Here is a 57,671-nt window from a genome sequence, read left to right as displayed (position 1 = left end):
CTGTCCGGTGTACGGATGTTGCTGGTCGACGACGCGCACCTGCTCGACGACGCCTCCGCCGCCCTGGTGCACCAGCTCGCCGTGCACGGCCGCACCCGCCTGCTGGTCGTGGCCACCGACGGCGCGCCCGTGCCCGGCGCGATCTCCCGGCTGTGGACCGGCGAACTGCTGCCCCGGCTCGCCCTCGAACCGCTGCCCGCCGAGGAGACGGCCCCGCTGCTTGCCGCGGGCGCGGGCGGCCCGCTGGAGCCGCTCACCGCCAACCGGCTGCACCGCCTGTGCCAGGGCGACCTGCGACTGCTGCGCGACCTGCTCGGCGCGCTGCGCGACGGCGGGCTGCTCACCCGTGTCGACGGCACGGACGAACGGGCCTGGCGCGGGCCGGTGCCGGTCACCCCGACGGTCCGCGAACGCATCGCCCCCGCCCTCGACCGCATCGCCCCCGACGAGCGCGAGACCCTCCACCGCCTCGCCTTCGCCGAACCCCTCCCGCTGCCCATGGACGCCGTCGACCTCGGCATCCTCGAACGGCTCGAATACGACGCCCTGATCCGCATCGACGACCACGGCGGCGTCCACCTCGCCCACCCCCTGCTCGGCCCCGCCCTGCGAGCCACGGCCGGAAAGCTGCGCGCCCGGCGCCTGGCGGGCACGCCGGACCGCTGCGATGCCGCCCTGGCCGCGGAACAGGCGGCGCTGCTGCGGCGCATCGAGCAGGCCGACGTACGCCCGCTGGCCACACCCGTGGGGGAGTGGCTCGCGGCCGACGGCGCCGCGGTGCCGGCCGGGTACGCCGCCGCGCGGGCACGGTTCGCGCGGTTGCGGGGAGAGCTGCGGGAGGCCGCGGCATGGGCCCGGGAAGGGCTGCGCGGCGCGGCCGATGACGCGCCCTGCCGTACCGAACTCGCCCTCGCGGCGGCCCAGTCGGGTGAGGTGACGACTCCCGGGGAAGCCGAGGTGAACGGCGCCGTCGCCGTCTGGGCGGCGGCCGCGCGCGGCGACCTCGACCGGGCGCTGGCGGCGGTCGACGCGGACACTGCGTACGACGTGGGCCGTGCGTACGACGCGGACACTGCGTACGACGCGGACTGCGCCTACGACGCCGTACGCCTCGGTGCGCCGGAGCGCGCCACCGGCCGCCTGCGCGGCGTCTTCGCCGAGCACGCCGACGCGCTCGCCCGCGGCGACGGGCCCGCCCTGGACCGGGCGGCCGAACGGCTTCAGGAGCGCGGATTCCTGCTGTTCGCCGCCGAGGCGCACGCCCAGGCGGTACGGGCACACCGCGACCCGCGCGCGGCGCGAACCTCACGCACGCGCGCGGTGGCCCTGGCCCGACGCTGCCAGTCCGCCCGTACCCCGGCCCTCTCCGGCCTCGCCTTCGGCGAACTCACCGCCCGCCAGCGCCAGATCGTCACCCTCGCCGCGGCAGGCCTCAGCAACCGCCAGATCGCCGAACAGCTCACCCTCTCCGTACGCACGGTCGGCAACCACCTCTACAGCGCCTACGCCCGCCTCGGAGCCGGGGACCGGGCCGCTCTGCCCTGGCTGGTGGAACAGCCGGCGTAAATGCCGGGCCGTCCTCACGCCGCGCCGAACGCCGTGAACGCCCACCCCGTCGCCTGGTGGACCGCGTCGCACGGCACGGCCGCGCGGGCGTCGCGCAGAGCCTCGGCCAGGGAGAGGCCGGTGGCGAGGCCCTTGTGCAGGGCGAGCATCAGGGGGACGACGGCGGCGTCGTTGACGGGCGCGCTGCTCGCGACGACGCCCGCCGTGCCCAGCGGGAGCAACGCGGTGACCAGGCCGAGGAGTTCGTCGGCGCCGACCGAGGCGAGACGGGCGGTGTCGCAGCTGGAGAGGATGATGCGGTACGGGCTGCGGTCCAGGCGTTCGAAGTCGTGCACGATGAGCGGCCCGTCGGCCATCCGCAGCGCGGAGAACAGCGGGCTGTCCGCACGGAACGTGCCGTGCGCGGCGATATGGGCGAGGGCGGCCCCGTCGAGTTCCTCCAGCACGCGCGGGACGCGGGCCTCGTCGTGCTCCAGGACTGTCGGCCTGCCGTACCGGTCGGCGACCTCGGGCACCTCCGCGCCCCCCGTCGCCAGCCCTGGCCCGCGGACCAGGACGTGCCGCCCGCCCGGCGGCGGCTCGGTCTCCCGCGCCCGCAGCCAGCTGCTCGCCGACGGCGACACGCTGAGCACCCGCTTCCGCAGCGACGGCAGCAGCGCCCACGGCACCCGGTGCAGCCGGGCCGGCGGCACCACCACGACCGGCCCGGGCCCGAGATACGCGGCGGCCGGCCCGAGCAGCAGCTCCTCCAGCCGCCGCCCCGCCGCCTCCACCACCGGCAGCCGCCCCTCCGCACCGGGATGCGCGAGCCGTCGTAGCCCGGCCTGTACGTGCTCGGCCTCGGCCTCCGCCTCCGTGAGCAGCCCCGCCTCGAACCGCCGTACCCGCCCCTGACCGCACAGCAGCACCTGCACGCGCCCGTCGAGCACGGCGAGTTCCACCAGCCGCGTCTCACCCAGCCGCGCCAGCAGCCGCCCCACGTCGAACCGGTCCCCGTCGCCGGGCGAGTCGCCCCGCATGTGCAGGGTCCGCGAACGGACCTCCCGCTCCAGGCGCCGCTGCTCGCGCTCCAGCGCCGGCACCGGACGGCCCTCCATACGGGCGGCCTCCGCGCGGGCGGCGATCTCCCGGAACGCGGTCAGGGAACGCACCAGCGCCGGATCGGCCGGCGGCCGGGTGGGCGGCGCGGACAGCACCGTGGCCCGCCACCGCTCGCTCCACATCAGCAGCCGCCGCGGCCCCCCGCAGGCGAGGCTGGCCCGCTGCGCCAGCGCCGCGAGCTCCGCACCCTGCTCGGTGGCGCGCGCCCGCAACTCCGAGGCGCCGAGCGTCATCCGGTGATCGTCCAGGACGTCGAGTCCGCGCCGGCACGCCTCCAGCACCCCGCGACTCGAACCGGCGGCACGCGCGCGTAGGGCCTGCGCCGCCCAGCCCGTCATCCGCGCGTGCGGCGGTCCCGTGTGCCTGCTGCGGGCGGCGACCGCCAGGTGCCGTTCCGCGTCCGTGCGCCAGCCCAGGCTCAGCGCGATCCGGCCCGCGAGCAGGGACGCCTCCGGCGCGGCCGGTGCGCCGAACGCGGCCAGCCGGTCGGCCACCGCGGCGGCGTCCGCGACCAGCCGGCCCGAACGGCGCCCGGCGGCCACCCGGGCCTCGATCAGCACCAGCCGGGCGTGCGTCTCCCACCAGGTGCGCCGCTGCGCGGCGAACAGCCGTACGGCCAGCGCCGCCCGGGCGATCGCCGTGTGCGGATCGCCCGCCAGCCGGGCCGCGCGGGCGGCGACGAGCAGCAGCTCCGCCTTGCGCGTCGACTGCCCGCCGATACCGTCCAGCACCCCTATGGCCGCGTCCGCCTCGGCCAGCGCCTCCCGGGCCAGCCCGGCCGCCATCAACACCTCGCAGCGCCGGATGTTCAGCATGAAGGAGGGCGTTCCGAGCTTGGCGTACCGCTCCTGCGCCTCGTCCAGCAGCCGCAGCGCCGCCGGGATGTCGCCCGACCGGAACGCGGCCAGGCCCCGGCTCTCCACCGCGTCGGCCTTGTCGTGCTCCTGCCCGGTGGTGTCCCACAGCCGCTCGGCCGCCGTGAAGTCGGCGTCGGCCCGCTCCACCGAGCCCAGCGCCAGATGCACCGTCGCCCGCAGGGTCAGCGCCCGGGCCGTCCAGATCACGTCCTTCGCCTGCCGCAGCACGGGAATGGCCCGGCGTACGTCCTCCAGCGCCTCCCGGTGGTGGCCCAGCACCCACCACACATAGGCCCGGCGATACAGCACCCGCGCTCGTGTGTGCCCCGTACCGCGCAGCACGCCCCGCTCGAACGCGGCCAGCCCCTGCCGGGTGCGGCCCGCGTGCACCAGCGCCACGCCGAGCGTGCCGAGGACGTCCGCCTCCCGCTCGGCCGACTCCGCGCGCGCCGCCAGATCGCGGGCGCGGCGCAGATGGTCCAGGGCGATCCGCAGATCGCCGAAGTCCCGCTGCCAGATGCCGATCACCTGATGGGCGACGGAGGCGTGCAACGGCGGCGGATCGGTGTCGAGCACCCGCCGAGCCCCTGCCAGCGCGTCGTTCGGAGCGGCGAACACCATCGGCAGCAGTTCGAGAACCGAGTCGCTTCCCGCTGTCACCCCTCGGATGGTAGTGGCCCCGGAACCATGCCACACGGGTTTGTCTCTGTATCAATCAGCGGCCCAGCTGCTCTAGTTGTCGACCAAAGCTCCAGTGGGAGGACACGCCATGGCACCACAGCGATTCCGCGAGCAGTTCGACCAGATACAGCGCTCGATGCCCGACGTCCCTCTGGCGATGGGGCCGGACGACGCCGCCGAGTTCATGTACGAGAAGGGTGTCGTGCTCGCCCGGGACGGCGAGGAGGCCCGGCTCGTCGAGGACACGGTGCGGGCCCACTTCACCGAGACCGCCGGTCTGGTCGGGGAGCACGTGCGCCGGGCGAGCCCCGAGACCAACCGCTCCGGAATCACCCGTATCCAGGTCGGCGACCCCGGCGAAGGGGACCGCCGTGGCGACCGTGCCGTCGCGAACGCGCTGAGGGCGCTGCGCGCCGCGGAGGGACGCACGGGCCGCAGGCTGGTCAGCCGCAACCACGTGGTGCACATCGCCCCGGTCAACGCCTGTCCCGGCGACGAGCCCGTGCCCGCCCAGCCCACCGAGCAGTCCAACCCTGCGCCCGCCGAGGGCCTCTACGACGCGGACACCGCCGTCGGTGTGCTGGTGATCGACACCGGTCTGATGCGGGACTACCGCTCCTACCCGCTGCTGGCCCGCGCCCAGGGCGACTTCCAGATCAAGGAGTGCGACGACGACGGAGTCCTCCAGCAGTACGTCGGACACGGCACGTTCATCGCCGGACTGGTCGCCGCCGTCGCCCCCAACACCGACCTCACCGTCAGCAACGCGCTGAACGACGCGGGCGCCGTCCTGGAGTCGGAGTTCGGCGACAAGCTCTTCGAGGCCGTCGACAAGAGCGGCTGGCCCGACATCCTCAGCCTCTCCGCCGGCACCTCCAACGGCCGCACCGATGGCCTGCTCGGCGTGCAGGCCTTCATGGACGAACTGCGCGCCCAGCGCACCCTGCTGGTCGCCGCCGCCGGCAACAACGGCAGCGCCACCCCGTTCTGGCCCGCCGCCTACGCTGACCTGCCCGAGTACGCGAGCTCCGTGCTGTCGGTCGGAGCGCTGCGCAGCGACGGCGAGTTCGGCGCCTGCTTCAGCAACCACGGCGGCTGGGTCAAGGTCTACGCCCCCGGCGAGCGCCTCATCAGCGCCCTCACCGGCTTCATCGAGCCCGTCCCGTACGTCTACCAGCACTCCACCTACGACGACTGCCGCTACGGCTTCAGCTACGCCTGCACCTGCCAGTCCCCCCGGCACACCGGGGTGCTCAGCGGCGACCAGGCCGACCCGGACAAGCCGGACCAGGTGATGTTCGAGGGTCTCGCCACCTGGAGCGGCACCTCCTTCGCCACCCCCGTGGCGGCCGGGATGATCGCCTCCCACATGGTCGCCCACAAGGAGACCGACCCGCGGGCCGCACGGCAGCAACTGCTCGCGGGCAACCCCGAGTTCGCGGAAGTGCGCGGCGCCATGGTGCCGGCCCTGCGGCCGCAGACGTGGCGACCGGTGCCGGCCGGCACCGCCGGGCCTGGGGCATGAGGGTCCTGACGGTCCCCGCCACGGCGTACGATGACGTGCCGTACACAAGGGGTGGGGCCGTGGATCGTGCAGATGTCGGCGCGCTCGTCCAGTCCGCCGTCGACGGTGACGCGGCGGCCTGGAAAGCGCTGGTGGAAGGGCTGAGCCCACTGGTGTGGTCGGTGGTGCGCGCCCACCGGCTCTCCGACGCCGACGCGCACGAGGTCTACCAGACCGTCTGGTTCCGCTTCGCCCAGAATCTGGGGCGGATCCGGGAACCGCAGAAGGCGGGGGCGTGGCTGGCGAGCACCGCGCGGCACGAGAGCCTGAAGGTGCTCAAGAGTCTCCGCCGGATGACACCGACCGACGATCCGCAGCTGCTGGACCGGGTCAGCGAGGACCGTACGCCTGAGCAGTCGGTGATCGACTCGGAGGAGGCGGCCGCAGAGAGTGAGCGCATCCGGCGGCTGTGGCAGGAGTTCGAGGAACTGGGGGAGCGCTGCAGGCAGTTGCTGCGGGTGCTGATGGCCTCGCCGCCGCCCAGCTACCAGGAGGTGTCCGCCGCCCTGGGCATCGCCGTCGGCAGCATCGGGCCGCTGCGCCAGCGCTGTCTGCGTCGCCTGCGGGCCCGACTCGACGCACGGGGAGCACTGTGAACGCCAAACACGAGGACGACTTCGACGGCCGCGAAGACGTCCACCACGACGACGAGTTCGACGGCGGCCTGCTGGAGGAGGAACTCCGTGGCGCCGCCGCTGTCCTGGACCCGGTGCCGGCCGAGCTGCGCCGTATCGCCGTCGACGCCTACGCGCTGCACGACCTGGACGCCCGGCTCGCCGAGCTGACCTTCGACTCGCTGGTCGACGCCATCCCCGTCCGCGGGGTGACGGACGCGCCGCGGATGCTGACCTTCCGCAGCGGCGAACTGACCGTCGACGTCGAGGTGACCGCCCAGGGCCTGATGGGGCAGGTACTGCCGCCCCAGCCGGCCCGGATCGAGGTGCTCGGCGGACCCCAGCCCGCCGCGCCGGACACCCTCACGGCCGACGCCATGGGCCGCTTCGCCGGTCACGTGGCACCGTCCGGCCCCTTCGCGCTGCGACTGCGGACCGGCGGTGAGGTGGTCGTCACGGAGTGGCTGCGGGCCTGACCGCTGCGCTCACCAGGTGCAGGGCAGGTCCAGCGGGCCCCGGAGCATGGTCTCGCGGCGCCAGGCGACCTGCTCCGGCGGGACCGCGAGCCGTAGGCCTGGCAGTCGTTCCAGCAGCGTGTCGATGAGTAGTTCGGTCTGTGTCCGGGCGAGGACGGCGCCGGTGCAGTAGTGCGGCCCGTTACCGAAGGTCAGGTGCGGGTTGGGGGCGCGGTCGGGGTCGATGCGGTCCGGGTCGGGGAAGACGTCGGGGTCGCGGTTGGCGGCCAGGTAGGAGACGTACACCGGATCGCCCGCCCGGATGAGCATGCCGTGCAGCTCGATGTCCTCCAGGGCGATCCGGGCCAGGCCCACGGAGCTGCGGTGCGGGATCCAGCGCAGCAGCTCGTCGAGGAGGGGGCCGCGGGTCTCGGGGCGGTCCCGCATCCGCTGCATCAGTTGGGGGCGGGTGAGCAGCAGGTACAGCGTCTGACCGCAGTTGTGGGTGACGGCCTCGCCGCCGATCTGCAGCGGCCCGGCGAGCCCGATCGCCTCCGGCTCGTCGATCTCGCCACGGGCCACGGCGGCACCGAGCAGCGAGTACACGTCCTCGTCGTCGGTGATGCCGCGGGCGCGGATCGTCTCGGCGATCCACCCGTACAGCCCCTGCTTGGCCCGGTCGGCGGCCTCGGTGCCGCCCGAGGTGGAGATGATCTGCCGGGTCCAGGCGTGTACCTGCTCGCGCTCGTCGGCGGGCACGCCCATGACCTCGCTGACCACGGCGATCGGGAACGGTTCGAGCACCCGCTCGATCAGGTCGGCCGGCGGCCCGATCCGTGCGACGTCGTCCACCAGTTCGTCGAGCATCTCCTGCGCGCGTGGCCGCAGCCGCTTCATCGCGCCGACGGTGAAGGCCCCGGCGACCGCCTTGCGCAGCCGGTTGTGGTCGGGCTGGTCGGCGAAGGCGAGCGAGCCGGGGCGCGGCTTGAAGTGCGGGGCCACCCGGGTCACCTGGCGGCGCGTCACCTCGGCGCGGCTGAACCGCGGATCGTTGGTGATCGCCCTCACGTCCTCGTAGCGGGTGGCCAGCCACGCCCAGCCCTCGCCGAACGGCAACTGGACGCGGGTCAGGGGGCCCTCGCGCATGAGGTCCGCGAGGACCGGGTCGAACCGGGTGCCCTCCAGGTCGAGCGACGGCCACTGCCGTACCGGCGGCCGGGCCCGCCCCGTCAGCGTGGTGGTCTCCTCGGTCATGCCCTCACCCTCACCACTGCGGGGCGGCCTGTCGCGCGGGAGTGCCCCATCCGGTGGTCACCCGGTGACGTCGTCCACCAGCCGGGCCAGCGCCCCGGCGAGCCGGGACAGTCCCGGTCCGGCCGGTCCGCCCGGCTCGGTCATGTACGTGTCCCGGCGGATCTCCACCATCAGCGCGGACACCCGAGGCTCGGTGCCGTAGTAGCCCAGGGGTACATACGCCCCGCTGAACGGACTGTCCAGCCCCGTCTCCCCGTACGCCTCCCTGGCCGCCTCCAGCAGCTCGCGTGACGTGTGGAAGGAGTCCGTGCCTAGGCAAACCGGCGGCCGGGGCCCCTCGCCGTGCAGCTCGTACGGCAGCCGGGTGCTGGGATAGGAGTGCACGTCGATGATCACAGCCCGTCCCGTGGCGGCCAGCCGGTCCGCCACGGCCTGGGTCATCGCCCGCGCGTACGAGCGGTAGTACCGCTCGACCAGCGGCTCTGGATTGACGTCCTCGGGTCGCAGGACGTCACCGTGCGTGGTCTGTGTGTACACCGCCCCCATGCCGACGGCGAGCATCTCCTCCCGCTCGTCCGGGAACCGCTCCGGGTCGACGACCAGCCGCGACAGCCGGTTGACGAACCGCCATGGGGTGACACCGGCCAGCCCGGCCGCCGCCTCGGCGATTCGATCCGTGTGTGCGTCGGTGATGTGGTCCAGCTCCCGCTCCAGCTCCGCGTCGTCCAGCACGATGTCCGCGCGCACGTCGCCCGGTATGTCCCGGGCCGAGTGCGGCACATGGAGGATCACGGGGGAGTGGTCGGCGCCGGGCAGGAGCTCGAAGGACTGCGGGGCGTCGGTCATGCGGCTGCTCCAGGGTGTAGTCGAGGGGTACCACACGGCTCCGCCCCGGCCGGACGGTGCACCGGTCGGGGCGGAGACGGAAACGGACGGCCCTTCAACGCCCGGGCGTCAAAGGCCGGGGCGTCAGCTCAGCGACGCGAGGACCTCGTTCCAGGTGGCCGACGGCCGCATGACCGCCGCTGCCTTGGCCGGGTCGGGCTGGTAGTAGCCGCCGATCTCCACCGGCTTGCCCTGCACGGCGTTCAGCTCGTCCACGATCTTCTGCTCGTTCGCGGTGAGCGTCTCGGCGAGCGGCGCGAAGGCCTTCGCCAGCTCGGCGTCGTCGGTCTGCCTGGCCAGCTCCTGCGCCCAGTACAGGGACAGGTAGAAGTGGCTGCCACGGTTGTCGATGCCGCCGACGCGCCGGGTCGGGGACTTGTCCTCGTTGAGGAAGGTCGCCGTGGCGCGGTCCAGCGTGTCGGCCAGGACCTGGGCGCGGGCGTTGCCCGTGGCCTGCGCGTACTGCTCCAGGGACGGCACAAGCGCGAAGAACTCACCCAGGGAGTCCCAGCGCAGGTAGTTCTCCTTGACCAGCTGCTGCACATGCTTCGGCGCGGAGCCGCCGGCGCCGGTCTCGAACAGGCCACCGCCCGCCATCAGCGGCACGACCGACAGCATCTTGGCGCTGGTGCCCAGCTCCAGGATCGGGAACAGGTCGGTCAGGTAGTCACGCAGCACGTTGCCGGTGACGGAGATCGTGTTCTCACCGCGGCGGATGCGCTCCACCGACAGCTTGGCCGCCTCGACGGGGGACAGGATGCGGATGTCCAGGCCCTCGGTGTCGTGCTCCGGCAGGTAGGCGTTGACCTTCTCGATCAGGTTGGCGTCGTGGGCGCGGGTGGCGTCCAGCCAGAACACCGCCGGGTCGCCGGTGGCGCGGGCGCGGGTGACGGCGAGCTTCACCCAGTCCTTGATCGGCGCGTCCTTGGTCTGGCAGGCGCGGAAGATGTCACCGGCGGACACCGTCTGCTCGATCACGGCGTTGCCGTTCTGGTCGACCAGCCGGACCGTACCGGTGGTCGGGATCTCGAAGGTCTTGTCGTGGCTGCCGTACTCCTCGGCCTTCTGCGCCATGAGGCCGACGTTCGGCACCGAGCCCATGGTCGACGGGTCGTAGGCGCCGTTGGCGCGGCAGTCCTCGATCACGGCCTGGTAGACGCCCGCGTAGGAGGAGTCCGGGATGACCGCGATCGTGTCGTGCTCCTGCCCGTCCGGGCCCCACATGTGGCCGGAGGTGCGGATCATGGCCGGCATGGAGGCGTCGACGATCACGTCCGACGGCACGTGCAGGTTGGTGATGCCCTTGTCGGAGTCGACCATCGCCAGCTCCGGGCCCTCGGCGAGCTCGGCGTCGAAGGAGGCCTTGATCTCGGCGCCGTTCGGCAGGGACTCCAGGCCCTTGAAGATGCCGCCGAGGCCGTCGTTGGGGGTCAGGCCGGCCGCGGCGAACGTCTCGCCGTACTTCGCGAACGTCTTCGGGAAGAAGACGCGCACCACGTGACCGAAGATGATCGGGTCGGAGACCTTCATCATCGTGGCCTTCAGGTGCACGGAGAACAGCACGCCCTCCTGCTTGGCGCGGGCGACCTGCGCGGCGAGGAACTCACGCAGCGCGGCGACGCGCATCACGGAGGCGTCGACGACCTCACCGGCGAGAACGGGTACGGACTCGCGCAGCACGGTGGTGGAGCCGTCGTCGCCCTTGAGCTCGATCCGCAGCGCGCCGTCCTCGGCGATCACCACGGACTTCTCGGTGGAGCGGAAGTCGTCCACGCCCATGGTCGCCACGTTCGTCTTGGACTCGGCCGTCCAGGCGCCCATCCGGTGCGGGTGGGTCTTGGCGTAGTTCTTGACCGACGCGGGGGCGCGGCGGTCGGAGTTGCCCTCACGCAGCACCGGGTTCACCGCGGAGCCCTTGACCTTGTCGTAGCGGGCGCGGATCTCGCGCTCCTCGTCGGTCTTCGGGTCGTCCGGGTAGTCCGGCAGCGCGTAGCCCTGGCCCTGCAGCTCGGCGATCGCGGCCTTCAGCTGCGGGATGGACGCCGAGATGTTCGGCAGCTTGATGATGTTGGCCTCGGGCGTCTTGGCCAGCTCGCCCAGCTCGTGCAGGGCGTCCGGGATGCGCTGGTCCTCGGCGAGGTACTCCGGGAACACGGCGATGATGCGGCCCGCCAGCGAGATGTCCCGCGTCTCCACGGCGACACCCGCCTGCGAGGCGTATGCCTGGACCACCGGCAGGAAGGAATACGTCGCCAGGGCCGGGGCCTCGTCAGTGTGCGTATAGATGATGGTCGAGTCAGTCACCGGGTGCTCCGCTCCACGTCTGCAACATTGCTCGACATCAAGATATCTCGTGTCGAGGGCCTACTCGACAGGGGTACGCCTGCCATGCGCTCAGTCGGCACGGACGGACGCCACGTCCTCCGTCTCCTCGGTGCCCCGCTGCTGCGGTATGACCACCGAGCCCTGCTGCAACGACACCGTCCGCGTGGGCGCCGGGATCCGGATGCCCTCGGCCCGGTACCGCTTGTGCAGACGCTTGATGAACTCGTGCTTGATCCGGTACTGGTCGCTGAACTCGCCCACACCCAAGATGATCGTGAAGCCGATCCGCGAGTCGCCGAACGTGTGGAAGCGGACCGCCGGCTCATGGTCCGGGACGGCGCCGTCGATCTCGTTCATCACCTCGGCGATGACCTCCATGGTCACCCGCTCGACGTGCTCCAGGTCGCTGTCGTAGGCCACGCCCGCCTGGAGCAGGATCGTCAGCTGCTCCTCGGGCCGGTTGTAGTTGGTCATATTCGTCCCCGCGAGCTGTCCGTTGGGGATGATGACCAGGTTGTTGGAGAGGTTGCGGATGGTGGTCTGCCGCCAGTTGATGTCGGTGACGTAGCCCTCCTCGCCGCTGCTCAGCCGGATGTAGTCGCCGGGCTGGACGGTCTTGGAGGCGAGGATGTGCAGGCCCGCGAAGAGGTTCGCCAGGGTGTCCTGCAGGGCGAGGGCGACGGCCAGACCGCCGACACCGAGGGCGGTCAGCAGCGGGGCGATGGAGATGCCCAGCGTCTGCAGCATCACCAGGAAGCCGATGGCCAGCACCAGGACCCGGGTGATGTTCACGAAGATCGACGCCGAGGCGGCGACTCCCGAGCGGGACTGGGCGACCGTACGCACCAGCGCGGCGACCGCCCGGGCCGCGGACACCGACACGACGAGGATGAACACCACGGTCAGGGACTGGTTGACGTGGTGCTGGACGGTCCGGGTCAGTGGCAGCACCCCTCCGGCGGCCGCCGCGCCGCCCACGATCGCCCCCCACGGCACCACGGTCCGCAGGGCGTCCACGATGACGTCGTCGCCGCCCCAGCGGGTCCGCACGGCGTGCTTGCCCAGCCAGCGCAGCAGCATGCGCAGCAGGAACGCCGCCAACAGGCCCGCCGCCAGCGCGATTCCGGCGAGGACGAGGTCGTCCAGGGTCAGCGCGCGGGTCACCGGTCACCTCCGGGGAAACGGTCTGCGGCGTACCGGATGTGAAGTCGCGTCACGATGTCACCTGCTCGAAGACGGGATGTGCGATCGCGCCGGCCACCGTGCGGGTCGACGCGATCGCTCATCCTGCCGTATCCGACACCCCAGTTCGTACCTGGCCCGGTGGCCGGATCGCGCAGCTCAGACGATTCCCTCGGCCATTTCGGCCTGTTCCCGGTCCGATCCGTACGCGGCCGTGGTCGGTGTTCCGTACGAACGGCGGGCGACGTACCACCACGCGGTGGCGAGGACGAGTACGACGAGCAGGGCCACGGAGGCGTAGTTCATCGTGTCGACCGTCACCGGCGAGGACTGCGGCAGGCAGAACAGGACGGTCACACAGGCCACCCAGCCGACCGCGATCCAGCCGATCGGCCTGCTCCACCGGCCCAGGTGCCACGGCCCCGGCCGGAACCGGTCGCCCGCGCGCAGCCGCAGGAACACGGGGATGACGTAGGCGGGCGTGATCCCGATGACGTTGATGGCGGTCACCGCCCCGTACGCCGTCGCAGAGTACAGCGACGGCAGCGCGAGCACGCCCGCGACGCCCACCGACAGCCAGACCGCGGCGACCGGCGTCTGGGTGCGGCCGCTGACCTTGCGCCACAGCGCCGAGCCGGGCAGGGCCCGGTCCCTACTGAACGCGAACACCATCCGGCTGGCCGCGGCGACCTCGGCGTTGCCGCAGAACAGTTGGGCCACGATCACGACCAGCAGCAGCGCGCTGGCGCCGTCCGTGCCGAGGCCGTCGAGCAGGATCTGCGCGGGCGGCACCCCGGTCTCGCTGGCCCGCGTGGCGGCGTAGTCCTGGATGGCGAAGGTCAGACCGGCCAGCAGCACGAAACCGGCGATCCACGACACCCAGATGGCCCGCACGATGCCGCGCGCCGCCGACACCGAGGCGTTGGCGGTCTCCTCGGAGAGGTGGGCGGAGGCGTCGTAGCCGGAGAAGGTGTACTGCGCGAGCAGCAGACCGATCGCGGCGACATAGACCGGGTTCTCCCAGCCGGTCTCGTTGACGAACTCGGTGAAGACGAACGACGGCGACTGGTGGTGGTCGGGGACGATCGCCAGCGCGCCGACGATCAGCGCGACACCGGCGAGGTGCCACCACACGCTGATCGAGTTGAGCACGCTCACCAGGCGCACGCCGAACAGGTTCAGCGTGGCGTGCAGCAGCAGGATCACCAGGAAGATGAGGAACGTCTTCTCCGGTGTGGGCTCGAAGCCCCACTGGAGGTTCAGGAACGCGCCCGTGAACAGGGCGGCCCCGTAGTCGATGCCAGCGATCGCGCCGAGCAGACCGAGCAGGTTCAGCCATCCCGTGTACCAGCCCCACCGGCGGCCGCCGAGCCGGTCGGCCATGTAGTACAGGGCGCCGGACGTGGGATACGCGCTGGTCACCTCGGCCAGCGCGAGCCCCACGCACAGCACGAACAGGCCGACCCCGGCCCAGCCCCACAGCATCACCGCGGGTCCGCCCGCGCCCATGCCGAAGCCGTACAGGGTCATGCAGCCGGACAGGATCGAGATCACCGAGAAGCTGATCGCGAAGTTGCCGAAGCCGCCCATACGGCGGGCGAGCACCGGTTTGTAGCCGAGTTCGCGCAGGCGCTGTTCCTCGTCCTGCGGCGGGAGGGCGTTGCTGGACATGCGAATCCTTCGGGTAGGCAAACGGAAAAAATCAGGGGCGTTGCGCCGCCGAGCGGCTGCGGGCCTGCAGAAAGACGTCCACGGCCTGGGCGTGGTCGGACGGATCGGATGTGCGGTGGACCCAGGGCAGGGGCGCGTAGTACGGGCCGATCGCGTCGAACACCCGGGTCGCCTCCGCGAACTGCAGGGCGCCCCACAGGGCGTGGGCGAGGTGGTTGAGGTCGAGCGGCGAGCGCTCGGGCGCGGTGCTGAGCTCGAACCAGTTGTGGAAGGCCCGGCGTGCCTCCCGGGTCGCGTCCTCGGCGACCCAGTGCAGATCGAGGGCGGCGTCGTGTCCGCCCGCGCGCCGGTAGCGCTCGACCCGTACGTACAGCGGCAGGACGTGCAGCGCGGAGCCCGGCGGCGCGCCGTCGGCCGCCCACTGCGCGAAGCCGACCGCCTCCGCGAGCCGCCCCGAGGCGGCCCGCCCGAACAGGAACTGGAGCATGCGGTGGTGGGCCTCGCGGTTGTACGGGTCGCGCTTGCCGGCCTGCGCGAGCAGTCCCCAGGGGCCGGGCGGCAGCATCGGCTCCGGCGCCGGAATCCGGTGCTCGTCCCAGCGCTGTTCCCGGTCCAGGCGGGCCAGCGCCAGCAGGCAGACCCACGGCACCGGGTCGTGCGGGGAGGCGCGGGTCGCCGCGTCGGCCGCCAGCCAGGCCTCGTGCCACAGTTCCTGCGTACGGCGATGGTCCCCGCGGGCGGCGCGCAGCGCGCGTTCGACCGCGACCCGGGCGTGCATCACCACGGCCGGGACGCTGTCCGGTTCCTCGGCGAGCCAGGCCCGCACCACGTCGGTGCCGGCCGCCGCGGCGGCCAGGACCTGGGTGCGCTGGGTCCACTGCGACCAGGACGCGGTCTCCGTGAGCAGGGTGCGCATCGACATCCAGCGTCCGGTGCGCACCTCCTGAAGGGCCGTGCGCAGCGCGGCGTCGGGTCCTGCGGGGTCGTAGGCGGGTCGTGCTCCGTCTCTGGCCATCATCCGCCCGCCCCGTGGAACGGGCGGACGGGAGCGGCAGGCTGGAGTAACAACAGGGTTCCCCCGAACGGCGGTTGACAAGGTCATGTCCGGTCGGCGGTTCACTATAGAGGCGGAGCTTCCGCATTCTCCTCATGGTTTGCCGAACCATGAGGGCTTCCTCGTGTCACCGGGCCCCTATGTGAACTGACCGTCCGTCAGCGCCGCTTGACGCGGTGTGGCGGCCGACGGCAGGCTGTCGAGCCGTGATCGCCCAGGAGTCGACAGGGGGCTCGATGACAGGTCCGGTGCTCGCCGTCGACCAGGGCACGTCCGGCACCAAGGCCCTGGTGATCTGCCCCGAACGGGGCGTCATCGGCACCGGGTTCGCCGCCGTGCGCCCGCGCTCGCTGCCCGGCGGCCTGGCCGAGGTCGACCCTGCCGAGCTGTACGACTCGGTGGTCGAGGCGGGGCGCCAAGCCCTCGCCGAGGCCCGCGAACCCGTGGTCGCCCTGGGCCTGGCCAACCAGGGCGAGACCGTGCTCGCCTGGGACCCGGTGACCGGCCGCCCGCTGACCGAGGCGCTGGTCTGGCACGACCGTCGTGCGGAATCCGCATGCGCCGAACTCGCGGTGTTCGAAGACGAGTTGAGGCACCTGACGGGCCTGCCGGTCGATCCGTACTTCGCCGCGCCCAAGATGGCCTGGATACGACGGAACCTCACCCGTGAGGGAGTCGTCACCACCAGCGACGCCTGGCTCGTCCACCGGCTCACCGGCGCCTACGTCACCGACGCCGCCACCGCGGGCCGTACCCAACTGCTCGACCTCGACCGCACGGAATGGTCGGCGCGCGCCCTCGACCTCTACGGCCTGTCCGGCGAGCGGCTGCCCGAGGTCGTCGACAACGCGGGTCCCGTCGGCACCACCACGGCCTTCGGACCCGAGATCCCGCTCACCGGTCTGGCCGTCGACCAGCAGGCCGCGTTGCTGGCGCAGCGCATCACCGAACCGGGCGGCGCCAAGTGCACCTACGGCACCGGCGCGTTCCTCCTCGCGCACACCGGTGACACGCCCCGGCGCGGCGACTCCGGTCTGGTCAGCTGTGTAGCCTGGCGGCTCGCCGGACACGCCGGGTACTGCCTCGACGGGCAGGTCTACACGGCCGCCTCCGCCGTTCGCTGGCTCACCGACCTCGGCGTGATCAAGGGCGCCGCCGATCTCGACGCCGTGGGCGCTGCGGTCCCCGACAGCGGCGGGGTCACCTTCGTGCCCGCCCTCGCGGGCCTCGCCGCCCCCTGGTGGCGCGGCGACCTGCGCGGCTCGCTCACCGGGCTCGGCCTCGACACCGGCCCCGGCCATCTGGTCCGCGCCCTGTGCGAGGGCATCGCCGCCCAGGTCGTCGAACTCGCCGACGCGGCGGCGAAGGACCTCGGCGCCCCGCTGGACACCCTGCGCGTGGACGGCGGCCTGACCCGCTCGACGCTCCTCATGCAGACCCAGGCCGACCTGCTGCAACGCCCGGTCGAGGTGTCCGCGCTGCCCGACGCGACCGCACTCGGCGTCGGCGCGCTGGCCCGGCTGGGCGCGGAGCCGGGGCTGACCGTGGAGGCGGCGCTGCCCGACTGGAAACCGGCCGCCGTTTACGAACCCCGGATCAGCGCCGAGGAGGCCGCCGAGCGCCTCGCCGTGTTCCGCCGCGAGGTCACGGCGCTGCTCGACCGGGCGCCCGCATGACCCGGGCCTATGAGGTGGGGGTCGTCGGCAGCGCGATCACCCGGGAACTCGCCTCGTATCCGTGGCTGCGCGTCGCCCTTGTCGAGGTCCGGGGAAAGTCGTCCGGTGTCCGTGGCTGCGTATCGCCGTTTTCGAGGCCCGGGAGGACCTCGGCCGGAGCAGCTGCGAGGCCGACATCGTGATCCACCGGCCGTTCGACGGGACGCCCGCATGACCGGCACATACGACGTGGCGGTCGTCGGCGCCGGAGTCGTCGGCAGCGCGATCGCCCGCGAACTCGCCCGCTATCCACGGTTGCGCATCGCCCTCGTCGAAGCCCAGGACGATGTCGGGCAGGGCAGCTCCAAGGCCAACACCGCGATCCTGCACACCGGGTTCGACGCGGTCCCCGGCTCGCTGGAGGCACGGCTGGTGCGCGAGGGGGCGCGGCTGCTCGCCGCCTACGCCGCCGAGTCCGGCATCCCCGTCGAACCGGTCGGCGCCCTGCTCGTCGCCTGGGACGAGGAGCAGCTCGCCGCACTGCCCCGCCTCGCCGAGAAGGCCGAGGCCAACGACTACCACGCCACCCGTCTGCTCGGCCCCGCCGCACTGTACGAGCGCGAACCCCATCTCGGCCCCGGCGCGCTCGGCGCCCTGCACGTGCCCGGCGAGTCGATCATCTGCCCCTGGACGACGACCCTTGCGTACGCCACCCAGGCCGTCCGGCACGGAGTCGACCTGCACCTCGACGCACGCGTCGAGGACGTGAGTCAGCAGGACGGCATCCATGTGCTGACGACCAGCGCGGGCACCCTGCGGGCCCGCTGGCTGGTCAACGCGGCCGGACTGCACGCCGACACGCTCGACGCACGGCTCGGGCACCGCGACTTCACCGTCACCCCGCGCCGCGGCCAGCTCATCGTCTTCGACAAGTTCGCCCGCACCCTGGTCAACCACATTCTCCTGCCCGTCCCCACCGCACTCGGCAAGGGCGTCCTGGTCGCCCCCACCGTCTACGGCAACGTCCTGCTCGGCCCCACCGCCGAGGACCTGGACGACAAACGGGCCACCGGCTCCACCGCCGACGGACTCGACGCCCTGCGCGCCAAGGGCCGCCGCATCCTCCCCGAACTGCTCGACGAGGAGGTCACCGCCGTCTACGCGGGCCTGCGCGCCGCCACCGAGCACGACGACTACCGCATCCGCGCCCACCCCGGCCAGGCGTACGTCACCGTCGGCGGCATCCGCTCCACCGGCCTGACGGCGTCTCTCGCGATCGCGGCCCGTGTCACCGGCCTGCTGACCGAGGCAGGCCTCGACGCGGGCCCGGTCCGGGAGCTGGAGCCCGTGCGGATGCCCAACCTCGGCGAGGCCTTCCCTCGCCCCTACCAGCGCCCCGAACTCATCGCGGCCGACCCGCAGTACGGCACCCTCGTCTGCCACTGCGAGCGCGTCTCCCGCGGCGAGATCCGCGACGCCCTCGCCAGTACGATCCCGCCGCGCACCCTCGACGGACTGCGCCGCCGCACCCGCGCCCGGGCGGGACGCTGCCAGGGCTTCTACTGCGGGGCCGCGGTACGGCAGCTGTTCGAGGAGGCCCGGCCATGACGGACGTACGGCAGGTCGACGTGCTCGTCGTCGGCGCGGGCCCCGCCGGGCTCGCCACCGCCACCCGCCTCGCCGCCGCCGGGGCGGGCCGGGTGGAGGTGCTGGACCGGGAGCAGCGGGCGGGCGGAGTGCCCCGGCACTGCGCGCACGGCGGCTTCGGCACCTGGCTGCACCCGCTGACCGGCCCCCAGTACGCCCGCCTCCTCACCGCCGCCGCCGTACGCGCCGGAGCGGTCGTCCGCACCGGCGTGACCGCCCTGGACTGGGCGGGCCCACTGACCCTGACGACGGTCGGCCCGCACGGCCCCGAGACGATCACCGCGAGGGCGATCGTGCTGGCCACCGGCGCCCGCGAACGCCCCCGCGCCGCGCGCCTGGTGCCCGGCACTCGTTCGGCCGGGGTCTACACCACGGGCGAACTCCAGCAGGCGGTCCATCTGTACGAGCAGCCGATCGGCAGCCGGGCCGTGGTGGTCGGCGCGGAGGACGTCTCCTACGCGGCCGCCGACACCGTACGGGCGGCCGGCGCCCGGGTCGTCGCCATGGTCACCGACCTGCCCGCCCCACGGACCACGCCCGCCCGGGCCCTCGACGCCCGGCTCCGCCGGGGCATCCCGCTCCTCACCCACACCGGCGTCACCGAACTCCTCGGCCACGGCCGCCTGTCCGGCGTCCGGGTGCGCCACCGCGACGGCCGTACGACGGTCCTGCACTGCGACACCGTCGTGTTCACCGGCGACTTCGTCCCCGACCACGAACTGGCCCGGCGCGGTGGCATCACCCTGGACCCCGCAACTCGCGGCCTTGCCGTCGACAGCACCCTGCGCACCTCACGCCCCGGCGTGTTCGCCGTCGGCAACGTCGTGCACGCCGTGGAGCCCGCACGGGCGGTGGCCCGCGAGGGCGTGCACGCGGCGACCGCCGTCCTCTCGGAACTCCGGCCCTTCTGATCCATCAGAAGGGCCCTGTGCCTCATAGCTCCGTGAACGAGCCGTGCCGCCCCGCCCCCGCGGCGAAGCGGGCGGCCCCCTCCAGGCTCTCCGCCAGCACGCCCATGCCGTGGCGGAGTTCACCGAGCATCGCCGCCTGCTCGTCCAAGCCGTCCTGCTCCAGTACCGAGGCGCGGTCGGCGCGCAGGCAGGACTGGGGGAAGCGGGCGATCGTGGCGGCGAGTTCCTCGGCCTCGGCGCGGGCGCGGCCGGTGGGCACGAGGCGGTTGGCGAGGCCGATGTCGTAGGCCTCGCGGGCGGGCACCGGACGCCCGGTGAGGATCATGTCCAGGGCGCGGCTCGTGCCGATCAGCCGGGGGAGCCGTACCGTGCCGCCGTCGATGAGCGGCACGCCCCAGCGGCGGCAGAACACCCCGAACACGGCGTCCTCCTCGGCGACCCGCAGATCGCACCACAGCGCCAGCTCCAGGCCGCCCGCGACGGCGTGTCCCGCCACGGCGGCGATCACCGGCTTGGTCAGCCGCATCCGGGTCGGCCCCATCGGCCCGTCGCCGTCCTCGGCGACCCGGTTGCCGCGCTCGGTGCCGATCGCCTTGAGGTCCGCCCCCGCGCAGAACGTGCCGCCCTCACCCCACAGCACCGCCACCCGCGCCTCGTCATCGGCCTCGAACGCGCGGAAGGCGGCGGCGAGTTCGGCCGCCGTCGGGCCGTCCACCGCGTTGCGGGCCTCTGGGCGGGCGAGGACGACCGTGGTGACGTACTGCTGACGCTCGACGCGGACCGGCATGGTGGAGCCCCTTCGTATCGTCCTTCGTATTGTCGGGGGCAGCACGTTACTGGCTCAGATGACCTTCAGCCGGACCAGCGCGCCCAGCGTCAACGCCCCCGGCAGCAGCGGCAGCCAGACGGTGATGATGCGGTACGCCAGGACCACCGCCGTGGCCACGGCGGCCGGACTGCCCGCCGCGACCAGCGCCACGATCAGCGCCGCCTCGACCGAGCCGAGCCCACCCGGTGTGGGCACCACGGCGACGGCGACGGTCGCAGCCAGATACGCCACGACCATGTGCCACAGGGGTATCTCCAGCCCCAACGCCAGCCCCACCGCCACCAGCCCGGCCGCCTGCAACGCGGGGAACGCCAGCGAACCGCCCCACAGGGCCAGCGCCCGCGACGGACGGGTGTGCACCGAGCGCGCCTCGCCCAGTGCCGTGCGCAGGAAGGAGAAGACGGCCGTGCGCAGCCGTCGTACCAGCAGCAGCACGGCCGCCGCCACCAGCACGACCGCGCCGAGCACGAGCAGCAAGGGGCCGACCGCGGCGTCCGGCAGCAGGGTGCCGAGCCGCAGCGCGCCCGGGAAGGCGATCAGCAGCACGGCCAGCATGCCGACCCGGGCGATGCTCTCGGCGAGCAGATAGAGCGCCACCGCGGCCGAGGAGCGGGCCAGCGGCAGCCCGCACACCGTCATGAACCGCAGGTTGACCGCGCTGGAGCCGAGCCCGGTCGGCAGCATGTGGTTGGCCGCCATCGCCGCGACCTGCGTGGCGAGCAGCCGGAAACCCGGCAGCCGCTCGACGACCGCGCCCTGCCGGGTCACCGCCATGGCGACCCAGGTCAGGCAGGTGGCGCCGCCCGCGGCCAGCAGCCATGGCCACTTGGCCGTCGCCAGGTGGTGGAAGCCCTCGGCGAGCACATCGCGGTGTCGCACCGCGAGGTACGCCACGAAGGCGACCGGGAGCAGGCCCAGGATCAGCCGGAAGGGGATGCGTCTGGGGCGCCGTCCCGCGGGTTGTTGTTCGACCGCTGTCACACTTCGAGAGGTTTTCCGTACCGCCTCAACTGCGGGTTGCGGAAGCGGGGACGGGGGATTACGTACGGGGAGCGAGCCGACAACGATCTTCCCGAGGGCCCGCACCGGGACACTTGACCGCACGCTTGACCTCAAGCCTGGTCGAGGCTCTACGTTCGATGCATGAGCATGGAATCCACGGCGTGGACGCAGCTGTACAGCGTCATGCACGCCACACAGGAACGCCGCCCCTTCGCCCGCGCGACACTGCGCCGCATCGCCGGGTTCGCCCGCCCGCACCGCCCCCGGATCGCGCTGTTCGTGCTGCTCGGGGTGGCGACCGCGCTGCTCGCCGTCGCGACCCCGGTCCTCGCCGGCCGCGTCGTCGACGCGATCGTGACGAACGGCGACGCGCGGACCGTCGTACGCCTCGCGCTGCTGATCGCGCTCATCGCGGTGGCGGAGGCGGCGCTCGGCATCCTCGGCCGCAGACTCTCGGCGGCACTGGGGGAGGGGCTCATCCTCGATCTGCGGACGGCGGTGTTCGACCATGTGCAGCGCATGCCGGTCGCGTTCTTCACCCGCACCCGCACGGGAGCCCTGGTCAGCCGGCTCAACAACGACGTGATCGGCGCCCAGCGGGCCTTCAGCAACACCCTGTCCGGCGTGGTCAGCAATCTCGTCACGCTGGTGCTCACCCTCGCCGTCATGCTCACCCTGTCCTGGCAGGTCACCCTGCTCGCGCTGGTGCTGCTGCCGGTGTTCGTGATCCCGGCCCGGCGGATGGGCAGCCGGATGGCCGGGATGGAGCGGGAGGCGGCGACGCTGAACGCGGCCATGGGCACCCGGATGACCGAGCGCTTCTCGGCCCCCGGCGCCACGTTGGTCAAGCTCTTCGGGCGTCCGGAGGAGGAGTCCGCGGAGTTCGCCGTCCGGGCCCGCCGGGTCGCCGACATCGGTATCCGTACGGCGACCGCGCAGTCGGTGTTCATCACGGCGCTGACCCTGGTGTCGGCGCTCGCCCTGGCCCTGGTCTATGGCCTCGGCGGCTGGTTCGCCCTGCGCGGCGCCCTGGAGCCGGGCGCCGTGGTGTCCCTCGCGCTGCTCCTGACCCGCCTGTACGCGCCGCTCACGGCGCTCGCCGGGGCGCGCGTCGAGGTGATGAGCGCCCTCGTCAGCTTCGAGCGCGTCTTCGAGGTGCTCGACCTCAAGCCGCTCATCGAGGAGAAGCCGGACGCCGTCGAGGTGCCCGAAGGGCCGGTGTCGGTCGAGTTCGACGACGTCCGCTTCGGCTACCCGTCCGCCGACAAGGTCTCCCTCGCCTCCCTGGAGGAGGTGGCCGCCCTCGACAGCCGCGGCGGCGCCGAGGTCCTGCACGGCATCTCCTTCCGCGCCGAACCCGGCCGGACCGTCGCCCTCGTCGGCTCCTCCGGCGCGGGCAAGTCGACGATCGCGCAGCTGCTGCCGCGCCTGTACGACGTCGACGGGGGCGCCGTCCGGGTCGGCGGCGTCGACGTCCGCGATCTGACCGCCGGCTCCCTGCGCGCCACCGTCGGGATGGTCACCCAGGACGGCCACCTGTTCCACGACACGGTCCGCGCCAACCTGCTGCTGGCCCGCCCCAGCGCAACGGACGACGAGCTGTGGGACGCCCTGCGCCGGGCCCGCCTGGACGAACTCGTTCGCTCCCTCCCCGACGGCCTGGACACCGTGGTCGGCGAACGCGGCTACCGCCTCTCCGGCGGCGAACGCCAGCGCATGACCATCGCCCGCCTGCTCCTCGCCCGCCAGCGGGTGGTGATCCTCGACGAGGCCACGGCCCACCTCGACAACACCTCCGAGGCGGCCGTGCAGGAGGCCCTCACCGAGGCACTTCAGGGCCGCACCGCCCTCGTCATCGCCCACCGGCTGTCCACGGTGCGTGCCGCCGACCTGATCCTCGTCCTGGAAGACGGTCGCATCGTCGAACGCGGCACCCACGAGGAGCTGTTGGCGGCGGGCGGCCGGTACGCGGAGCTGTACCGGACGCAGTTCGAGGAGCGGGCGGGGGAGATCGCGGAGGTGACGGCGGCGTAGGTGCGCCCGCCAAGGTGCCGTCACACGCCGGACGTCACCTGGGGCCTCTCGGCGGCGTCCTTGTGGATCGCCGCCTCGGCGTGGTTGCCGTACGGAGGACCAGAAGGAGGCGGCGATCAGGGAGGTTCCGGAACCCTGGCTACTTGGTGATCCGGATCTCCACGAGCATGTGGTCGCGGCCCTCAGGGTCCGCGGTCTCGCCCACCGGCGTCCAGGTGTTCTTGTTGATCTCGTAGGACTTCTCCTCGGTGCCGACGGTCATGTCGACCGTGGTGGAGTAGTCATTGCCCTTGATCGAGAAGACGGCGGGGATCTCCAGGGTCAGCCAGCCCGAGTTGCCGACGGTGTTGAAGCAGATCTTGTCGGCCCTGTCGCGGGCCAGCAGCTCCAACTGCCCGGTTCCTGCCACACAGTCGGCGAGCGTGATGTGGCCGTCGCCCCGCTTCAGGACGATGTTCTGCTCCGCCAGGATCTTGTCGGCCTGGGGGTAGTTGAAGTCCTCCACGGCATAGCCGGGGGCGTCGTCCGCGACCGGCGCGGCGGCGTCGGCGGCCTCTGCGGTGCCTGTGCCTCCGCCCTGCGCGCCGCCGACCACCGCGATCCAGGCCAGCGCGCCGCCGGCAGCGGCGGCGCCGAGTACCCGTACCGTGAGCCGCATTCTCCGCGGCTTTCCGACGCTGTTGCTGATTTCCTTCATTGCATCCCTAAATTCGTTGCCACCGCCCGGACTTGAAAACCACCGGTCGCGAAACCGGTCGCGAACAAGGGAAGCCGCACAAGCGGAATGAAAGCCCCCCCTTGCGCACCATTGGCGCGCCTGCGCGACGCACTGTTCGAACCCCGTGATCATCATCGGCCATTGAATCCCAGCACGCCGACGCACCCACGTCCAGCGCTTTGAACTGCTCATACCTGGACATTGGAAGCAAGTTTTCCGTGACCTGTGTCACGCCGGGAGAAGGCTGTATGGGCTGGCGTCATGATTTCGCAAAAAATGTGCCGATCCGTCAGATCTCCACCAGCCGGTGAACTGTTGGAGTCTCACTAGGTCCAACTTCCGCAGAATTTCTCCGACGTTGATACTGTTCACGAATTGTGGCGGGCGTCGATCCATGGGTCCGCCATCCGTCACGGCGCGAGATCCGACTCGTCACCGCTTTACTCGTAGAAGGGCAAGTCCCGTATGCAGACAGCTTTCTGGAGCAGACGCCGCGTCCTCGGCGCGCTCGCGGCCGCGACCGCTGTCGCCGCCACCCCCTCGGTACTGCGGCCGGCCACCGCCGCGGCCGCCGAGACAGCGGGCGCCGACCCGGTGCCGCTGCCGGACACCGAGCGCGCCAGGGTCGTCCGCGCGTGGCTGACCGGCGGCAAGGGCGTCAAGGCCGCCGCCACCACGGCCCTCTACGGGACCGACACCGAGGTCCAGACCTTCCTCGCCGAGACGCTGCCGCAGCAGACCGTGCAGGACAACCGGGTCGCGATCATCCGCAGCCTGGACCGCGCGGGCAAGGGCCTGCGCCGCGAGGCCGTCGCCGCCCTGGACAACGGCGACGAAGCGATAGCCGGCTTCCTTTCAGCGGGCTTCGCCCCCGCCATCCTGGAGGACCTCCAGGTCGCCACCAGCATCGTCTCGTCCACCGGCGACAGGGCCGTGGTGCGCGAGGCCAACGCCGCCCTCGACGCCGGCACCGAGCCGGCCCTCATCGCCTTCCTCGGTGACGAGCAGTACGACGCGCGGCTGGAGGACACCCGGGTCCAGGTCACCGCCATGCTGATGACCGGCGGCCCGGAGGTGCAGAAGTACGCGGACCGCGCGCTCAGCGGCACCGCGAAGGACGTCGAGTGGTTCATCGAGACCGGCCAGCACATCGCGCGCGCCCGCGACCAGGAGTCGGCGACCATCGAGGAGTTGGTGGCCGTCGTCGAGCGCGAGGGTAAGCGCGCCGAGCGCGAGACGAACCTGGCCGTCGAGGCCGGGGCCCGCGCCGAGACCGCCGCCATCAAGGCCAAGGAGGCCGCCGAGAAGGCCGCCGCCGAGGCCGCCGCCGCCCAGAGCGACGTAGAGAAGTCGGGGGCCGCGGCCCGCAAGGCGGCGAGCGCGGCGAAGGGCGCGGCCGACGCCGCCCGCAACGCCGTCAACGCCTCCAACGCCGCCGTGAAGGCCTCCCGCCGCGCCTCCTGGGCCGCCGCAGGCGCCGCCCAGGCCGCCGCCAAGGCCGGCAACGCCGCCGCCCGCGCCTACAACGCCGCGATCGCCGCGTCCAAGGACGCCGGCAAGGCGGAGGCCGCCAAGAACGCCGCGGTCGCCGCCCGCAACGCCGCCTCCAAGGCCCGCAGCGCCGCCGCCGCAGCCGACAAGGCGGCCCTCGCCGGCGACGCGTCCGCGGCCGCCGGCCTGGCCGCCGCCTCCGCCGCCCGCAACTCGGCCGCCGCCGCGACCGCCGCCGCCCAGGCCGCCGTCTCCGCCGGTGCCGCCCAGGCGGAGGCCGACGAGGCCAAGCGCCAGGCCGCCATCGCCACCAGCGCCGCCAACCGCGCCACCAATGCCGCCTCCGCCGCCCAGGCACTGGCGACCGCCGCCGCCAAGGCGGCCCGCACCGCCCGCGACGCCGCCAACTCCGCCGCCGCCCACGCCGACAAGGCCGCGGCCGCCGCCGAGGAGGCCGTGAAGTACGCGGGTCAGGCCGTCGACTACGCCAACAAGTCGACCGCCCACGCCGCGGAGGCCGTGAAGGCCGCCAACATCGCCACCCAGGCCGTCAGCGACGCCATCGAGGTGGAGAAGAACGCCCGCGCCGCCGAGGCGCAGACCCTCGAGCAGGACAAGCAGCAGGCCATCGAGGAGGCCCAGCAGCTCGCCGCCATCGAGCGGGCCGAGCTCTCCGACGTCCGCGAGAAGCGGCTGATGGCGGAGCGCACCACCCAAGCGACCAAGGACCTCATCTCCAGGGCGGAAGTGGCCCTGTACTCCGGCGACATGTCGCTCGCCGCGACCCTGGGCCGGCAGGCCGCGGTTGCCCTGATGGACGCCCGCGGGGCCAACACCCGGCAGGCCGCCCAGCACGCCCTCGCCGGCTCCGACGACGACGTCTACGCCTGGATCGACCTCGACCGGGCCCTCGCCCAGGAGCAGGACGACCGCGAGACCACCCTCCACGTGGCGACGATCGCCGGACCGAAGGTCGCCGCGGCCGCCGCCGCCGCGCTGGAGAGCACCGACTCCAAGGCCGTCGGCGACTTCCTCACCGGCGGCATGAAGCGCGCATCGGACGAGGACCTGCGCGTCGCCATCAACAAGATCATCGCCGAGGGCGCGGGCAGGGCCGTCACCGAGGCCGCCAACGATGCGCTCGACCAGAACACCACCGAGTCCCTCAACTACTTCTTCGACCATGCCTACCCGCTGGCCATCCAGGAGGACGACCGGGTCCGGGCCAGCGAGCTGATCAACACCGCGGGCGCCTTCACCAAGGCCTACGCGGAGGTCGCGCTCGAAGGACCGCAGTGGATGCTGCGCAACTTCATCTCCGTGATCCAGTACCGCACGGCCCAGCTCGACTTCGACACCGCCACCCACGTCGCCGCCGTCCGCGGGGCCATCGCCGCCGCCGCGAAGATCGCGGAGAAGGCGCAGGAGGACGCGGCCTACGCCTCGAAGGCCGCCGCCGAAGCCCGCAAGGCCGCCGCCGAGGCCCAGGAGTGGGCGCAGAAGGCGCTCGACTCCGCCGCCAAGGCCGACGACTACGCCCAGCAGGCGCGGGACAACGCCGACGCCGCCGACAAGTCGGCCGCCGCCGCCCAGGCCTCGGCCAACACGGCGAAGAACGCCGCCGCCACCGCCCGCAGCGCCGCCCGCTCCGCCAACTACTCGGCCAACAAGGCCGTCGACTCGGCGCGCGCGGCCATCGCCTCCTCTGCCGCGGCCCAGCGCTCCGCCGCCGCGGCCCGCGCCTCCGAGCTCGCCGCCTCCGCCGACGCGAAGGCCGCCGCCGCCGCGTACGCCCAGGCCAAGCAGATCGCCGCCGACAAGAAGCGGGCCGAGGAGATCGCGAAGGCCAAGGAGGCCGCGCGCAAGGCCCAGGAGGAGCGCGAGGCCAATCAGGACCCGGCCAACAACGACAAGAACAACCAGGTCAACCCGAACGGCACCGCGGACGGCGACGCAGACGAGTGGTGGAACGACGCCCAGTTCTACGCGGACGCGGCCAACGTGGTCAGCATCGGCGCCGGGTTCCTGGCGGCCGGCTGCGCCCTCGCCGCCTTCGTCTTCCCGCCGGCTCTCGCCGCGGCCGGCTTCTTCGCCGGCATCTCCGCGGGCGCGGGCGCCCTCGGCACCCTCTTTACGGGCATCGAGCACGGCTTCACCAGCGGCGCCTTCTGGGAGTCCGCCGCCGGCACCGGCCTGAGCCTGGTCTCCTTCGGCGCCTACAAGTGGGTCGGCGCCGCCGACAAGGCGCTCGGCGGCGGCATCGTCAAGCCCGTCGTCAGCAAGATCACAGACACCGGCGAGGACCTGGTCTCCAGCGTCACGAAGGGCCTCAGCGACCTCTACGACTGGGCGGCCTGATCCCACCCGTTCTCTCTCCCGGGGGCGCCGCAATCAGTCGGCGCCCCCTGCCCCCCTCTTCTCACGGAAAGGTCCTGCCCCCGTGCATGGAATACGTGGCGGGCGCGCCACTGGGAGACGCGCCCGCTCGACGGTCCTCACCGTCTTCACCGCCCTGACCCTCGTCCTCACGACAGCCGCGACGAGCCAGGCGGCCGCGCCGCCCGCGACGGCGAAGGCCTCGTCCACCAAGTCCGCAGCGCCCAGCGCGGAGACCACCGACACCAGCAAGCTCGCGGCCGGCTCCGGTGAGGACTGCACCGCCACCGCGCCGGGCTCCAAGGAGCGCCGCGCGGGTGCCGTCGAGTCCTGTGTGACGGTCAACCCCGCCCCCGCGAAGGCGAAGACCCGCACCGGTGTCGCCGCCACCGCCTCCTCCTCCACCACCACCGCCGCGGCCGCTGCCGCCGGCAGCTGCGACATCACCAACCCCGGCAGCTACAGCTACGAGCGCTTCTCGTACTGCGTGACCGGCATCAACGTCACCTACATCCTCCGCGACTCCAAGGGCGTTGAGCTGGGCCGCGGCGTCCTGGAGGTCTCCACCGGCGGCGACCTCTCGGCGACGGCAACGACCTGGAGCGAGCAGGTCTCCGTCACCATGACCAGCGCCACCGGCGAAGTCACCTCGCTGAACGCCAAGTTCCGCGCTTCCTGCGACGCCGGCTGCACGGCCACCAAGACCGCCCCCTGGTACGGCGGCAGCATCACCCTCGGCCAGACCCTGACCGGAACCGTCACCTACTCCTCGCCCCAGACGACGGGCTCCTCCGCCTCCTTCTACACGTCCTACGCGATGTACGTGACGTCCCCGGGCGCGACTGCGACCGACCCGAACGCGTCGTGGAAGAACGCCCGTCAGATCAGGTGCGACGACGCGGTCGGCGGCACTTCGGTGGCGGGCTGTGCGGTTCCGTCGGTCATGCCCGTCGTGCCGATGAAGGCGACGAGCGCGGACCCGGGCGGCGTCGTGGCCACCTACGGCTGGGCCCAGAACAACCTCAACGGCGCCTGGGGGAAGAAGGGCAGCCCGCTGACCCGGTCGACGAGCGGCGTGGCCAACCGCACCGCCGCCACCTGCGGCGGCTTCACGGCCGAGCCGGAGCTCGTCGACCCCGACACCTGCGCCGACTTCCCCTTCGGGGAGGCGAAGGAGGGCGGTGCCCCCGGCGGCCAGTGCGTCAAGGTGATCCCCAACCTCGGCAACGGCGAATGGGACACCTACGTCCTGAACGACGCCCATGTCCTGGACCGCACCTCACCCTGCGTGCAGGCCCACGTCACGCCCGACGAGAAGGCGTTCGCGGCCACCCAGCTTGCCGACGGCTTCAAGGATCAGCGGGTGATCGACGCCGACCAGTTCGAGCTGACGTTCTCGTTGCCGGACACCGGCCCGCAGGCCAGCTGCCTGAACGACCCCCCGCCGATCAACTCGCTTCCCAACGGCGACGGCTGGTTCTTCAACACCACCGAGGCGGTTCCTCTCGTCAACCAGAGCGACCCGGCGGGCGGGGGCGGATTCAGGCCGACCCGGGCGCAGGCATGCCTGGGGCTGAAGACCAAGACGGGAACCGGAACCAGTAATCCCGTCACCGGCATGAAGGACGCGGAGGCGTACGCGAAGGCGAACAACCTCACCTACGACCAGTCCCGGTGTCATCTCATCGCGAGCGTCCTCGGCGGAAAGGGCACGAGCAAGATCACTCGGACCAACCTCGTCCCCTGCTGGCAGACCGGCATGAACACGGGCACGCCCAGCATGCGGACCTACGAGACCATTGCGGAGGACGTGATCAAGGGCAGGAATCCCGGTGTAGTTCTCGGAACGAACGACGCGATCTTCTACCAGGTGACACCCGTCTACAAGGACGCGAACAGCACCATCCCGGTGGGCGTCACGATGAACGCTAATATCCAACGGGCGAACGGGACGACCGAGGAACTGTTCCCCAACGTCTACGTCACCAACACCTATAGGAACACTGGGTTGTACAACCTCGGTAACTGATCCCATCAGTTCGCCAACGGGAGCCGGCATGAGTTTCACCACCCCACCGCGGCCGTTCGACGTGACCGCGCTCTTCCCTCAGCTGGCCCCGCTGGCGCGCACGGCGACCCGGCTGCACCCGCGGCCGGGGTCGCCGACCGTGCAGGACAGCTCCGTCGGCGGGCCGTTGCTGTGGCCCGCCGACGAGCCGTGGCCGTACTGCGACGAGCCGCACGACAGCCGCGCGGCGCCGGTGGTCCACTCCCCGGACGACGTCCGGCTCCTCCGCCACGACCGCGCCGCAGCGGCCGAGCGGCGGCGCCTCGACCCCGAGGCACCCCAGTGGACTCCCGAAGAACGGGCGACCTGGGAGCGGCTCGCGGACCGCCCGTGGTTCGACGGCCCGATCCCCCTCCTCCCCGTCGCCCAGCTCTACGCTCGCGATGTTCCCTTCCCGCGCCCGCCCGACGCGGACCTCCTCCAGGTCCTCTGGTGCCCCTTCGACCACGAGATGGCCCACCCCCGGACAGCCCTGTTCTGGCGCTCCTCCGCCACCGTCACCGACGTTCTCGACGCACCGCCCGAGCCGCCCATCGTCCAACGGGACTGCTACCTCCCGGAGCCGTGCCTGTTCTCACCGGAGCAGGTCACCGAGTACCCCAACCCCTCGGAGCTGGACAAGGAGCTTCAGGACCAGCTGGACGACATGAGCCGCTGGGAGACGATCGACCCCGCGCGGTACAACACGTACGCGGACGACCCGGGCGAGCTCTATCTGAACAACCTCTCCACCGCCCCCGGCTGGAAGACCGGCGGCTGGACCCGCTGGGGCCTCACCGACCCCAAGCCCCGCCCCTGCCCCGAGTGCGGCACCGAGCAGGTCCCGCTCCTCACCATCGCCTCGCTGGAATGGGACGGCGGCAGCGAGACCTGGATCGCCGAGGAGGACCGGACGGACCCGTCCCCGCCTCCCCTGGGCGCCGAGGACGGCAACTTCACCCTGATCGACATCGTCGGCGGCTACAACCTCCAGCTCCACGCCTGCCCGGCCGACCCGTCCCACCCCCACATCGAACTGGTCCAGTGACCGGCACGCCGGGAGCCGGCATGAGTCTCACCACCCCACCGCGGAGATCAAGGCGTCGAATGGTGCCTCGAATCTGATCACTCGGTTCCGTGTCCGGCGGACGCGGAAGCGGCCTTCGTCTGACCATGTGCTCCGACCAAGGAGCTCGTCGGCGCCGCCCCGGCCCGGTGGACGGCCGACGTACCCTGCGTCCTCCACGCGCTCCGCATGCTGCTCCTGCACGCGGGTCACCTCGCCGCGACCGCGTCGGCTGCGGATCGGACCGTGTGGGTGGGTTTCCTAGTCGCGGGCGAGGCGGCGGTGGTGCATCAGCCGACCGAAGGTCCGCTCGACCACCCACCGTCGGGGGATCACCTCGAAGCCTTTGACACCGGGCGATCTGGGCCCGGGCCATGCGCTTCCTCGGCCCCGCCGTCGAGGAACTCCGCGACCTGGAGAACCCCTTCGGGCCGCTGATCACCCTTTCCGACAAGAACAGATAGGAACCTCTGTGACCGGAAGATCCCCTCGTTCCGCCTGGATGACGGGAATAGTCACCGCCGGTGTCGCCGCCGGTCTGCTCGGCACCGCGATCCCCGCGAACGCGTTGGTCGGCGCCGCCGTCAGCGACGCCTCGTACGCGTTCACCGCGAACCTGCACATCGGTGAGGGCGACCAGACACGAGCCTGCTCGGGCGCGCTCATCGACGCGCAGTGGGTCCTCACGGCCGCCGCGTGCTTCGCCGCCGACCCGGTGGCGGGCGGCACGGTTGCCGCGGGCAAGCCCGCCCTGAAGACGGTGGTGACCGTCGGCCGCAACGACCTCCTGGGCACCGGCGGCCATGTCAGCGAGGTCGTCGAGCTGGCGCCCCGCGAGGGCACCGACCTCGTACTGGCCCGCCTCAACGCCCCGGCGACCGGCGTCCCCCCAGTCCCGCTGGCCGCCACGCCCGTAGCCCAGGGCGAGGTCCTGAAGGCGGCGGGCTTCGGCCGTACGAAGACCGAGTGGCGCCCCGACAAGCTGCACGCCGCCACCTTCGGCGTGGACGCCGTCACGAGCGGAGCCCTGTCCCTCTCGGGCGCCACCGCCGACGACGCGATCTGCGCGGGCGACACCGGCGGCCCGCTCCTGCGCCAGAAGTCCGGCGGCGGCTTCGAGCTGGTCGGCATCAACACCCGTTCCTGGCAGGGTGGCTGCTTCGGCTCGTCCGAGACGCGTACGGGCGCGGTGGCGACCCGCACGGACGGCATGCACTTCGGCTCGGCCCTCGCGGCCGGCCAGACCCTCCGGGCGGGCGACGTCCTGGTGTCGGCCTCCGCCCGGGTGGCGATGCGCGCCGACGGCAACCTGGTCGTCACGTCCGTCGCGGGCAAGGCCCTGTGGTCCACGGACACGGCCGGCAACGCGGGCGCGACGGCTCACTTCGGCGCGGACGGTAATCTCGTGGTCCGCGACGCCGCAGGCACCACGACTCTGTGGCAGTCCGGCACCAGCGCGACCGGCGGCAGAGCGGCGCTCCTGAACTCCGGCGACTTCGTCATCCGCGACGCGTCCGGTGCCGCCGTGTGGTCCAGCAACACCGCCGTCCGCGGCGACCTCGACCACGACGGCCGCAGCGACATGTCGGCCTGGTACGTCTTCCCGCAGGGCACGGACGCCACGTACAGCTTCTCCGGCAAGCCGGACGGCAGCCTCAGCGGCTACAAGAAGACGTACACCTCGGCCGTGGGCCAGTGGGGCAACGAGCACATGAAGCGCGCCACCGGTGACTTCAACGGTGACGGCCGCGCCGACTTCATGGCGATCCAGGGCTACGGCGACAGCAGCGTCAAGCTGTTCATCGCGCTCGGCAAGACGGACGGCACCTACAGCGAACCGGCCAAGGCGTGGGAGGTGGTCCCGAACCACGTCACCTTCCACGAGACCTACATGACCCCGCTGGCCGGCGACTTCAACGGTGACGGCTACGACGACGTGGCGATCTGGAACGTGGACAGGACCACGGGCGTCACCAAGCTGTGGACGCTGACGTCGAACGGCAACGGTGGTGTCGTGCGGCTGATCCCGTCCGAGTGGTCCGGCCCGAAGGGCACCTGGCTGGCCTCCCGCTCCAAGTTCGTGACCGGCGACTTCAACGGCGACGGCCGCGACGAGGTGGGCCTGCTCTACGGCCAGGGCGACAACAGCATCAAGACGTACGTCTTCCCCACCACGCCGACCGGTGTCTTCACCACCCCGGCGACGTGGTGGACGGGCCCGGCGGCCACCACGTTCGACTGGAACCGCGCCCTCCCGCGCACCGGTGACTTCGACGGCGACAGCCGCGACGACCTGATGTTCTGGTACGACCACACGGACGGCACGGACACGGTCCAGACCCTTCTCTCCACGGGCACCGCCTTCGGCCCCACGCCGAAGCTCAGCCTGAGCGGCCACCTCGACGTCTCGTCGATGCAGCTGGTGGTCGGCGACTACAACGGCGATGGCCGCGACGACCTCGGCGCCATGTACGGCGACTCGTCCACCGGCGTCGTCCGCCTGTGGACCTGGACGGCCAAGCCCGACGCCATGTTCAACGGCGCCCTCCTGGGCTGGGAGTCCTCACCGAACAGCTTCGTATACGGCCAGACGCACTTCATGCACCCGTACTACGTCTGACTGCTCCTCACACACCCGCAGGCCCGGCGCGCTCCCACGGCCGGGCCTGCGGCCGCCCCGCCGGTTTGGCCAACCGGCGATCCGCTACCATCCTGCCGCGCCGCTTCGGCCCCTCGGCCGGCTGACCCATGGCGGTGCGCAGCCCTTCCGGTCGACCGCCCTCGCTCCTGACCGCCGCCCCGACCGCCAGAGCACGTTGTGCCAGAAGAATCAGCAAGTCAGCATGAGTCCCGGAAAACCTGGGGAACGCTGCCCGGACATGCGACTCGTTGTAGGGTAGGGAAACCGCACTTGACCTGCAAAAATGCAGGCAGGGAGCCTATGTCCGGGAGTACCTCGATGATGCGAACCATGTTCAAGTCCAAGATCCATCGCGCCACCGTCACCCAGGCCGACCTGCACTACGTCGGCTCCGTGACCATCGACGCCGATCTGCTGGACGCCGCGGATCTGCTGCCCGGCGAGCTCGTGCACATCGTCGACATCACCAACGGCGCCCGGCTGGAGACCTACGTCATCGAGGGCGAGCGGGGCTCCGGTGTGGTCGGGATCAACGGGGCCGCCGCCCATCTCGTCCACCCCGGTGACCTGGTGATCATCATCACCTATGCTCAGGTCACCGACGCCGAGGCGCGGTCGCTGCGGCCCAGGATTGTGCACGTGGACGGCGACAACCGCATCGTCGCGCTGGGTGCCGACCCGTCCGAGCCGGTGCCGGGCTCGGACCAGGAACGCAGCCCGCAGGCCGTGTCGGCCTGACCCTTTCTTCGCGCGAGGAGCACGCCCGTGAGCGACATAGAGATCCGCGACGACCGGGCGGCCGGGCGCCTGGAGGCGGTCGACGGCCGCGAGGTCGTCGGCCGCATCGAGTACTTCGTGCTGGAAGCCCCCGAGCGGGCGCTCGTCCCCGTGCACACCATCGTCGAACCGGCCCACGAGGGCAAGGGCATCGCGGGCTCCCTGGCGCGTGAGCTGTACGCCATCGCCGCACGCGAGGGCATCCCCGTCGCCCCGCTCTGCCCGTACGTCGTCAAGTGGGCCGAACGCCATCCCGACCAGGCCCCCGCCGCCGACCCCGTGCTGCTGCACGCGGCGAAGGAGTGGCTGGCCGCGCATCCCGAACGGTTCTGAGCATGCTCGCCCTGCTGCACACCTCACCCCTCCACGTCCCGGTCTTCGACGCCCTGCGTGACGAGGACCACCCGGGCCTGGAGCTGCGGCACCTGGTCCACGAGGACCTGCTGACCCGGGCCGGGCAGGACGGTCCCGAGTCCGTCGCGGACGACGTACGCGCCGTACTGGATCAGGCCGTGGCCGACGGCGCCCAGGCGGTGCTGTGCACCTGTTCGAGCATTGGCGGCGTCGCGGAGGCGGCCGCCGCCGGGGCCGGCGTGCCGGTGCTGCGCGTCGACCGTCCGATGGCGGCCGCCGCGGTGGCCGCGGGACCGCGGATCGTCGTCCTCGCCACCGTGGCGAGCACCCTCGCGCCCACGGTGCAGCTCGTCGAGGAAGAGGCCCGGCGCGCCGGCCGCCCCGCCTCGGTGCGCACCCTGCTCGTAGAGGACGCCTGGACCCACTTCACGGCGGGCGACCTACGCGAGTACGCCCGCCTTGTCGCCGCCGCGGCCGACACGATCAGCGACGCCGACGCGATCATCCTCGCCCAGGCCTCCATGACACCGGCCCAGCAGCTGACCTCGACCGCCATCCCGGTCCTGTCCAGCCCCCGGCCGGGACTGGCGGCGGGTGCCCGGGCCACGGAGTGACTCCGGCGGGTGACTGACGGTACGGCCGCCGGGTACGCGGGGGAGTAGTCCAGAGCCGACGTTCACCGACTGGCCGGAGAACACCATGACCACCCCGCACCCCGACCCGGTCTCACCGACCCCGGGCCCGGATCCCCAGCATCCCGAACCACACCCGGTGCCGCCTCCGGAGCCACCCCCGGCACCGCCCCCTCCACCACCCCCGGTACCCCCGACTCCGCAACCACCGGGGCCCCACCCGATCCCGGAACCACCCCCATCCCCAATCCCCCCGGGCCCGGAACCGATCCCGAACCCAGAACCGGGCCCACCCCTCACTTAAGAACCAGCGGCAGGCGAGAAAGAACAGCGGTGGGCGCCTTAGAACGCCGCCCACCGCAACGCCGCCAAGGGGCGCGGGGCTGTATCAATGTGCGGCTCCGCCGCGTGGGCGCGACCAGCCCCCACCCACCCGCACCCGCGCTACAACCGAACCCACCGAGCCCTTAGGCACTTAGGCGGACACCTCCGCCCGATCCCCACCCCACAGCGTGTGGAACGCCCCATCCCGATCCACCCTCCGATACGTGTGCGCCCCAAAGAAGTCCCGCTGCCCCTGCGTAAGCGCCGCAGGCAACCGCTCGGCCCGCAGCGCGTCGTAGTAGGCGAGCGCCGCGGCGAACCCCGGCGCCGGCACCCCTTCCCGCGTCGCCGCGATCAGCACCTCGCGCCAGTCGTCCTGCGCCTCTGCGATCTCCCGCGCGAACGTCTCGTCGGACAGCAGACTCGGCAGATCCGGCCGCGCGTCGTACGCGGCGCGGATCCGGTCCAGGAACGCCGCGCGGATGATGCAGCCACCGCGCCAGATCGAGGCGACCTGCCCCAGGTCGATCCCCCAGTCGTACTCCTCACTCCCCGCGGCGATCTCATGGAAGCCCTGCGTGTAGGACACGATCTTCGAGGCGTACAGCGCCTGCTCGACCCGGTCGGCGAAGGCCCCCGCCTCGGACGAGCTCAGCGGCGACGCCTTCGGCCCCGCCAGCCCCCGCGAAGCGGCCCGCAGCGCCGCATGACCGGACAGCGAGCGCGCGAAGACCGCCTCCGCGATACCGGACACCGGAACACCAAGATCCAGCGCGATCTGGACCGTCCAGCGGCCGGTGCCCTTCTGCTCCGCCTGGTCCACCACCACGTCCACGAACGGCTTGCCCGTCGCCGCGTCCACGTGCGACAGCACCTCGGCCGTGATCTCGATCAGGTACGAGTCCAGCCGGCCGGTGTTCCAGGTCCGGAAGATCTCCGCGATCTGAGCGGGCTCGTACCCGGCGACATCGCGCAGCAGCTGGTACGCCTCGCCGATCAGCTGCATGTCGGCGTACTCGATGCCGTTGTGCACCATCTTCACGAAGTGCCCGGCGCCGTCCGGACCCACATGCGTCACACAGGGCGCACCGTCGGAGGCCTTCGCGGAGATCTTCTCCAGCATCGGGCCCAGCGATGCATACGACTCCTTCGAGCCGCCCGGCATGATGCTCGGCCCGTGCAGCGCGCCCTCCTCGCCGCCGGAGATGCCGGTGCCGACGAAGTGGATGCCCTGCTCGCGCAGCTCGCGCTCGCGGCGCCGGGTGTCCGCGAAGTGCGCGTTGCCGCCGTCGATGATCATGTCGCCGGGCTCCAGCAGCGGGGCGAACTCCTGGATCACCGCGTCGGTCGGCTCACCGGCCTTGACCATGATGACCAGGCGGCGGGGCCGTTCCAGGGCCGCCACGAAGTCCTTGGCGGTCTCGGCCGCGACGAACTCGCCCTCACTCCCGAACTCCTCCACCAGCGCATGCGTCCGTGACGCCGTCCGGTTGTGCACCGCGACCGTGTAGCCGTTGCGCGCGAAGTTGCGGGCGAGGTTGCGGCCCATGACCGCGAGACCCGTGACGCCGATCTGGGCTGAAGTGCTCATACCGCCTGCTCCTCAAGGGACCCGTGGGCCCCGTAGATCGTGTATCGGTGGTGCCGACCTGTGTGTCCGTTGTGCCGTCAGTATCGCCCCTTGGCCATCCTGACGTGCCGATCCGCCGACCGCACGTCCGGACCCGACGGGGCTGAGTACGTACGGAAGGGGCCCGGCGCCTCAGTACGCGCCGGGCGAGACCACAACGGGGGTGCGATCCACGCCACTTGGCCCGCCGAGGCGGCCGATTGCCGTCTTGTCATGGCCTGTTCGCGGCGCATACTTTTGGCCCTCCTGACGCTTGTCGAGGGGGCTCCGTCATGGCCGTACGCGGCCGGCACCGCCGGTATCAGCCGAACAGGATCAACCGCGCCTCGCTCACCGTCACGGCGGGCGGCGCCGGAATGGCCCTCCCGTTCGTCGGCACCGGTGCCGCGCACGCGGCCGACCCGGCCACCTGGGACAAGGTCGCCGCGTGCGAGTCGAGCAACGACTGGAACATCAACACCGGCAACGGGTACTACGGCGGGCTGCAGTTCAGCCAGTCCACCTGGGAGGCCTACGGCGGCACCGCGTACGCGGCCCGCGCGGATCTGGCCACCAAGGACCAGCAGATCGCCGTCGCGGAGAAGGTGCTCGACGGACAGGGACCCGGCGCCTGGCCGACGTGCTCGCAGCGCGCCGGGCTGACCCGGGGCGGTGAGAGCCCGGACATCAGACCCGCCGGCAGCTCGACCCGGACCGCGAAGTCCACCGTGGCGGACGTCCAGCCGCAGACCACGCCCCAGTCGCGCGCCGGAACCGCCGAGATGTACACCGTCGTCCGCGGCGACACGCTCTCCACCATCGCCGACGAACGTGACGTCGAGGGCGGCTGGCCGCGCCTGTACGCCGCCAACCGCAGGACGATCGGGGCCGACCCCGACCTGATCCTGCCGGGCCAGCGGCTGAACCTGCGCGCCAAGGCCCCGGCCACCACGACCGACCCCGCTGCCCCGAGCAAGTCGAGCAAGTCGAGGAAATCGCCCTCGACCCAGCAGGCACCCAAGTCCCCGCCCAAGAGCCAGCAGGCTCCCAAGTCCCCGCCGAAGAAGGCCGCTTCGGAGCGCGACACCAGCAGCGACCGGCGCTCCGCCTCCCTCGTCGCCCCGGTCAGCGGCCCCCTGGGCACCGCCTACCGCGCGACCGGCTCCAACTGGTCCCAGGGCTACCACACCGGCGTCGACTTCCCCGCGGCCACCGGCACCTCCGTGAAGGCGGTCGGGCCGGGACGGGTCGTCGATGCCGGGTGGGGCGGCTCGTTCGGCTACCAGGTCGTCATCCGGCACACCGACGGCCGCTACACCCAGTACGCGCACCTGTCCGCGATCTCGGTGAAGGCCGGGCAGTCGGTGGGCGCGGGCCAGCGCATCGGACGGGTCGGCTCCACCGGCAACAGCACGGGCCCGCATCTGCACTTCGAGGTGCGGACGGGGCCCGGTTTCGGCACGGACGTCGACCCGCTCGCCTATCTCCGGGCCGGTGGGGTCAGGATCTGACCCGGACAGGGCTGTGGTCCAGGGCGGGGAAGGGGATGTACGGCGCGCCGTACAGCGCGTAGTACGGCGGCGTCGCATCCGTGGGCGCGGTGGGCGCGCCGTTGTCGTACACCGCGTTGCCGTACCCGCCGCCGCCGTACCCGCCCTCCGTGAGCGGGCTCGGCAGGAAGACGCCGTCCCGTAGGGGAAGGGCCGTCGGCTTCTCGGTGGGGACGAGGCCGGGCTCGGGCAGCGGCGTCTCGTCGTGGGCGCGCTCGACGCGTTCCGCCGTGAGCAGGATCAGCCCGCCCGCCGCCACCACACCGCAGCTCAGCGCGAGCACGGTGCCCGTGGCGCCGTAGCGGAAGGTTTCGCCGAACATCGTGATGCCCACTGCGGCGGCCACGACGGGGTTCACGACCGTCAGCGTGGCCAGCGGGGCCGCGAGTCCGGCGCCCCGGTAGGCGGCCTGGGACAGCAGCAGACCGGCGATGGCGAACACCCCGACCGCCGCCAGGGACGGCAGCAGCTCCGCCGTCACCCCGCCGGTCCAGTCGACCGCGACGGTCTTGGTGAACACGGAGGACATGCCGAACGCTATGCCGGACGCGGTGGCGAGCACCATCGCGCGCACGGTCGGACGGCGGTGCGCCGCACGGCCCACCAGCATCAGCGTGGCGACCACACCGGCCGTCACCACGAACACGCCCACCTGCTGAGTCCCGTCCAGCGACCGCGAGTCGGAGGAGCCGACCAGGGACAGCAGACCGGCGAGGCCGACGGTCGCCATGATGGCGCCCCGCCAGGCCGTCGACCCGGCCCGGCGCCCCACGAACAACGCCGCCATGGGCAGCGCGAACACAATGGTCAGCGCCCCCAGCGGCTGCACCACGCTCAGCGGGCCGTAGGCCAGGGCCGCCACGTGCAGCAGGCCACCGAGGCCGTTCAGCCCCACCGCGGCCCACCAGCTCGGTCGACGCAGGGGCGCGTACTGCCCGTCCGACTCCGCCACGCGCTCCTGCACGATCGCCCCGCCCGCGTAGGCCACGGCGGAGACGACCGACAGCAGCACGGACAGCGCGAGGGCGCTCATGGCCTGCTCCTCTGCGGGCGGCGGGGGCCCTGGGCCCGGCGCGGCGAACGGTCGGCTTTCATAACCAACACGATGCCCTGTCGCGCTGTTCCCGTCGTCGTACCTGAGCACGCAATAGGACCTACTGCCGATGGAGTACGACCGGACCGCTGTCATCCCCAGGGTGGGCTACCGGGGAGGGACACCCGCAGGCCCAGGGCCGAAGGGGACTTGGTACTACTGCTCCTCGTGGACCTTGACCCCGACCTCGGAGCCCTGCGACTGCTCGGCGGCTTCTTCGTGCTGCGCACCGTCGTAGGCACAGCACCGGCCCCGGCGAAGCCGCTCCCGACCCTCGCACAGGCGTACGAGGGTACGGCGGAGGATGACGGGGACCCCATGACTTTCCGTGTCCAGAAGGTGGCAACGGCGTTGCAGGCCCCGGAAGTCCGGATCGCCGCCTCGGTGGCCCATCTTGGCCTCGCGGCCCGGCTCTGGTCGGCGACCCTCGGCTGCGCGGCCTTGTACGGCCGGACACCGGACCTCGACCCACGGCTGGTGCGGTGGGACGCCGACGGCCGCGCCCCCGACGACCTGTGGCTCATGGAGGTGCGCCCGCTGCCGGGCGATGCCGCGACCCTCGTGGACGTCGTGCTGCACGGTCACCTCGAACCTCTGGCGGCCACCCTGCGTGCCCGCTACCGGCTCGCGGAGGGCCTGCTGTGGGGCAACGCCGGTTCCGCGCTGGCGGGTGCCGGACGTGAACTGGACCGGTGGGCGCGGGCGAACGGCCGTACGGACACCGCCGACCGGGCCTGCGCACTGACCGCAGAGCTCTTCACCCACCCCCTCCTGCGCGAAACCGGCACTCTCACCGGCACGTCCTTCCGGCGCCGCAGCTGCTGCCTGTACTACCGCGTGCCCGGGGGAGGCGTCTGCGGCGACTGCTGTTTCACTCGGCCGCCCACGGCTTAACCGAGCGGCCATCCCATGGTCTTCCGCCCGCGCTGCTTCTGGGTGACCATGAAGGGACCAGCCGCTTCAGACAGGGGGTTCCGGGTGCGAGTGGGACTGCTGACCCGGGAGTACCCGCCGGACGTGTACGGCGGCGCGGGCGTCCATGTCGAGTTCCTCGCCCGGGAGTTGCGCCCGCTGGTCGAACTCGACGTGCACTGCTGGGGCGAGGGCCGCAGCGAGGGCGTGGTCCGGCACCGCCCCTGGCCCACCCTCGACGGCGCCAACGACGCGCTGCGCACCTTCTCCGTGGACCTCTCCGTCGCGGCCGCCCTCGAGGACCGCGAACTCGTCCACTCCCACACGTGGTACGCCAACCTCGCCGGCCACCTCGCCAAGCTCCTGTACGGCATCCCGCACGTGATGACCGCCCACTCCCTGGAGCCGCTGCGCCCCTGGAAGGCCGAGCAACTCGGCGGCGGGTACGCCCTGTCGAGCTGGGCCGAGCGCACCGCGATCGAGGCCGCCGACGCGGTGATCGCCGTGTCCGGAGCGATGCGCGAGGACATCCTCGCCTGCTATCCGGCGCTGGACCCGGCCCGCGTCCACGTCGTGCACAACGGCATCGACACCGGCCTCTACCGGCCCGACCCCGGCACCGACGTCCTGCACCGCCTCGGCATCGACCCGAACCGCCCGTACGTGCTGTTCGTCGGCCGCATCACCCGGCAGAAGGGCGTCCCCCAACTGCTGCGCGCGGTGCGCGACATCGATCCGGCGGCCCAGGTCGTGCTGTGCGCGGGCGCGCCCGACACCCCCGAGATCGACCGGGAGTTCCGCGACCTGTACCAGGAGCTGAGCCGGGTCCGCGACGGCGTGCACTGGATCCCCCGGATGCTGCCCCGCCCGGAGGTGATCCAACTCCTCACGCACGCGGCCGTGTTCGTCTGTCCCTCGGTGTACGAGCCCCTGGGCATCGTCAATCTCGAGGCGATGGCCTGCGGGACTCCCGTCGTGGCGTCCCAGGTCGGCGGCATCCCGGAGGTCGTCGCCGACGGCAAGACGGGCCTGCTGGTGCCCATGGACGACGACTTCGTCAGCGGCCTCGCCCGCGCCCTGGACGCGGTGCTGGCCGACCCGGAGGGTGCCCGGCGGATGGGTGAGGCGGGGCGGGAGCGGGCGGTGGGGGAGTTCGGCTGGGACATGGTCGCCCGCCGTACGGCACGGCTTTACGAGGAGATCCTCGGGCGGACGAACGACCGGGGGATCCTCGAACAGGCTTAGTCCGCCCTGCTCAAGGGCAGGCATGGGTCAACCACGGTGAGGGGAGCGGCCATGCGGCGTGGTGGTCCTTCGGTGCTCGGAATCGTACTGGCGGGCGGAGAGGGCAAGCGCCTGATGCCCCTGACCGCGGACCGGGCGAAACCCGCGGTGACCTTCGGCGGCACGTACCGCCTCGTCGACTTCGTCCTGTCCAACCTCGTCAACGGCGACATCCTGCGCATCTGCGTGCTGACGCAGTACAAGTCGCACTCGCTGGACCGGCACATCACCACCACGTGGCGGATGTCCAGCCTGCTCGGCAACTACGTCACCCCGGTCCCGGCCCAGCAGCGGCTCGGCCCGCGCTGGTTCCTGGGCAGCGCGGACGCGATTTTGCAGTCCCTGAACCTGATCTACGACGAACGGCCCGAGTACGTCGCGGTGTTCGGCGCCGACCACGTCTACCGCATGGACCCGCGCCAGATGCTCGCCCAGCACATCGAGTCCGGCGCGGGCGTGACCGTGGCGGGCATCCGCGTCCCGCGGTCGGAGTCCCCCTCCTTCGGGGTGATCACGCCGGGCTCGGACGGCAGCACCGTCGAGCGGTTCCTGGAGAAGCCCGCGGACCCGCCGGGCCTGCCGGACGACCCCAACTGCGTGCTCGCCTCGATGGGCAACTACATCTTCACCACCAAGGTCCTCATCGAGGCCCTGCAGCGGGACGCCGAGGACGGGAACTCCGTGCACGACATGGGCGGTTCGATCCTGCCCCAGCTCACCGCGCGCGGCGAGGCACACCTGTACGACTTCAGTGACAACCACGTGCCCGGCGAGACCAGCCGCGACCAGGGCTACTGGCGGGACGTCGGCACGCTCGACGCGTACTACGACGCCCACATGGACCTCATCGCCGAGCGCCCCGCCTTCAACCTCTACAACCGCAGCTGGCCCATCTACACCCACTCCAACCAGCTCTCACCGGCCCGCTTCAACGCGGGCGGCATCGCCGGCGAGTCCATCATCAGCGCCGGCTGCCTGATACGGGGGCAGGTCACCCGGTCCGTGTTGTCGCCGGGTGTGGTGGTCGACCCGGGAGCGGTCGTCCAGGGCTCGGTGCTGCACGACAACGTCCACATAGGGCGGGGCGCGGTGGTGCGGGGCGCCGTCCTGGACAAGAACGTCGAGGTGCCCCCGGGCGCGACGATCGGCGTCAACCCGGAACGGGACGCGGAGCTGTACACGGTGTCCAAGGGCGGGGTCATCGCACTGGGGAAGGGCCAGCGGGTGTCGTGAGGACACGGGCTCGATTACTCGTTCGACCCTAGGCACGGGCGCCTCTGCGCGCGGCGTCCGCGTGCGGCGGGCCCCAGTGTCGCGTCCGGAGGTTTCTGCGTGGCGCCGGGAGGTCTCGGTTAGAGTCCGGCGGTCTTCGCGTCGTCCCCCGGGCGGCCCCGAGTCGCGTCCGGAGGTTTCCGTGTGGCGTCCGGAAGGCTCCGTGTGGCGCCCGGCGGGTCTTCGTGTGACGCTCCTTACGTCTCCGTGCCACCCCTGCCCCTCCTCCGCGACCACTTATGTCACATGAGTCCCCGTGAGTCCCACCGCTTTCGCAAGCGTCCGGACTTAATCTGCTGTTAACTGTGCGTAGCCTGATCGTACTTGACCGTAATCGCGTGTGGGCGATTGACTGCTGGCCCACCCGTCGTCGACGCGAGGCAAGCCATTGACTTCTGACGACCTGCTCGCTCCCCTCGACCTGGCGTTCTGGAACATCGAGTCCGACCGGCACCCCATGCATCTGGGGGCGCTCGGCGTGTTCACGTCCCACTCGCCCGCCGCGGGCGCCCACGCCGCCGACCTGCTCGCCGCGCGTGCCGCCGCCGTGCCCGGGCTCCGGATGCGGATCCGGAACGTATGGCGGCCCCTGGACCTGCGCCAGCCACTGGCCTTCGGCGGCGCGGCGCGTGAGCCCGCGCCGGACTTCGACCCGCTCGACCACGTCCGGCTGCACGCCCCGACGGCCGATTTCCAGGCGGTGGCAGGCCGTCTGATGGAGCGTCCGCTGGAACGCGGCCGACCGCCATGGGAGGCGCATGTGCTGCCCGGCGAGGACGGCGTGTCGTTCGCCGTGCTGTTCAAGTTCCACCACGCCCTCGCCGACGGCCTGCGCGCCCTGACCCTGGCGGCGGCGGTCCTGGACCCCACGGACCTGCCCGCGTCCCGCCCCCGCCCGGTGGAGCCGCCCCGCCGCCCGCTGCCCGACGTGCGCAAACTGCCCGGCCTGGTGCGCGGCGCCCTGTCCGACATGGGCCGCGCCCTCGACATCGGCGCCTCCGTCGCCCTGTCCACCCTGGGGGTGCGCTCCTCACCGGCGCTGACCTCCCAGCCCTCCGGTACCCGCCGTACCGCCGGAGTGGTCCTCGACCTCGACGACGTACACCGCATCCGCAAGGCGGTCGGCGGCACCGTGAACGACGTCCTGATCGCCGTCGTCGCCGGCGCCCTGCGCGGCTGGCTCGACGAACGCGGCGACGGCAGCGACGGCGTCGCGCCCCGCGCCCTGATCCCGGTCTCCAAGCGCCGCCCGCGCACCGCGCACCCACAGGGCAACCGGCTGTCGGGTTATCTGATACGGCTTCCGGTCGACGACCCCGACCCGCTCGCCCGCCTCGCCGCGGTCCGCACGGCCATGGACCGCAACAAGGACGCCGGCCCCAACCGGGGCGCGGGCGCCGTCGCGCTGCTCGCCGACCACGTCCCGGCGCTCGGCCACCGGCTCGGGGGCCCGCTGGTCAGCCAGGCCGCCCGGCTGTGGTTCGACATCCTGGTCACCAGCGTGCCGCTGCCCGGCCTCGGTCTGAAGCTGGGCGGCAACCAGCTCACGGAGGTGTTCCCCTTCGCCCCGCTGGCCGCCGGCCAGTCCCTCGCCGTCGCCGTGTCGACGTACCGGGGGCGGGTCCACTACGGGCTCGTCGCCGACGCGGCGGCCGTACCGGACCTGGACCGGTTCGCGCAGGCGGTGGCCGACGAGCTGGAGACGCTGATCAAGGCCTGTGCGCCCTGATCATGACGGGTTTGGTGGTGCGGCCCGGCGCTCCGTAAAATCTGCCGTTCGAATGCGGACGCGACCTTCAGCGCCGCGAGGGCAGAGATTCAGGGAACGGCAGCGGCGATGACGGTGACAGAGGACAGCTCGGCGACCACGGACGAGGTGGTGTACGGGCCCGGCATCGACCCGGAACGGCTCGCCGTCTGCCTGAGCGTGCTGGAGGAGCTCGACAAGCTGGACGTCGATCACCCCGACGCGATCCTGGTACGTCGGGCCACCTCGAACATCTACCGCACCGTCAAGCAGCGCCGCCGCCAGGAGCGCCGGGCCGCCAAGACCGCGCACGACAAGGCGGTCACGGAGGCCACGGCGACCGGGTCCGCCGAGCGCATCGACGACGAGACGGAGGGCCTGCTGCCGTCGTCGCGCACGGAGGAGGGCAAGATCGCGGGGATACTCCAGCGCCCGCGCTCCTGCTACACCTGCAAGACCCGGTACGTCGAGGTCGACTACTTCTACCACCAGCTCTGTCCCGACTGCGCCCGCCTGAACCGGGCCAAGCGCGACGCGCGCGCCGACCTCACCGGCAAGCGCGCGCTGCTCACCGGCGGCCGCGCCAAGATCGGCATGTACATCGCGCTGCGGCTGCTGCGCGACGGCGCGCACACGACCATCACCACGCGCTTCCCGAAGGACGCCATCCGCCGCTTCAAGGCCATGGACGACTCGGCGGACTGGATGCACCGCCTGGAGATCGTCGGCATCGACCTGCGCGACCCGGCGCAGGCCGTGGCTCTCGCCGACCAGGTCGCCGAGGCGGGGCCCCTCGACATCCTCATCAACAACGCGACGCAGACCGTGCGCCGCCTGCCCTCCGCGTACGCCGCCCTGGTGGAGGGTGAGAGTGCCCCGCTGCCGGCCGGTGAGCTGCCCGCCCACCACGTGATCGGCGCCTTCGGCTCCGGCGCGGTGGACGGTCTGGCCGCGCTGCCCGCCGGGATCTCCGGCCTCGACGCGCAGCAGGTCGCCGACCTCGCCCTGGTCGCGGGCAACGCCAGCGTCGCGCGGCACCTCGACGGCACCGCCATCGACGCGGGCGGCCTGGTCCCCGACGTTGTTGAGAGCAACACCTGGGTGCAGACCATCGAGCAGATCTCCCCGGTGGAGCTCCTCGAGACCCAGCTGTGCAACTACACGGCGCCGTTCATCCTGATCAGCAAGCTCCGGTCGGTCATGGGCGACGCCGCGAAGAGGGCGCAGAGCGGACGCGCGTACGTCGTGAACGTCTCGGCGATGGAGGGTGTCTTCGGCCGCGGCTACAAGGGCGCGGGCCATCCGAACACCAACGCCGCCAAGGCCGCGATGAACATGGTCACACGGACCAGCGCGCAGGAGATGTTCCAGACCGACGGCATCCTGATGACCTCGGTCGACACCGGCTGGATCACCGACGAGCGTCCCCACTACGACAAGCTGCGCCTCGCCGAGGCGGGCTTCCACGCCCCGCTCGACCTGGTCGACGGCGCGGCCCGCGTCTACGACCCGATCGTGCGCGGCGAGGCGGGCGAGGACCTGTACGGCGTCTTCCTGAAGGACTACGCACCCGGCAAGTGGTGAGCCGCGCTCACCAGCTCTGACGGGCGTTCTCGACGAGGTCCATCCAGGCGATGCCCATGAGCAGCGCGGCCACGCCGAACAGCAGAGCGCTCACGGCCAGGGCGAAGTACAGGACGGTTCGGGACAGGCCCCCGAGATCCGGGGTGCGCCGGGGGCGCGGGGGCGGCGTGGTGTCGCTCATGTGTGCCACCTTCTTCACGGCAACCTGCGGAAGCGCCCCGACCCGACTGCCGAGCCACGCCAACCGACAGGCACCACCCCCATGATCCCACCAGGCCACCGAGCGCGCCTGTCTGCCGGGGCTGCGATCGGCCGACGGCTTGGGGCCGGCTGCCGGTGGCTGCGATCGGCCGAAGGCTCCGCGTTGGCTCCAGTTGGCTGTGATCGGGCGACGGCTTCGGGTCGGCTGCCGGTGGCTGTGATCGGGCGACGGCTTCGGGTCGGCTGCCGGTGGCTGTGGTCAGCCGAGCGTGCCGGGTGGGCCGCCGGTGATTGCGGTCGGCTGGCTGGATGCCGGTGGCTGCGATCGGCTGAAGGCTCCGCGTTGGCTGCCGCCGGCGCGGAGCGGTCGAGGCTTTGGGCTGGCTGCCGAGGGTTGCGATCAGCCGAGGGCTCCGGATCGGCTGCCGGTCGTTGTGGTGGGTTGGCGGTTTGCCCCGCTCCCGGTGGCTGCCATCAGCCGACGGCTTCGGGTCGGTTGCCGGTCGTTGCGGTCGGCTGGTGGCTCTGACCCGCCTCCCGTGGCTGCCGTCAGCCGAAGGCTCCAGGTCGGCTGCCCTGGCTGTGGGCCGTCGGCCGCTTCGCCCCCGCCCGCGCCCCGACCGCTTCGACCAGCCGAGGGACCCGGGGCCGCCATCGGCCCCCCGATCAGTCGACGGCGCCGAGTCGTGAGTGTCGGGTCGCGACCAGTTCCAGGACCGTGCGCCAGTCCTCCAGTACCCCGGCGTCGAGGCCGATGACCTTGCCCGCGTCGGCGGCCTGGCGCAGGGTCACGGCGTCCTCGGCGAGTGGGTCCCGTGCGAACGCGGCCGCCTCGGCCGGGCTCATCGGACCGCCCTGGCGGGTCGGGGTCAGGCCGCGCTCGGGAGAGACGGCGGCCAGATAGCGCTTGGCCGCCACATGCAGTCGTACGAGACGGGCGACCCGTTCGCCGAGCAGGGACCGGACCGCGTCCGCCGCGAGGTCCGCGTGCCCCGCGTCGTCGCCGGGCCGCAGCAGATGTCCGATGTCGTGCACCAGGCCCGCCACCTGGAGTTCCTTGTCGGCGGGGCGACTTCGGCGCAGCAGTGCGGCCGTCTGCAGCGCGTGGTCGTGCAGGTCGACCGGGTCGCCGCTGCCGTCCGGGGTGTCCCAGGCGCCACGGCAGGCGTACAGCAGATCCATCAGCTCTTCGACACTGCGCAGCTCCATGCGTCAGTCCTCCCGCCGGACAAGCCGTTGCCGTACGTCAGCAGATCATGGCGGGCTTGCGAATCGGCCAACGGGACTTGAACTGCGTGACGCCACGACAGCCGTCGGTCGCGGGCGTGTTCGCCCGGGTAGGCCGGTCGGGTGAGTCACTATGCGTCCATTTCGTTACAAATGGCAGGAAAATTCGCCTGATCGAGCACGGGGCGACTCGTGATCGTTACCCATAGTTTTCAGCCCCATCGAGCGGACCCCCGCTCATTTGGTTAATCTGGTCGAGACGGACAGCAACAACGGGTCCCTACCCACACCCACCGTCCGTCCCGGGACAAGCCGGTGCACAACGGCCTGCTCTCATGCGAGTTACCGACGCCACCGCGTCCAACAGCAACATGTCAGACCCGAACGGGCGTCGGGGAGCGGATCGCAGGCCGCCGGCGCGCCCCAGAGGGTGACCCGACACATAAGGAGTGCGCGGTGACACCGGAGAAGACGAATCGCGAACAGCGCCCCAAGGAACGCACGGAGCGCGCGGGCCGCCGGCCCGGCGAGATCGGGAGCCTCGATGTGTGGGCCCGGTCCGCCCCGATCCGCCTGGCGGGCTACGAGGACGACCTCGCCGAGCCGCACATCCTGCCCAGCGTGGACTGACCGGCAGGAGCCCTTCGCGATCGCCGACCGCATGGGCGTGCGACACTCACGCCCATGCTGATCAGGGAAGCAACGGCCGACGACTGGCCGCACATCTGGCCGTTCTGGCACCGCATCGTCGCCGCCGCCGAGACCTACACGTGGGATCCGGACACCACCGAGGACGCAGCCCGCGACCTGTGGATGAGCCCGGCCAAGCGCGTGTACGTCGCCCAGGACGACGACGGAACCGTCATCGGCTCCGCCTACCTCACCCCCAACTACGGCGGCCCCGCCGCCCGGATCGCCAACGCCGGTTTCATGGTCGACCCCGAGCAGGCGGGCCGCGGCATCGGCCGGGCCCTCGCCGAGCACATGCTGACCGAGGCCAAGGCACACGGCTACCGGGCCATGGTGTTCAACGCGGTCGTCGAGACCAACCCGGCCGTACAGCTGTGGACGTCCCTCGGTTTCACGATCCTGGGCACGGTCCCGGACGCCTTCGAGCACCCCCAGCACGGCAGAGTGGGCCTGCACATCATGCACAAGACCCTCTAGTCCAGCGGCGCCGTCCGCCGCCAAGGGTGCGCGGTCTCCAACTGGCCCGCCAGCTCCAGCAGTTCCGCCTCCGATCCGGGTCGCCCCACCAGCTGTACGGCGCAGGGGGCGCCCGACGGCAGGGTGCCGAACGGCACGGCCATCGCGGGCCAGCCGGTGAGGTTCCACGGGGGAGTCATCGGGGAGTAGTTGGTGTTGGCGGCCACATTGCGCAGCCAGCCCCGCTCGTGCCAGGGCCCGGCCTTGGGCGAGCGGCGCGCCAGCGCGGGCGTGAGCAGCACGTCGTACTCGGCGAAGAACGGTTCGAGGCGCCGCCGCAGTTCCTCCCGGCCCGTGCCGACGCGCACGGTCCGCACGAACCGCCGCCCGACGGCCGCGTGGACGCGCGTGCGCCGGGCCAGCAGCCGCACGTCCAGCCCCTGGGCGTCGACGCACGTACCCGCCGTCCAGTGGGCCAGGGACGTGAAGCTCAGCGTCGCCGGATACGGCGGGTCGGCGCGCCGCACGTGGTGACCGGCCTTGATGAGCAGCCCGGCGGCCTCACGGGCGGCGGCCGTATACGGCTTCCCTATGGTGACGCCGGCGATGGGGCTGCGCAGGGAGACGGCGACCCTGCGAGTGGCGGGCGCGTCCTGCCGTACGAGCTCACCGTCGGCCAGGACGGACAGCAGCAGCCGGGCGTCCTCAACGGTCGTCGCCAGCGGACCGTTCTCCGACATGCCGAACCAGTCGCCGTCGCCGATACCGGCCGGGACCACCCCGCGGCCCGGCTTGATGGTGACGACACCGCAGTTGGCCGCCGGTATGCGCAGCGAGCCCATCCCGTCGTTGCCGAGGGCGATCGGCACCATGCCCGCCGCCACGGCGGCCGCGCTGCCGCCGGACGAACCGCCCGCCGTACGCGTGGTGTCCCACGGGTTGCGGGCGGTGCCGTGCACCCCCTCGGTCGTACCGAACACACACAGCTCCGGCACGTTGGTCAGCCCCACCACGACCGCACCGGCGGCGCGCAGCCGGGCGACGGTGACATGGTCCTGCTCGGCGGGCACGTCCGGCGTCGCGGCCGAGCCGATCCGCATGCTCTCGCCCCGCACGGCCAGATTGTCCTTGACGGCCACGGGCACGCCCGCGAGCGGCAGTTCGGCCAGGTCGGCCCGCGACCCCACTTCGTCGGCCTCGGCTAGCGCCCGCTCGGCCCGGACGGCACGGAACGCCCCGACCCGTCCGTCCAGCCGCTCGATCCGCGCCAGATGCGCCGCCACCACCTCCCGCGGCGTGACCCGCTTCTCCTGCACGGCGGCGGCGATCTCGACGGCGGTCCGTCCGACCCAGTTGGTCACGGGCGCTCCTCGGCATGGGGGCTACTGGTGAGTACGTGGGAAGAACTCTGCCCGGACGACAGGTGCCGCGTCGAGAGGTCGGCGCGGGGACGGTTCGAACCGCGTGCCGCAGGAAAGCTGTACCTCTCGTCGGATCCCGACGACCCACGGAGCGCCCCGCATGCATGACGACCGCAGCCTTGTCGAGGCCCGCCTCAGGCGAGTCCTCGAAGAACGCGTCCGACCCGCCGTGTACCCCGAGTCCGTGCCGCTGGACGTGGCGGTGTGGCACGCCCCCGGTGAGCCCGTGCCGGTCGCCGAGGGGCTCGCTGCCGAGACCGAGCCCATCGAGGTGGGCGCCAGGTGGGGCGCACCCTGGGGTACGAGCTGGTTCCGTGTCACCGGCACCGTCCCCGAGGCGTGGGCCGGGAAGACCGTCGAGGCGCTGCTCGACCTCGGGTTCGACGAGAACATGCCCGGCTTCCAGTGCGAGGGCCTGGTCTACCGGCCCGACGGCACGCCGGTGAAGGGCCTGAACCCGCGCAATCAGTGGGTGCGCATCGGCGCACCCGTCGAGGGCGGGGAGGAGGTGCGGCTGCACATCGAGGCCGCGTCCAATCCGGTCATCCTCGGCCACCACCCCTTCCGGCCGACCGAGCTGGGCGACAAGGAGACCGCGGGCAGCGAGCCGCAGTACACCCTCACCCGCATGGACCTGGCCGTCTTCGACGAGACGGTCTGGCAGCTGGTGATCGACCTGGAGGTGCTCGGCGAGCTGATGGCCGAGCTGTCCGTCGACAGTGCCCGCCGCTGGGAGATCCTGCGGGCCGTGGAGCGGGCGCTGGACGGGATCGATCTCCAGGACGTCAACGGGACAGCGGCCGAGGCCCGTTCCCGCCTCACCGGCGTACTGGCCTCCCCGGCCTCACCCTCCGCCCACCGCGTCAGCGCCGTCGGCCACGCGCATATCGACTCGGCGTGGCTGTGGCCGCTGCGCGAGACCGTGCGCAAGGTGGCCCGCACCACCGCCAACATGACCGCCCTGCTGGACGACGAGCCGGACTTCGTGTTCGCCATGTCGCAGGCGCAGCAGTGGGCATGGGTCAAGGAGCACCGGCCCGAGGTGTGGGCCCGGGTGAAGAAGGCGGTGGCGGACGGCCGGTTCGTGCCCGCCGGCGGGATGTGGGTGGAGTCGGACACCAATATGCCCGGCTCGGAGGCGATGGCCCGGCAGTTCGTACACGGCAAGCGGTTCTTCCTCGACGAGTTCGGCATCGAGAACGAGGAGGCCTGGCTGCCCGACACCTTCGGCTTCGCCGCCGGGCTGCCGCAGATCATCAAGGCGGCGGGCTCGAAGCACCTGCTGACGCAGAAGATCTCCTGGTCCCGCACGAACAAGTTCCCGCATCACACCTTCACCTGGGAAGGTATCGACGGCACCCGGATCTTCACCCACTTCCCGCCCGTCGACACCTACAACTGCTCCATGAAGGGCGCCGAACTCGCCCACGCCGCCCGCAACTTCAGGGACAAGGGCCACGCCCGCCACTCCCTCGCCCCCTCCGGCTGGGGTGACGGAGGCGGCGGCACCACCCGCGAGATGGTCGCCCGGGCGGCCCGGCTGCGCGACCTCGAAGGCTCCCCGACGGTCACCTGGGAGACCCCGGCGGCCTTCTTCGCCAAGGCCGAGGCCGAGTACCCCCATCCGCCCGTGTGGGTCGGCGAGCTCTACCTCGAACTCCACCGCGCCACCCTCACCAGCCAGGCCAAGACCAAGCAGGGCAACCGGCGCAGCGAACACCTGCTGCACGAGGCAGAGTTGTGGGCCGCCACGGCCGCCGTTCGCGCCGGATTCTCTTATCCGTACGAGGAACTGGACCGCATCTGGAAGACGGTGCTGCTGCACCAGTTCCACGACATCCTGCCCGGCTCGTCCATCGCCTGGGTGCACCGCGAGGCACGCGCGACCTACGAGCGGCTCGCGGGCGAGCTGAACGCGATCATCGACGCGGCCCAGCGCGCGCTGGCGGGGGAGGGGGCGCGGGAGCTGGTCTTCAACGCCGCGCCGCACAGCAGGCGGGGTATCCCGGCGGGCGGTGCCGGTGCTCCGGTCGTGGAGGGGGCGGCGCCGGTTCGCCCTCGCGGGGAGGGCGGCTACGTCCTGGACAACGGCCTGCTGCGGGTCGCCATCGACGACCGGGGTCTCGTCGTCTCCGTGTACGACGTCGAGGCCGACCGCGAGACCATTGCCCCGGGCCGGGTCGCGGGCCTCCTCCAGCTCCACCCCGACTTCCCCAACATGTGGGACGCCTGGGACGTCGACGAGTTCTACCGCAACACCGTCACGAACCTGACCGACTTGGACGAGATCACCGCGGGCGAGGACGGCGCGTCGGTGCGGGTCGTACGGTCGTTCGGCGCGTCACGCGTCACTCAGGTGCTGTCGCTGCCGCCGGGGGAGCGGCGGCTGGTGCTGGACACGGAAGTCGACTGGCACGAGACGGAGAAGTTCCTCAAGCTCGCCTTCCCGCTCGACGTGCACGCCGAACGGTACGCCTCGGAGACACAGTTCGGGCACTTCCACCGGCCCACCCATACCAACACCTCCTGGGAGGCGGCCAAGTTCGAGGCCTGCAACCACCGCTTCGTGCATGTGGAGGAGCCGGGCTGGGGTGTCGCCGTCGTCAACGACTCGACGTACGGCCACGACGTGACCCGCACCGTCCGCACCGACGGAGACGGTGGTACGACCACCACGGTCCGCGTCTCCCTCCTGCGCGCCCTGCGCTTCCCGGACCCCGAGACCGACCAGGGCGTCCACCGCTTCCGGCACGCCCTTGTGGTCGGCGCGAGCATCGGCGACGCGGTGCGGGAGGGCTGGCGGATCAACCTGCCCGAGCGTCTGATCACCGGCGCTCAGGACGTCGTACCGCTTGTCACGGTCGACCAGGACGCGGTGGTGATCACGGCCGTCAAGCTGGCCGACGACGGCAGCGGCGACGTGGTCGTCCGCTGCCACGAGGCCCACGGCGGCCGGGCCCGGGCCAGGCTCACCGCGGGCTTCGAGGTCACCGGCGTCACGGTCACCGACCTGCTGGAACGCCCGCTGCCGGAGGCCGCCGCGCCGGTGGTCGACGGCGAGCGGATCACCGTACGCCTGCGTCCCTTCGAGCTGGTGACGCTGCGGCTGCGGCGGAGCTAGACCGGGGTGCGAGGGCCCGTCCGGAGGGGGCGGGCCCTCGCCCTGCTCGGGTCAGGCGTAGAACGGCCCCGGCGTGCTCCAGGTCGTGTGGCCGAAGACGTTGTCGTCGGCGATGGTGACCTGCACGTTGGTGACCTTCAGGCCGTACTGGGTCGGGGTCATGCCCTCGGGGCAGGTCACTTCGACGGCCGGGAAGTTCATGTAGAAGTGCGGGCCGAAGTCCCGGTCGGGGTACTGGCGGTACTGCGCGAGGATCCAGCCGGACTGCGGCACGTAGTAGGTGTGCAGCAGTTTCTGCCGCTCGGTGCGGACGACGAAGCTGGTGCCGTGGTCGAAGGTGCGCGCCATGTCGGCGTATGCCTGGAAGAAATAGTCGGTACTGTCAAGTCCGCCGATGTAGCCCGGCTGGCTTCGGACGTTGTGCAGGGTGACGTCGAGCCTTGAAGCAGCCGCAGCCGGGCGTTGGATTGTTGTCGCGGTAGATGTTCTGGCGCTTGCGGTCCCCGAACGCGGCGTCGGGTCCGGTTGTAGTGCCGCGGGACGACCGCGCCGTAGAACTTCACCGTCGCCGACACCCCCGCCCTGCGTGGGCGCCGGCATCTCGACCGTGGCCGTGGCCCGGGCGGCGCCCGGACCGGCCAGGACGAGACCGGCCCCGGCGAGCAGTACTGGCATGCGCACGCTAGCCCGGCACTGATCCCCGGTCCGGGCGAACGCCCCAACCCTCACAAACGGAGGGCAGACAGTGACTACCCGCCGAGCTGCGCCCGCAGCCACTCCTCCACCTCGCCGACGTGTGCGGCCGCCGCCGCTCTCGCCGCCTCCGGGTCTCGGGCGGCCAGGGCGCGGTGGATCGCGGCGTGTTCGCGGCGGGTGCGGGCGAAGGCGCCCTCCTCCTGGTAGCCGCGCCAGACGCGGGCCCGGAAGGTGCGGGAGGACAGGCCCTCCAGGATCGCGGCCATGGTCTCGTTGCCTGCGGCCAGCGCGATCTCGCGGTGGAAGGCGAGGTCGTGCGCGAGGATCTCCTCCGGGTCGTCGGTCGCGTTCATCGCCGCCAGGTGCCTTTCGACCTCGGCGAGCTGCTCGGGGGTGATGCGGGCGGCGGCCAGGGCGGTCGCCGTCGACTCCAGGATGCGGCGGACCTCCAGCAGTTCGACCAGACGCGGGCCGCGGGACAGGTCGGCGACGACCCCGAAGTTCTCCAGCAGGTCACCGGCCTGGAGTTGGGTGACGTAGATGCCGGAGCCGTGCCGGGCCTCCAGGACGCCCATCACCGTGAGCGCGCGGATCGCCTCCCGCATCGAGCTGCGGGAGATGCCCAGTTGGGCCGCCAGCTCGCGCTCGGTGGGCAGGCGCGCGCCGGGTTCGAGGAGCCCCTCGGCGATCATCGCCTTGATCCGCTCGATGGCGCGCTGCGTCACCGTGCCCCGCTGCGGGGCCGGCTCTGTCTCCGTCTCGTTCACGCCACTTCTCCCGTCGCCGTGCGCCGCAGTGTAGCCAGCCAGGTGGTCGGACCACTACAGCGGAAAACACGAGAGATTCGCTTCCGGAGGGTGTTGTCGGCATGAAGTGGTCTGATAAATATGCGGGCAACTGCTCGATCACGCTCAATGAGGAGCCGGCAGATGGCCGACGGGACACAGCGGAACGGACGGCGGTACGGGCGAACACTGACGCGAGCGGCGGCCGGGGCGGTCTGCGCCGCCCTCGTGCTCACCGCCTGCGGCAGCACCAAGGACACCGGCGCCGTCGGCGCCGAAGGCGGCGGCACCGGCAAGGTCGGGGTGATCCTGCCCCTGCTGACCTCGCCGTTCTGGCAGTCGTACAACGACTACGTGCCGAAGATGGCCGAGTCCGAAGGTGTCGACGCGCTGAAGACGGTCAACTCCAACAGCGACCCCTCGCAGCAGATCACCGACATCAACAACCAGCTCAACCAGGGCGTCAAGGGCCTGGTCGTCGCCCCGCTGGACAGTGCCGCCATCGAGGCGGGACTCGACCAGGCCGAGCGCAAGGGCGTACCGGTCGTCGCCGTCGACGTGGCACCGGACAAGGGCAAGGTCGCCATGGTCGTACGGGCGAACAACGTGGCGTACGGCGAGAAGGCCTGCCAGTACCTCGGCGAGCAGATCCCCTCCGGCAAGGTCGTACAGATCATGGGCGACCTGGCCTCGGTCAACGGCCGCGACCGCTCCGAGGCGTTCCGCGCCTGCGTGAAGAAGAACTTCCCCAAGCTGAAGGTCCTGGAGATCCCCGCCAAGTGGGAGTCCGACACCGCGGCCTCCAAGCTGGACACGCTCCTGAACGCCAACCCCGACATCAAGGGCATCTACATGCAGGCCGGCGGCGTCTACCTCGCGCCGACCCTGCAGACCCTGAAGTCCAAGGGGATGCTGAAGAAGGCCGGGCAGCCGGGCCACATCACGATCGTCTCCAACGACGGCATCCCGCAGGAGTACGACGCCATCCGCAAGGGCGAGATCGACGCGACCGTCTCCCAGCCCGCCGACCTGTACGCCAAGTACGGCATGTACTACATCAAGGCGGCGATGGAGGGGAAGACCTTCGAGCCCGGCCCGACCGACCACGGCTCGACCATCGTCAAGCTGCCCAGCGGCATCCTGGAGGACCAGCTGCCCGCACCCCTGGTCACCAAGGACAACGTCGACGACCCCGAGCTGTGGGGCAACACGGTCGAATGAGCACACCACTTGTTGAGGCGCGGGGCATCGTCAAGCGGTACGGCCCCACCACCGCCCTTGCCGACGGACAACTCACCGTCCTGCCCGGCGAGTCCCACGCCCTCGTCGGCCGCAACGGCGCCGGCAAGTCGACCCTGGTCAATATCCTCACCGGACTCCAGCCCGCCGACGAGGGCGAGGTCCGCTTCGACGGCGAGCCCGCGCCCGCACTCGCCGACCGGGACGCCTGGCGCCGCAAGGTGGCCTGCGTCTACCAGAAGCCCACGGTCGTCCCCGAGTTGACGGTCGCCGAGAACCTGTTCATCAACCGGCAGCCGCTCCAGCGCGGATTCATCAGCTGGCGCAAGCTCCGCACCGAGGCCGCCGACCTCCTCGCCACCTGGGACGTCCATGTCGACCCCGAGGCCCGCACCGCCGACCTCAAGGTTGAGGACCGCCAAATGGTGGAGATCGCCCGGGCGTTGAGCTTCGGCGCCCGGTTCATCGTCCTCGACGAGCCCACCGCCCAGCTCGACAACCGCGAGATCGAGCGGCTCTTCACCCGCATGCGGGCGCTCCAGGACTCCGGCGTCACCTTCCTGTTCATCTCGCACCACCTCCAGGAGGTGTACGAGGTCTGCCAAACCGTCACCGTGCTGCGCGACGCCCGCTGGATCACCACCGCACCCGTCGCCGACCTCCCGCGCGGGGCGCTGGTGGAGGCCATGGCGGGGGAGAGCGTCACCGAACAGGCCGAACGGCAGCAGACCGCCCCCGCCGCCGGCGAGGCGCCGGTCCTGCTCGACGTCCGAGGGCTCACCTCACCCTCGTACACGAAGATCGACCTCAGCGTGCGCCGGGGTGAGGTCGTCGGGCTCGCCGGGATCAGCGGCAGCGGCAAGATCGAGCTGGCCGAGACCATGGCGGGACTGCACACGCCCACCGCCGGGACCGCGCTGATCGACGGTGCGCCGTTGCCGTTCGGCGATGTGCGCGCCGCGCTGGACGCGGGCGTCGGCTGTGTCCCGCGCGACCGCCACGGTCAGGGTCTCGTCTTCGGCATGACCATCGGCGACAACGCCACCATGAGCGTGCTGGACCGGCTCGGCC

At 72.0% G+C, this 57,671-nt stretch carries 42 protein-coding genes and 2 pseudogenes (2 of these 44 only partly in view); 26 read left to right on the top strand and 18 right to left on the bottom strand.

All coding sequences use genetic code 11. The annotated features are described in order from the left end of the window. A protein-coding gene (locus tag SSP24_RS02610; RefSeq protein WP_141307064.1) for a LuxR family transcriptional regulator AbsR2 crosses the window boundary here: on the top strand, nucleotides 1-1,566 show its 3' portion. The gene continues 279 nt to the left of window position 1, outside the view; only the last 1,566 of its 1,845 coding nucleotides appear in the window; its start codon lies beyond the left edge, outside the window; it ends in the stop codon at nucleotides 1,564-1,566. 14 nt (nucleotides 1,567-1,580) lie between these two features. Here the strand turns inward: SSP24_RS02610 and SSP24_RS02605 are convergent, their stop codons facing one another. Then, nucleotides 1,581-4,184 (bottom strand): CHAT domain-containing protein, encoded by a 2,604-nt coding sequence (locus SSP24_RS02605; RefSeq protein WP_141307062.1) that lies wholly within the window; start codon nucleotides 4,182-4,184, stop codon nucleotides 1,581-1,583. Nucleotides 4,185-4,293: 109 nt separating this feature from the next. On the opposite strand from SSP24_RS02605, the gene SSP24_RS02600 reads away from it, so the two are divergent. The 3 genes from SSP24_RS02600 to SSP24_RS02590 are packed head-to-tail and all read left to right on the top strand — an operon-like array spanning nucleotide 4,294 to nucleotide 6,859. Beyond that, the gene (locus tag SSP24_RS02600) at nucleotides 4,294-5,730 is read left to right on the top strand and encodes a S8/S53 family peptidase (RefSeq protein WP_141307060.1); all 1,437 of its coding nucleotides are present in this window, start codon (nucleotides 4,294-4,296) and stop codon (nucleotides 5,728-5,730) included. A 59-nt stretch (nucleotides 5,731-5,789) separates the two neighbouring features. Then, on the top strand, nucleotides 5,790-6,365 hold the full coding sequence (locus SSP24_RS02595) for an RNA polymerase sigma factor (RefSeq protein WP_141307058.1): 576 nt from the start codon (nucleotides 5,790-5,792) through the stop codon (nucleotides 6,363-6,365). After that, nucleotides 6,362-6,859, top strand: coding sequence for a hypothetical protein (locus SSP24_RS02590; protein WP_141307056.1), 498 nt, complete (start codon nucleotides 6,362-6,364; stop codon nucleotides 6,857-6,859). The genes SSP24_RS02595 and SSP24_RS02590 overlap by 4 nt, the downstream gene beginning before the upstream one ends. Nucleotides 6,860-6,868: 9 nt before the next feature. Here SSP24_RS02590 and SSP24_RS02585 read toward each other — a convergent pair whose 3' ends face one another. The 6 genes from SSP24_RS02585 to SSP24_RS02560 all read right to left on the bottom strand — a co-directional run bounded on the left by SSP24_RS02585 (nucleotide 6,869) and on the right by SSP24_RS02560 (nucleotide 15,170). Further along, complete coding sequence (locus tag SSP24_RS02585) at nucleotides 6,869-8,092, bottom strand: cytochrome P450 (RefSeq protein WP_141307054.1); 1,224 nt, start codon at nucleotides 8,090-8,092, stop codon at nucleotides 6,869-6,871. Between the two features lie 57 nt (nucleotides 8,093-8,149). Next, complete coding sequence (locus SSP24_RS02580; protein ID WP_141307052.1) at nucleotides 8,150-8,938, bottom strand: N-formylglutamate amidohydrolase; 789 nt, start codon at nucleotides 8,936-8,938, stop codon at nucleotides 8,150-8,152. Between the two features lie 123 nt (nucleotides 8,939-9,061). Then, entirely contained in the window at nucleotides 9,062-11,281 is a 2,220-nt protein-coding gene (locus SSP24_RS02575; protein WP_141307050.1) for an NADP-dependent isocitrate dehydrogenase, read from the bottom strand. Between the two features lie 90 nt (nucleotides 11,282-11,371). Further along, complete coding sequence (locus SSP24_RS02570) at nucleotides 11,372-12,466, bottom strand: mechanosensitive ion channel family protein (protein WP_141307048.1); 1,095 nt, start codon at nucleotides 12,464-12,466, stop codon at nucleotides 11,372-11,374. Nucleotides 12,467-12,643: 177 nt separating this feature from the next. Further along, nucleotides 12,644-14,155, bottom strand: a complete 1,512-nt coding sequence (locus tag SSP24_RS02565; protein ID WP_141307046.1) for an amino acid permease — start codon at nucleotides 14,153-14,155, stop codon at nucleotides 12,644-12,646. Between the two features lie 31 nt (nucleotides 14,156-14,186). Then, nucleotides 14,187-15,170 (bottom strand): hypothetical protein, encoded by a 984-nt coding sequence (locus SSP24_RS02560; RefSeq protein ID WP_141307131.1) that lies wholly within the window; start codon nucleotides 15,168-15,170, stop codon nucleotides 14,187-14,189. A gap of 275 nt (nucleotides 15,171-15,445) precedes the next feature. Between SSP24_RS02560 and SSP24_RS02555 the strand changes: the two genes are divergently transcribed. The 3 genes and pseudogenes from SSP24_RS02555 to SSP24_RS02545 form a co-directional block, all read left to right on the top strand. Continuing rightward, a complete protein-coding gene (locus SSP24_RS02555) occupies nucleotides 15,446-16,885 on the top strand; it encodes an FGGY family carbohydrate kinase (RefSeq protein WP_141307044.1) in 1,440 nt (479 codons plus the stop codon). Between the two features lie 210 nt (nucleotides 16,886-17,095). Then, nucleotides 17,096-18,472, top strand: coding sequence for an FAD-dependent oxidoreductase (locus SSP24_RS02550; protein WP_141307043.1), 1,377 nt, complete (start codon nucleotides 17,096-17,098; stop codon nucleotides 18,470-18,472). Then, nucleotides 18,469-19,410, top strand: a pseudogene (locus SSP24_RS02545) (NAD(P)/FAD-dependent oxidoreductase); the annotation flags it as partial. The gene SSP24_RS02550 and the pseudogene SSP24_RS02545, both read left to right, overlap by 4 nt. Before the next feature lie 34 nt (nucleotides 19,411-19,444). Here the strand turns inward: SSP24_RS02545 and SSP24_RS02540 are convergent. Further along, nucleotides 19,445-20,209, bottom strand: a complete 765-nt coding sequence (locus tag SSP24_RS02540; protein WP_141307039.1) for a crotonase/enoyl-CoA hydratase family protein — start codon at nucleotides 20,207-20,209, stop codon at nucleotides 19,445-19,447. A 54-nt stretch (nucleotides 20,210-20,263) separates the two neighbouring features. Beyond that, a complete protein-coding gene (locus tag SSP24_RS02535; RefSeq protein WP_167529487.1) occupies nucleotides 20,264-21,232 on the bottom strand; it encodes a lysylphosphatidylglycerol synthase transmembrane domain-containing protein in 969 nt (322 codons plus the stop codon). A gap of 168 nt (nucleotides 21,233-21,400) precedes the next feature. Here SSP24_RS02535 and SSP24_RS02530 point away from each other — a divergent pair, with 168 nt between their 5' ends. Then, a complete protein-coding gene (locus tag SSP24_RS02530; RefSeq protein ID WP_141307129.1) occupies nucleotides 21,401-23,287 on the top strand; it encodes an ABC transporter ATP-binding protein in 1,887 nt (628 codons plus the stop codon). A gap of 139 nt (nucleotides 23,288-23,426) precedes the next feature. On the opposite strand, the gene SSP24_RS02525 is transcribed toward SSP24_RS02530, so the two are convergent. Next, entirely contained in the window at nucleotides 23,427-23,984 is a 558-nt protein-coding gene (locus tag SSP24_RS02525) for a hypothetical protein (RefSeq protein ID WP_229864786.1), read from the bottom strand. Between the two features lie 486 nt (nucleotides 23,985-24,470). Here SSP24_RS02525 and SSP24_RS44870 point away from each other — a divergent pair, with 486 nt between their 5' ends. From SSP24_RS44870 to SSP24_RS02510, 3 genes are all read left to right on the top strand, one after another. Then, nucleotides 24,471-27,854, top strand: a complete 3,384-nt coding sequence (locus tag SSP24_RS44870) for an ALF repeat-containing protein (protein WP_174864572.1) — start codon at nucleotides 24,471-24,473, stop codon at nucleotides 27,852-27,854. A gap of 82 nt (nucleotides 27,855-27,936) precedes the next feature. Continuing rightward, nucleotides 27,937-29,901: a DNA/RNA non-specific endonuclease gene (locus tag SSP24_RS02515; RefSeq protein WP_229864787.1), complete on the top strand. Its 1,965-nt coding sequence runs from the start codon at nucleotides 27,937-27,939 to the stop codon at nucleotides 29,899-29,901. A 28-nt stretch (nucleotides 29,902-29,929) separates the two neighbouring features. Then, on the top strand, nucleotides 29,930-30,967 hold the full coding sequence (locus SSP24_RS02510) for a hypothetical protein (protein ID WP_141307037.1): 1,038 nt from the start codon (nucleotides 29,930-29,932) through the stop codon (nucleotides 30,965-30,967). A 282-nt stretch (nucleotides 30,968-31,249) separates the two neighbouring features. Here the strand turns inward: SSP24_RS02510 and SSP24_RS02505 are convergent. Then, nucleotides 31,250-31,348: pseudogene (locus tag SSP24_RS02505) on the bottom strand (IS5 family transposase); the annotation flags it as partial. A 139-nt stretch (nucleotides 31,349-31,487) separates the two neighbouring features. Here SSP24_RS02505 and SSP24_RS02500 point away from each other — a divergent pair. The 4 genes from SSP24_RS02500 to SSP24_RS02485 all read left to right on the top strand — a co-directional run bounded on the left by SSP24_RS02500 (nucleotide 31,488) and on the right by SSP24_RS02485 (nucleotide 35,371). Next, nucleotides 31,488-33,605 carry an FG-GAP-like repeat-containing protein gene (locus SSP24_RS02500; RefSeq protein WP_141307035.1) on the top strand — a complete coding sequence of 706 codons (2,118 nt, stop codon included), beginning with the start codon at nucleotides 31,488-31,490 and terminating at the stop codon, nucleotides 33,603-33,605. A 339-nt stretch (nucleotides 33,606-33,944) separates the two neighbouring features. Then, entirely contained in the window at nucleotides 33,945-34,364 is a 420-nt protein-coding gene (gene panD, locus SSP24_RS02495) for an aspartate 1-decarboxylase (protein WP_141307033.1), read from the top strand. A 27-nt stretch (nucleotides 34,365-34,391) separates the two neighbouring features. Beyond that, entirely contained in the window at nucleotides 34,392-34,736 is a 345-nt protein-coding gene (locus tag SSP24_RS02490) for a GNAT family N-acetyltransferase (protein ID WP_141307031.1), read from the top strand. A 2-nt stretch (nucleotides 34,737-34,738) separates the two neighbouring features. Continuing rightward, nucleotides 34,739-35,371 (top strand): aspartate/glutamate racemase family protein, encoded by a 633-nt coding sequence (locus SSP24_RS02485; protein WP_141307029.1) that lies wholly within the window; start codon nucleotides 34,739-34,741, stop codon nucleotides 35,369-35,371. A gap of 493 nt (nucleotides 35,372-35,864) precedes the next feature. Here SSP24_RS02485 and gnd read toward each other — a convergent pair whose 3' ends face one another. After that, on the bottom strand, nucleotides 35,865-37,304 hold the full coding sequence (gene gnd, locus SSP24_RS02475) for an NADP-dependent phosphogluconate dehydrogenase (protein WP_141307026.1): 1,440 nt from the start codon (nucleotides 37,302-37,304) through the stop codon (nucleotides 35,865-35,867). 311 nt (nucleotides 37,305-37,615) lie between these two features. Here gnd and SSP24_RS02470 point away from each other — a divergent pair, with 311 nt between their 5' ends. Further along, nucleotides 37,616-38,833: a transglycosylase family protein gene (locus tag SSP24_RS02470; protein ID WP_141307024.1), complete on the top strand. Its 1,218-nt coding sequence runs from the start codon at nucleotides 37,616-37,618 to the stop codon at nucleotides 38,831-38,833. Here SSP24_RS02470 and SSP24_RS02465 read toward each other — a convergent pair. Next, on the bottom strand, nucleotides 38,823-39,905 hold the full coding sequence (locus SSP24_RS02465; RefSeq protein WP_174864571.1) for a DMT family transporter: 1,083 nt from the start codon (nucleotides 39,903-39,905) through the stop codon (nucleotides 38,823-38,825). The two genes, SSP24_RS02470 and SSP24_RS02465, sit on opposite strands and share 11 nt — an antisense overlap. Nucleotides 39,906-40,133: 228 nt before the next feature. Here SSP24_RS02465 and SSP24_RS02460 point away from each other — a divergent pair, with 228 nt between their 5' ends. The 5 genes from SSP24_RS02460 (at nucleotide 40,134) to SSP24_RS02440 (ending at nucleotide 46,764) form a co-directional block, all read left to right on the top strand. Further along, a complete protein-coding gene (locus SSP24_RS02460; RefSeq protein ID WP_141307020.1) occupies nucleotides 40,134-40,859 on the top strand; it encodes a (2Fe-2S)-binding protein in 726 nt (241 codons plus the stop codon). Between the two features lie 84 nt (nucleotides 40,860-40,943). Continuing rightward, nucleotides 40,944-42,122 carry a glycogen synthase gene (gene glgA, locus SSP24_RS02455; protein ID WP_174864570.1) on the top strand — a complete coding sequence of 393 codons (1,179 nt, stop codon included), beginning with the start codon at nucleotides 40,944-40,946 and terminating at the stop codon, nucleotides 42,120-42,122. Between the two features lie 51 nt (nucleotides 42,123-42,173). Beyond that, nucleotides 42,174-43,394 carry a glucose-1-phosphate adenylyltransferase gene (glgC, locus tag SSP24_RS02450; protein WP_141307018.1) on the top strand — a complete coding sequence of 407 codons (1,221 nt, stop codon included), beginning with the start codon at nucleotides 42,174-42,176 and terminating at the stop codon, nucleotides 43,392-43,394. Nucleotides 43,395-43,821: 427 nt separating this feature from the next. Further along, on the top strand, nucleotides 43,822-45,162 hold the full coding sequence (locus tag SSP24_RS02445) for a wax ester/triacylglycerol synthase family O-acyltransferase (protein ID WP_141307016.1): 1,341 nt from the start codon (nucleotides 43,822-43,824) through the stop codon (nucleotides 45,160-45,162). Nucleotides 45,163-45,270: 108 nt separating this feature from the next. Beyond that, a complete protein-coding gene (locus SSP24_RS02440; RefSeq protein WP_141307013.1) occupies nucleotides 45,271-46,764 on the top strand; it encodes an SDR family NAD(P)-dependent oxidoreductase in 1,494 nt (497 codons plus the stop codon). A 7-nt stretch (nucleotides 46,765-46,771) separates the two neighbouring features. Here SSP24_RS02440 and SSP24_RS42640 read toward each other — a convergent pair whose 3' ends face one another. Beyond that, complete coding sequence (locus SSP24_RS42640) at nucleotides 46,772-46,945, bottom strand: lytic transglycosylase domain-containing protein (protein WP_167529486.1); 174 nt, start codon at nucleotides 46,943-46,945, stop codon at nucleotides 46,772-46,774. Between the two features lie 686 nt (nucleotides 46,946-47,631). Beyond that, nucleotides 47,632-48,174 (bottom strand): HD domain-containing protein, encoded by a 543-nt coding sequence (locus SSP24_RS02435; protein WP_141307011.1) that lies wholly within the window; start codon nucleotides 48,172-48,174, stop codon nucleotides 47,632-47,634. Nucleotides 48,175-48,648: 474 nt separating this feature from the next. Here SSP24_RS02435 and SSP24_RS02430 point away from each other — a divergent pair, with 474 nt between their 5' ends. After that, nucleotides 48,649-48,822 (top strand): hypothetical protein, encoded by a 174-nt coding sequence (locus SSP24_RS02430; protein ID WP_107082809.1) that lies wholly within the window; start codon nucleotides 48,649-48,651, stop codon nucleotides 48,820-48,822. A gap of 54 nt (nucleotides 48,823-48,876) precedes the next feature. After that, nucleotides 48,877-49,359, top strand: coding sequence for a GNAT family N-acetyltransferase (locus SSP24_RS02425; RefSeq protein WP_141307009.1), 483 nt, complete (start codon nucleotides 48,877-48,879; stop codon nucleotides 49,357-49,359). Here the strand turns inward: SSP24_RS02425 and SSP24_RS02420 are convergent. Next, on the bottom strand, nucleotides 49,356-50,699 hold the full coding sequence (locus SSP24_RS02420; protein ID WP_141307007.1) for an amidase: 1,344 nt from the start codon (nucleotides 50,697-50,699) through the stop codon (nucleotides 49,356-49,358). The genes SSP24_RS02425 and SSP24_RS02420 overlap by 4 nt on opposite strands. Before the next feature lie 160 nt (nucleotides 50,700-50,859). Here SSP24_RS02420 and SSP24_RS02415 point away from each other — a divergent pair, with 160 nt between their 5' ends. After that, nucleotides 50,860-53,880, top strand: a complete 3,021-nt coding sequence (locus tag SSP24_RS02415; protein ID WP_141307005.1) for an alpha-mannosidase — start codon at nucleotides 50,860-50,862, stop codon at nucleotides 53,878-53,880. 51 nt (nucleotides 53,881-53,931) lie between these two features. On the opposite strand, the gene SSP24_RS02410 is transcribed toward SSP24_RS02415, so the two are convergent. Both SSP24_RS02410 and SSP24_RS02405 read right to left on the bottom strand, forming a co-directional pair. Then, complete coding sequence (locus SSP24_RS02410; protein WP_141307003.1) at nucleotides 53,932-54,228, bottom strand: hypothetical protein; 297 nt, start codon at nucleotides 54,226-54,228, stop codon at nucleotides 53,932-53,934. 401 nt (nucleotides 54,229-54,629) lie between these two features. Further along, nucleotides 54,630-55,343, bottom strand: coding sequence for a FadR/GntR family transcriptional regulator (locus tag SSP24_RS02405; protein WP_141307002.1), 714 nt, complete (start codon nucleotides 55,341-55,343; stop codon nucleotides 54,630-54,632). Nucleotides 55,344-55,505: 162 nt separating this feature from the next. Between SSP24_RS02405 and SSP24_RS02400 the strand changes: the two genes are divergently transcribed. Together SSP24_RS02400 and SSP24_RS02395 are read left to right on the top strand one after the other, a co-directional pair. Continuing rightward, nucleotides 55,506-56,582, top strand: a complete 1,077-nt coding sequence (locus SSP24_RS02400) for a sugar ABC transporter substrate-binding protein (RefSeq protein ID WP_141307000.1) — start codon at nucleotides 55,506-55,508, stop codon at nucleotides 56,580-56,582. Beyond that, on the top strand, nucleotides 56,579-57,671 hold the 5' portion of the coding sequence (locus SSP24_RS02395; RefSeq protein WP_141306998.1) for a sugar ABC transporter ATP-binding protein. It continues 404 nt past the right edge of the window; 1,093 of the gene's 1,497 nt are visible here — the first part of the coding sequence; it begins with the start codon at nucleotides 56,579-56,581; its stop codon lies beyond the right edge, outside the window. The genes SSP24_RS02400 and SSP24_RS02395 overlap by 4 nt, the downstream gene beginning before the upstream one ends.

The organism is Streptomyces spinoverrucosus, assembly GCF_006539505.1.
Lineage (GTDB): Bacteria > Actinomycetota > Actinomycetes > Streptomycetales > Streptomycetaceae > Streptomyces > Streptomyces spinoverrucosus.
This window is presented reverse-complemented; position numbering and strand designations above follow the sequence as displayed.

Excerpts from the sequence above, each read along its gene's own strand:
- SSP24_RS02580 (WP_141307052.1), bottom strand. The coding sequence starts at position 8,938 with ATGACCGACGCCCCGCAGTCCTTCGAGCTCCTGCCCGGCGCCGACCAC.
- SSP24_RS02485 (WP_141307029.1), top strand. The coding sequence starts at position 34,739 with ATGCTCGCCCTGCTGCACACCTCACCCCTCCACGTCCCGGTCTTCGAC.
- SSP24_RS02600 (WP_141307060.1), top strand. The coding sequence starts at position 4,294 with ATGGCACCACAGCGATTCCGCGAGCAGTTCGACCAGATACAGCGCTCG.
- SSP24_RS02565 (WP_141307046.1), bottom strand. The coding sequence starts at position 14,155 with ATGTCCAGCAACGCCCTCCCGCCGCAGGACGAGGAACAGCGCCTGCGC.
- SSP24_RS02410 (WP_141307003.1), bottom strand. The coding sequence starts at position 54,228 with ATGGCGCGCACCTTCGACCACGGCACCAGCTTCGTCGTCCGCACCGAG.
- SSP24_RS02425 (WP_141307009.1), top strand. The coding sequence starts at position 48,877 with ATGCTGATCAGGGAAGCAACGGCCGACGACTGGCCGCACATCTGGCCG.
- SSP24_RS02470 (WP_141307024.1), top strand. The coding sequence starts at position 37,616 with ATGGCCGTACGCGGCCGGCACCGCCGGTATCAGCCGAACAGGATCAAC.
- SSP24_RS02555 (WP_141307044.1), top strand. The coding sequence starts at position 15,446 with ATGACAGGTCCGGTGCTCGCCGTCGACCAGGGCACGTCCGGCACCAAG.
- SSP24_RS02400 (WP_141307000.1), top strand. The coding sequence starts at position 55,506 with ATGGCCGACGGGACACAGCGGAACGGACGGCGGTACGGGCGAACACTG.
- SSP24_RS02435 (WP_141307011.1), bottom strand. The coding sequence starts at position 48,174 with ATGGAGCTGCGCAGTGTCGAAGAGCTGATGGATCTGCTGTACGCCTGC.
- gnd (WP_141307026.1), bottom strand. The coding sequence starts at position 37,304 with ATGAGCACTTCAGCCCAGATCGGCGTCACGGGTCTCGCGGTCATGGGC.
- panD (WP_141307033.1), top strand. The coding sequence starts at position 33,945 with ATGATGCGAACCATGTTCAAGTCCAAGATCCATCGCGCCACCGTCACC.
- SSP24_RS02525 (WP_229864786.1), bottom strand. The coding sequence starts at position 23,984 with ATGAAGGAAATCAGCAACAGCGTCGGAAAGCCGCGGAGAATGCGGCTC.
- SSP24_RS02500 (WP_141307035.1), top strand. The coding sequence starts at position 31,488 with ATGACGGGAATAGTCACCGCCGGTGTCGCCGCCGGTCTGCTCGGCACC.
- SSP24_RS02530 (WP_141307129.1), top strand. The coding sequence starts at position 21,401 with ATGGAATCCACGGCGTGGACGCAGCTGTACAGCGTCATGCACGCCACA.
- SSP24_RS02465 (WP_174864571.1), bottom strand. The coding sequence starts at position 39,905 with ATGAGCGCCCTCGCGCTGTCCGTGCTGCTGTCGGTCGTCTCCGCCGTG.
- glgC (WP_141307018.1), top strand. The coding sequence starts at position 42,174 with ATGCGGCGTGGTGGTCCTTCGGTGCTCGGAATCGTACTGGCGGGCGGA.
- SSP24_RS02585 (WP_141307054.1), bottom strand. The coding sequence starts at position 8,092 with ATGACCGAGGAGACCACCACGCTGACGGGGCGGGCCCGGCCGCCGGTA.
- SSP24_RS02560 (WP_141307131.1), bottom strand. The coding sequence starts at position 15,170 with ATGGCCAGAGACGGAGCACGACCCGCCTACGACCCCGCAGGACCCGAC.
- SSP24_RS42640 (WP_167529486.1), bottom strand. The coding sequence starts at position 46,945 with ATGAGCGACACCACGCCGCCCCCGCGCCCCCGGCGCACCCCGGATCTC.
- SSP24_RS02550 (WP_141307043.1), top strand. The coding sequence starts at position 17,096 with ATGACCGGCACATACGACGTGGCGGTCGTCGGCGCCGGAGTCGTCGGC.
- SSP24_RS02510 (WP_141307037.1), top strand. The coding sequence starts at position 29,930 with ATGAGTTTCACCACCCCACCGCGGCCGTTCGACGTGACCGCGCTCTTC.
- SSP24_RS44870 (WP_174864572.1), top strand. The coding sequence starts at position 24,471 with ATGCAGACAGCTTTCTGGAGCAGACGCCGCGTCCTCGGCGCGCTCGCG.
- SSP24_RS02440 (WP_141307013.1), top strand. The coding sequence starts at position 45,271 with ATGACGGTGACAGAGGACAGCTCGGCGACCACGGACGAGGTGGTGTAC.
- SSP24_RS02540 (WP_141307039.1), bottom strand. The coding sequence starts at position 20,209 with ATGCCGGTCCGCGTCGAGCGTCAGCAGTACGTCACCACGGTCGTCCTC.
- SSP24_RS02415 (WP_141307005.1), top strand. The coding sequence starts at position 50,860 with ATGCATGACGACCGCAGCCTTGTCGAGGCCCGCCTCAGGCGAGTCCTC.